Below are 57464 nucleotides of genomic sequence, written 5' to 3' on the forward strand. Positions count from 1 at the left end.
GATAGCAGTCTGTCGAATCAGCTTGAGCTTAGCTTGAATGAACACGCAGCCACATTAAACAAGCTCTCCAAAGCACCCCCAAGGAGCAGCCATCGGCAGCTCCTTGGGGATCTCCTTCGTCATTCAGATTGTGCCAGGCATAAAAAACTACCCTCAGGCCTGCGGAACTCATCGAAATGAGCCTCGTAGGTGCTTATCGATGACAATCACTCCTCTGAACCCCCTGGGTGCTAAGCAGGACGCGGTGCTTCAACAGGCGGGGTTCCGTCGTGAAACATCGTCTTCAGTTGAGCACGCAGTTCTGGTGAGTCGGTGTGCTTGTGAACACTAACCGCATGCTGCGCGGCGGCCTCGAGCAGTTCGTTTTCAGAGTCTGCGGACAGTGCGATTGAGCAGTGGGAATCGCTCGGAAACTCGCGGCAGTCGATGTATTTACGCGCCATGAATGTTTTCCTCCCTACGACGAAGGCAGGCCGTGGCCTGCGTGAACGATCGCTCGACGCGTCCCCCATACATCAAACACGACTGCATGCCACATCGAGTGTGCCAACCGTTAAAGTATAGGCCCACCGATGTCGGGGTAGTTGTGCCAGACATAGAAAACGGCCGCGCGGAAACAGGGAACGGATCACGACGGCTCGGCATTTACCTGAAATCGTGGTCTGTCCCTTTTTATGCTGGTTAAGTGGCAACTACTAATGACTTCACATGGCCGTTATCTACCTGATGCAAAAGCCAGTTATCCCTGGCAACGCAGCTGGCCCGATGCGCGCGGCTATCGATTCAGCAGCGGTGCCAGCAATGCGCACATACCGCGCCAGTGCGAACCCTCCCAGTAAACCCGTTGGCAGGCGTCGCAGCGCAGGAAGTGCGAATAGAGGACGCCAATGCGTGGCGGTACCTGCGTCCGGGCCAGTTCCAGGCTGATCTCGTGCAGCGGCAGGTTGCAATGCAGGCACAGGCTGAATGGCCGCGCACTACGCGCCAAATCGAGGCGCTCGTACAATTCGCGCAGCTGCAGCGACGGTTTCAGGGCATGCACATAACAGCCGTGGCTGATGATTCGCCGCTTGAGCAGTTCGCGGTCGCGGGTCAGCACGATGCGTCCTTGCTGCGCAGCGATCTCGGCGATCTCGCTATCCTCGAAGCCATTGTCGTAGAGGGTGTCGAAGCCGCTCATGCGCAGCAGACTGGCCAGCCCGCCAAGGTGCGCATCCGCGACGAAACGCAGCACCCGTAAAGGTTGCGCACGAACCTTGAGCAGCGGGCTGATGTCCAGCGCTTCGAACTTGGGATACACCGCCAGCCGGTCATTGTCGAGGATCACCCGCTCCAGGCCCACCGACTCGCCGTTGAGCAGCACCAGTTCGACCTCGGTGTGCGGTATCCCGAGCGCCTCGATCATGTGCTTGACCGTCGCCCCTTGCGCGCACTCACAGGTGAAGGGTTGCCGCCGCCGTTCGGCCGGCAGGAAATCGTTGAGCTCCTCGTAGAAGCGGAAAGTTGCACTGGTCATGTTGAACAGTATGGCAGGGCTGCAGTGTGGTTGTTCTGGTGTTGATGCCAGCCGGGTCAGTCCAGTGGCAGCGATATCGTTAATCTCGTTCCTTTGTCCGGTGCGCTGTCGATCGTGAACTCCCCGCCCAGCATGCTGATGCGTTCCTTCATCCCCACCAACCCGAACGAGTTCAGTTTTTTGCGATCCGTCATGCCTACGCCGTTGTCTTTGATCTGCAGGTAAAGCCGGCGACCCTCCCTGGAGAGTTCGATATGCACCTGTGTCGCTTGCGCATGCCGGGCAATATTCGACAGCGATTCCTGCACGATGCGGAACAGTGTGGTGGCGGATTTTTCATTCAGATCGCAACGGAAGTTTTCGTCTTTCGCCGACATCGTGCAATCGATCGCGCTGCGCTGCCGGAACTCTTCAAGTTGCCACTCGATCGCTGCCTGCAATCCCAGATCGAGTACGGGTGGCCGAAGATCATTGATGATACTGCGGACACTGCGGATGGCTGTATCGAGGTGATTCAGAGCATCGCTGGCCTTTTCGTTGAGCTTGGGGTGCATGGTACTGGTGCGCGTCTGCAACATGGAGACATCGATTCGCAACGCCAGCAGACTCTGCCCCAGCTCGTCATGGATGTCCCGTGCGATCCGCTTTCGCTCTTCTTCCTTGATGTGCTCCTGATAGGAGGCCAGTTCACGCAGCTGCAGCTTCGATTGCAGCAATTCTTCGGCCTGCATCGTCAGTTTGCGCTGCAAGTAGAACAGGTCGACAAACACCTGGATCTTGGCGCGAAGAACCTCGGCCACAATCGGCGAGAAGATGTAGTCGACTGCGCCGGCCGTATAACCGCGGAAACGCTCGGAATCCGTGTCGGCCTCCGCCGTGACGAAGATAATGGGCGTGTGGGCCGACTTCGGGCGGCCGTGAATGAGTGCAGCGGTTTCAAAACCGTCCATCACTGGCATTTTCACGTCGAGCAGAATGACGGCGAAGTCGCGCTGCAATAGCAGGCGCAGCGCCTCGCGTCCGGAAGTCGCCGTGGCAATATCGAGACCCATGTCGGCAATCACCGCGGCGAGCGCCGTGAGCTTGGCGGGATTGTCATCCACCAGCAACACGGATGCTGGCACGCCATCAGGCGGGAGCGGGTGCCGCACCTGGGCTCTCTCATTGAATACCGGGGGTTCCTGCTGCATATTTATGCCACTTCGGTTTGCGCTAGCGCCTCTTGCCGTTACGGCAACACCGGTAAAGTCGAGCCGGCCTTGCGCACTTTGCCACCTTTGCTGTCGCGCAATCAGCGCGGCACAGAATCATCGATAGAGCCATTTGCGCATCAGTGACAGTAGCTGGTCGGTGTCCACCGGCTTGCTGACATAGTCCGAGGCGCCTGCCTCGATGCACTTTTCACGGTCACCCATCATTGCCTTGGCCGTCAGCGCAATCATGGGCAGGGCTTCAAATCTTTTGAATGTACGGATCTGGCGCATGGTTTCAAAGCCATCCATCTCGGGCATCATGATGTCCATCAGCACGATGTCGGTATCGGGCTGCTGCTGCAGCAGTTCTATGGCGGTTCGGCCGTTTTCGGCCGTGGCCACCAACATTTTGTTGCTCTCAAGCACGCTGGTCAGGGCAAAAATATTGCGCACGTCATCGTCGACCACCAGGGCCTTTTTACCCTCGAGACTGTCCGAACCTTCATAGAGTTTTTCCAGCATTCTGCGCTGGGTCTGCGACAGCCTGGCGACGACACGGTGTAGAAACAGAGCGGTTTCGTCGAGTATGCGCTCGGGGGACTGAACGGCCTTGATGACGCTCTTGCCGAGCAGTGTCCTGAAACGCTCGTGTTCCGGTTTGGTCAGCGTCTCTGCACCATAGACGACGATCGGCAATTCACGCATGGCGTGGTCTTCCTGCAACGCCTCGAGAAACCTGATGCCGGATGCGTCGGGCAGTTTGAGATTGATTGCCATGCAGTCGTAGCGTTTCTTTGCCAGTTTCTTCATGGCGTCAGCGCCGCTGTCGGTCGCTGTGATCTTCACGTCGGTGTTATCGAGCAGATCGAGGATGCGGGCGCGGTTCCCTTCGTCGCCGTCGAAGAGCAGCAGGTCCCGGGTCTTGCGCCGAGCGAATGCCACGATGGCGGCCAGCGCATTTTGAATCTCGTCGGCTGTGACCGGCTTGAGCAGATAGTCGAAAGCGCCATAGCGCAGCCCGCGGGTGTGGTCGTCAGCGATCGAGATGATCTGGACCGGGATGTGACGCGTGGCGAAATTGCGCTTCAACTGTTCGAGCAGCGACCAGCCATCGATGTCCGTCAGGCCCGGGTCCAGTGTGATCGCGGCGGGTTTGAAGCGCTCGACAAGCTCCAGTGCATCCGCGCCACGTGTCGTGACGATAGCCCTGAACCCCTTCTGGTGCGCGGCCTCGAGCAGAATGCTGGCGAATCGGGCGTCGCCCTCGAGCATCAGCAGCACTTGATCCCCGGGTTGGACAGACTCGCGGTCGTCCAGTACCTGTGCGGTCGGGTTTGACATGAGGTCGCGCTTGACCTGGCCAGGTACTGCCTCTGTCGCTGATTCGTCTAGCGTCTGACCCTGGGCATCCTGTGTACGCAAGGGCACGTACAGCGCGAAAGTACTGCCCTTGCCGATCTCACCGGGGATCAGTCGCAGCTCACCGCCCAGCCGGTGTGCGAGCTCGCGGCTGATCGACAGGCCGAGGCCGGTGCCGCCGTATTTTCGTGAGGTTCCGGTATCTCCCTGCTGGAACGCTTCGAAGATCAGCTTCTGCTTGCCGGCCGAGACGCCAATGCCGGTGTCGGTGACCACGAAGGCGACCACCGCATCGGCACGATTCAATTCGCTGTTATCCACGCTCCACCCGGACACAGCGGGCGCGATGCTGATCTTGACGCTGCCTTGTTCAGTGAACTTGAAGGCGTTGGACAGCAGGTTCTTGACCACCTGCAGCAGGCGCTTTTCGTCGGTCCGGATGACGGGGGGCAGGGTAGGCGCCAGTTCAATCGTGAAGGAGAGGCCCCGGCTTTCGGCGACCGGCCGGAAGGTGCGTTCGATCTGGTCGTGCAGGTCGTCGAACAGCGCTTCATTCAGATCCAGTGTGACCGTACCCGACTCGATCTTGGACAGGTAGAGAATCTCGTCGATCAGCTCCAGCAGGTCCTTGCCCGCGCTACGGATGGTCTTGGCATATTCGACCTGCCTGGGAGTGAGATTGTGTTCCGCGTTGTCGCTGAGCTGGCGGGCCAGGATCAGCAAGCTGTTCAATGGCGTTCTGAGCTCATGGGACATACTGGAGAGGAATTCGGACTTGTACTTCGAGGTCAGCGTCAGTTGCTCCGCCTTCTCCTCCAGCGATAGCTTGGTGATTTCGACTTCGCGGTTCTTGCGCTCGACTTCGGCTTTCTGCTCCGCCAGCAGTCCAGCCTTGTCCCCCAGTTCCTCGTTGGTCTGCCTCAATTCTTCTTGTTGCTTTTGCAGCTCCTGCGCCAGCGATTGCGACTGCTTGAGCAGTTCTTCGGTACGCATATTGGCTTCGATCGTGTTGAGCACGATACCAATCGATTCAGCAAGCTGATCAAGGAAGGTTTGATGAATGATGCTGTAGCGCGTGAACGAAGCCATTTCGACGACGGCCTTGACCTTGTTCTCGAACAGGATCGGCAACACGATGATGTTCAGCGGGGCGGCCGCGCCCAGTCCGGATGAAATCGCGACGTAATCTGCGGGTACATCGGTCAGCAGGATGCGCCGCTTCTCATAAGCGCATTGCCCGACCAGGCCCTCGCCGAGCCGCCACTCATCGTTCACATTGATGTTTCCCTTGTACGCATAAGCGGACAGTAGCTTGAGTTTCGCAGGATCGGGCGGGCTCTCGTTCATCATGTAGAACACACCGTGCTGGGCGTTGATCAGCGGAGCCAGTTCAGACAGCACCATCTTGGAGACTGCCGCCAGATCGCGCTGGCCCTGCAGCAGACGGTTGAATTTCGCCAGATTGCTCTTGAGCCAATCCTGCTCCGCGTTTTGCCGCGTGGTTTCCCGCAGGTTGCGGATCATCTCGTTGACGTTGTCCTTGAGCTCCGCCACTTCACCCTTTGCTTCCACCTCCACGTAACGGGTCAGATCGCCCTTGGTCACGGCAGTCGCCACATCGGCAATTGCGCGCACCTGATTGGTCAGGTTGGCCGCCAGACCGTTCACGTTGTCGGTCAGGTCGCGCCAGGTGCCGGCAGCACCCGGCACGTTGGCCTGGCCCCCCAGCTTGCCCTCGACGCCCACTTCACGCGCCACCGAGGTCACCTGATCGGAGAACAGCGCCAGCGTATCGGTCATACCGTTGATGGTATCGGCCAGTTCGGCGATCTCACCCTTGGCTTCCAGTGTCAGTTTCTTCTTCATGTCGCCGTTGGCTACAGCGGTCACCACTTTCGCGATGCCTCGTACCTGGCTGGTCAGGTTGGCGGCCATGAAGTTCACGTTTTCGGTCAGATCCCTCCAGGTGCCGGACACGCCTTGCACCTGTGCCTGTCCCCCGAGCTTTCCTTCGGTGCCGACTTCGCGCGCCACCCGCGTCACTTCGGCGGCAAAGCTATTGAGCTGGTCCACCATGGTGTTGATGGTGTTCTTCAGCTCCATGATTTCGCCCTTGGCTTCCACGGTAATCTTGCGTCCCAGGTCGCCTTTGGCCACCGCCGTCGTCACGTCGGCGATGTTGCGCACCTGATTGGTCAGGTTGGCCGCCATGCTGTTGACCGAGTCGGTCAAATCTTTCCAGGTTCCACCGACGCCTGTCACCTTGGCCTGGCCACCGAGCTTGCCGTCAGTCCCCACTTCGCGAGCCATGCGTGTCACTTCGTCGGCAAAGGTCGAGAGCTGGTCCACCATCGTGTTGATGGTTTCCTTGAGTTGGAGAATTTCTCCTTTCGCTTCGGCTGTGATCTTGCGTGACAGGTCGCCGTTGGCCACCGCCGTCGTCACGTCGGCAATGTTGCGCACCTGGGTGGTCAGGTTGGCCGCCATGCCGTTGACCGAATTGGTCAAGTCCTTCCAGGTACCGGACACGCCGGTCACTTCGGCCTGTCCGCCCAGTTTGCCTTCGGTACCGACTTCCAGTGCGACGCGTGTCACCTCCGCGGCGAAGCTGGAGAGCTGGTCGACCATCGTGTTGATGGTGTTTTTCAGTTCGAGAATCTCGCCCTTGGCTTCAACCGTAATTTTCTTGCCGAGGTCGCCGCGCGCCACCGCCGTCGTCACCTGTGCGAGGTTGCGCACCTGGGTGGTCAGGTTGGCCGCCATGCCGTTGACCGATTCGGTCAGGTCGCGCCAGGTGCCTGATACGTCGCGCACTTCCGCCTGACCGCCCAACTTGCCTTCGGTACCGACTTCCAGCGCCACGCGGGTCACCTCCGCAGCGAAACTCGAGAGCTGGCCGACCATCGTATTGATGGTGTTCTTCAGCTCGAGAATCTCACCCTTGGCTTCGACGGTAATCGTCTTGCCCAGATCGCCTTTGGCCACCGCAGTCGTCACGTAAGCGATGTTGCGCATCTGGGTGGTCAGATTGGCGGCCATGTCGTTGACGGAGTCGGTCAGGTCTTTCCAGGTGCCGGACACCCCTTTGACATTGGCCTGCCCACCGAGAATCCCTTCAGTGCCGACTTCGCGCGCCACGCGGGTCACCTCGGAAGCGAAGGAGCCCAGTCGCGTCACCATGGTGTTCACGATCTCGGCGGATTTGAGGAACTGACCCCGCAGTCTCAGGCCGTTGAGTACCGGCGGTACCTGCTGGTTCAGATTACCCTCGGCAACCGAACCGACAACGCGAATGATCTCGTTCATCGGGCTGATGAGGTCGCTGGTGAGCGCATTGCTCGAGTTGACGATCTTTTGCCATGAGCCTTTCATCATCGGCAATTCGATACGCTCATCGACCTTGCCCTGCTTGCCGATCAGACGCGCCACGCGTTCGAATTCGGTGGTGGTGTCGGCTGCCATGTCGATGATCTCGTTGAGCGTGTCAGCGATCTTGCCCGGCATGCCGGTCCAGTCTTCCGGCATACGCGTAGTGAAGTCACCTTTGCGCAACGACTTCAGCGCTGCCAGCAACGTCTTCATGTCGAAAACTTCGATCGGTGTCGTCACTGTGGCGATGCCTCTGTCCAGTCAAAATTGATGCCACGGGCAAGGCATTACCCATGGGCGTGCAGACAATCCTAAGAGCTTAGGCGCCGCTAACGCCTGAGGCAAAAGTGCAAGTGTGCTCTGTGCCTGCTAACGTCAAACTCTGCAGTAGATTCCATGGCTTGCTGGCCACTGGCCGCAGGGCTGGTGTGGGAATGCATGGGCGCGCGCCACTGTGCCGGCGGGTTCAACATCATCTGTAGGTCGAGACACGATACGGCCGGGGGCTTTGCGGGTGCGAATGGAAAATACAGATGATTGACCACAAAATCAGAGTCTTGCTGGTGGATGATCACAGCATCGTGCGTAGCGGCGTGCGACGCATGCTGGAGACTGCCGGCGAGATCGACGTAACGGGTGAAGCCGAGACGGCACAAGACGCAATGCTCCTGGTCCGGGAGCAGGATTTCGACGTGGCGCTGGTGGATATTCAGCTTCCCGACAAGACCGGCCTCCAACTCCTCAAACTCATGCGTGCGCACAAGCCCAAGCTCGCCGTTCTGATGCTGAGCATGCATTCGGTCGAGGCCTATGCGTTACGCGCAATCAAGCTCGGCGCTGCGGGCTACCTCACCAAAGATATTTCCGCAGCCACCCTGGTTACGGCAGTTCGCAAGGTGGCCTCAGGTGGCAAGCACGTCAGTCCTGAGCTGGCGGAAAAACTGGTCAACGCTATCGGCAAAGGCGACGCGGCGCCCCACGAAGCGCTATCCGACCGGGAGCTTGAAGTACTCAAGCTCCTCGCTGCAGGCGAGAGAATTGTCCGCATCGCTCAGATATTGCACTTGAGCCCGAGTACCGTCACGACGTACCGGGCACGCATCCTGGAAAAAACAGGGATGGACAGCAACGCGAAACTGGCCCGCTATGCACTCGAAAACGGCCTGTTGACTTAGATCGCCCTGCCATCCGACGCAGCCGGGCACCAGACTGTTTGTAGTGGAATCACTACAAGCTCTTGGTCGAAATCTCCACAAAGATGTCCTGCTAACGTCGATAGCGGGAGCCGTTCCAATCAAGCATATTTACCTCTCGGCAAATTTTCGTTCGCTCAATAGAGTTGTCTTCGTCAAAGTCTTGTACCGCCATGGCCTTCAGGATATGCATGAGAGCAAGTTTCACGAGTCAGAAAAGACTCCGGAATTGATACTCGCAAGTTGAGCGCGGAGTGCACGTTGCATTCATGTTGAATCAATGTTCAAACTGGAGGGCATCATGATGATAGGTTATTGGTTATGCGCATTGCTGTGGGGAGTGGTGCTGCTGGAGGAGATCCAACTCATACCCCGACAGGAATGGAAAGACGAGGGTCTGAAAAAGGTTCTGTTGCTGCGCCGGACTAGAAACCGAAAAGGCTACTTTTTTGCGTTGATCGCGGGCGCCATGTGTCTTTATAGCGAAATCCTGGTGGCGCCGGTCGATCAGAGTGTTTTCAATCCGGAACTGATACTTGCCCTATGTGGTGTTCTTTGGGGTGCATATCTGTCCGTAGTCTGCATAAAGGGGAAGCGATAGATACCTGCCTCCATGACTACTGCGGGTAATTGAGATTTCACTATCGTCGCCCGGCGGGGAGACTTTGCCGGTCAGGCGCTCAACTCAAATTTTGCGAACGGCTAACAACGGATTTTATTGGCTAAAGCTGAACTTCCTTGTTCAACCTGACTTCACCATCCAGCCAGGGCGGCGTTTCCCAGGGGCCTGGTGTCTTGCTCCAAACGCGCTTCGGTGTCTCTGTCTTTTGCCCAGGCGGTGAGCAGTACCATCGCCCCGAAACCACCGACGATGAGTACCGGATAGGCTGCCAGCAACTCCACCAGCGAGTACTTCCAGGCCAGCGGACGACCAATACCCAGCATGGCGGCATAGAACCATGACACGCCAGAGAGGGCGCCGGAAAACAGCGCCAGCATGCGCAGGCTGAAGGAGAGTTTGAGTAACGAACCGGCTTTTTTCAGTGCCGGCAATACCGCGCTATGCAACAGGATGCCGTTAAAGGTCAACAGCACTACTATGCCGATTTTGGCTTGCAGTTTTGGATTGAGGAAATATTCCATCCCCTTGCCGGCATAATCGATCCCGACAATACCAATGCCCGTAATCCAGAGCGCTACAAGTGCAAGCACTACGGTTTTCTGAAGGCTTTCCATGTGCGCGTCATCGTGGTGGCCTGACGCATCTCCCTTCAGGAGTTGCTTGACCATTGCAATGTCGCTGGTCAAGACCAGCCCGATTGCCACACAGCAGGCGATAAGATGAAAATATACAACGCCCAAACGCACATATTCCACGGTGGACGAAGAAAACATACTAAGTTCCATGGTGACCTCTTGGCTTCAATAGTGAATCAACTTGGCTCTCGGCCACGGCTTGATTGGAATTTACCGTTGCTGACTGCCATTTAGATCCAGCAATTGTTATCAGTTAATCTTGCGACATTACGCCAGCAAGATAATAGTGAGTTTCTCGAATGAACTTTTAGTCATTCGATCATGTCCATTTTCAGGTAACCAAAAACCTCAATCGCACTGAGTGCATGGGAGGTTTAACTTCCGCTTCTGGGGGGCGGTGAGGCCCGGAACCCGATCGACGAGCGAATCAGGCAATGCTGGTAGGGTCGGCGGGGCTTCCACCCCATTCGAGGAAACGGATCTTGTGAACCTCGCCCTCGCTGTCTTCGTAGACCAGGGTCACCGGTACCACGCCGGTCTTGTCGGATGTATCGGTGCGCTGCAGTACCCGTTTCACATCGATGTCCATCCCGTAGTGGTATTCAACGGCTGAAACATGCGCGCCGGGTTCTTGCAGGCTGCTCTGGTCAAAGACACTGGGTGCGAGACTGGAAATCACGGCACTGACAATCGTGGCCATGCTCATAAGGCTGTACCTCCACTGAAGTTCGCTTGACAAGGACTTAATGTGACACGTGGTGAAAGTGAAGTTCACTTGACCGCGACGAACGCGCCTGCCTGAAAAGCCTGTAGTGGCTGCAAACTCCCGGCAATTCCCCACGCTTGACGCCTCTCGACCGTTCGTCCTTTAACCCCCGTATTTGCTGGAAAAAGTCCGTTTTTCAAGGAGGTCATGACATGTCATGACCGATTGTCATGCGTCGGGTATTGGCCGATTTCTGCCTGTCACCGAGGGTTATATCCGACCCATGGCGGACTCTCGGAGGCAATCTTTGGCATCTCCAAAATCACAATGAAACCAACATGCTCCACGTAGTAAAGCGTGCTATCCATGATTATATTGCTGCAACAGGTGCATTAATGTCCTGCAATAAACCAGTCTTGTTCATCAGTAGGTCAGTTATCACACTGAGGTCACTCATTTGATAACGGCTTCTGACTGAAGGAGAGATGACCATGGTATCTGCGATCCGGTTTATCCAGTTCGGCAACCCTGAAGTACTGAACCTGGAGACACTGAGCGAACAAGCGCCCGGCCAGGGTGAGGTATGGCTTGAGCAAGAGGCTGTAGGTGTCAACTTTCTCGACGTGACCCAACGAAAAGGGGCGGTGCCGATTGCTTTGCCATCTGGAATTGGGCTGGAAGGCGCGGGGCGTGTCGCCGCTGTGGGTGTGGGTGTCAGCAACGTGCGAGTAGGGGATCGCGTCGCCTATGCCACCGGCCCCTTGGGTTCCTATGCTTCGGCCCGGCTTTATCCGGCAGAGCGGCTGGTCAGAATTCCGGATTCGCTGTCATTTGACGATGCAGCAGCCGTCATGTTCAAGGGCATCACTGCGCAGTACCTGTTGAAAGCCACCTATCCTGTGGGGCCCGGTACAACCATTCTCCTCTACGGTGTGGCCGGAGGGCTGGGGGAAATCATGGTGCCGTGGGCCAGACACTTGGGTGCCATCGTGATCGGTGTGGTTTCAAAGCAGGCCAGTGTCGAGAAAGCCCTGGCGTCGGGATGCGATGAAGTCCTGGTGTTCGATGCGGACAGCCTGGCTTCCCGGGTCGCTCGTATCACCAAGGGTAAAATGGTCGACGTCGTCTATGACCCGATAGGGCGTGTTTCTTTCCAGGCATCCCTGGATAGCTTGCGACCACGAGGCCTGATGGTATCGTTCGGAGCCTCATCAGGTGCGCCGTCAGCCGTGGAACTGTCGACACTCAATACCAAAGGCTCGCTGTTCCTGACACGTCCTTCGTTGGCAGCCCATACGGCGAGTGCCTCTGAGTACCAGGAACGAGCGCAGGATGTGTTGGCCGCCATAGGTGCAGGTATTATCAAACCTTCGGTCCGGGCAAGTTACTCTCTGGCGGACGCAGCATTGGCGCATGCGGACCTGGAGTCGGGGCGTTCATCGGGGGCGATCATTCTAAAACCATGAATCTTGATGTTCTGAACAATCAGCACAGCGACGAAATCGCTGCGTTTCTGGCCGTGGCCTCGCAAGGCTCGTTTGTCGGGGCAGGCCGGCTATTGCAGCGACACCCAACCGTCGTTTCGAAACGACTCGCCGCAATGGAAAAGCGCCTTGGCGTTCGGCTTGTGGAGCGCTCCACCCGCCAGGTTCGAATTACTGAAACAGGTGCCAGGCTGGAGCAACGCCTTCGCTCAGCCATCGAATTGATGAATGAAGCGCAGCATCAAGCGTCCGAGGGCGCCAGCGAAATCCACGGTACTTTGCGCCTTGCATTGCCGGCAGCCATGGGCAGGCGTTGGCTTGGCCCGATGCTGCCGGAGTTTCTCAAGGCTCATCCGCATGTCTCGATCATCGCTGACTATAGCGAGCGTCTGGTCGACATCATCGATGAAGGTTTTGACGCGGCGATCCGAATCGGAGAGTTGGACGACAGCCGGTTGATAGCCAAAAAACTGAGTGACCATCGCCGGATACTGTGTGCCTCGCCTGCTTACATCACAAAGCACGGCATGCCCGAAACGCCACAGGACCTGATCAGGCACAATTGCCTTCGCTTCAGTGGCCTTGCGTCTTTTCCTCAGTGGAGACTCCATCGCGGCAATGAACTGCAGACGGTTTCTCCCAAAGGAAACCTGACGGCCAATGACAGCGAGTCATTACTTGCAGCGGCCTGCGCCGATGCGGGAATACTGGGGGCAGGTGACTGGTTGATGAGTCGTGATATTGCTGCCGGGGGACTGTTGCAGGTCCTTCCTGACTGGCAATTGGATACCGCCGGTGGGGTCTACCTGGTCAGGCCATCAGCCAAGTTTCCGGGTGCCGTGGTCGTCGCGTTCAAACAATGGATCGAGTCAAAGTTTACCCCCGCGCCCCCATGGGCCATCTGACCGGCTGACCTTCGGTTCCCCCTGACCGACACATGGCTGCCGGTCATGTGTGTTCATAAAATCAGCATTGCATCAAAGCCAATACAGGATAGTAACGGACCACAACCAGCCGATGCAGAGGGTGATGGCAAGGTAGATCGCCACAATCATCAGAGGCTGATTCCACATGACACACCTCCCATAACCGTTTTCTTTGCATGGGTGCCTGGTAAAACGGGCGCTCGTCGCATGAGCAATAACTCGTCAGAACACTCCAAGGGTCAATTCCATCGCCAGTACAGCGGACAACGCCAGCGTCATCACCAACGCGATAAACATCAGGCCCAACTCGGCCAGCTGCTTATATAGGGCCATCGGCCGTTTCGTGATTCGAGCAATTGATCTATCAGTGGAAGCCATCACTCATCCTCACTCTTGCGTGGAATACGCACCACAGGCTTGACTTGGGCAGTAAGGCGATGGAACCGCATGGTGGTGTCGCGCGTTTCATTTCCTACCCCTCGCGTCATGCCGAATCCGGCGAGCCCCGCCGTCTCCATGATGTCCGGGACGACAGCTGTTGCGGGTACCAGGGGTGGTGCAACTAATGAGCCATTTCAATACGGCGAAGAAAAAACTCAAATTAATTAACAAGCTGTTTGCGAGGGGTTTCAAGCGAGAGAAAGGGGGGAGGGGGGAATATTCCTCAAAGTTGGTGGTAAACGCCTGGTTGGGTGGGTGTAGTACCCCATTTTTGGAGAGAGTGGCGGCCCTGTTTCACCGATTGTTTTTGGTAGGGGCTACTTGTCCCTGAGGCGAGGTGGATTTAACGGGGCGGAAGGGCCGCTTCTAACTGTGGTTTCAACCGGTCGAAGCAACACACTGAATTCTGTTTAATAGACGAGTGAGTTTTCGGCACCGCACATTACCCGCGGAGAAACATCGATGCCGAGAATCACGTAACCGCTACTCAAGCAGCTGATCTATCAACACCGCATTGGTGTAGATCAAACTGCCGTCACTCGCCCGGTGTCCAACCAGATGGAACTGTCCGCGTTCGTGGTGCAAATAGACACGCATCTGACAGTCGGACAAGGGGGCGTATCCCTCGGGCATGATCAGATCCATCGAGTCCATATCGACATCGACCATGGCTTCCGGCTCGTGGGTCTTCTGCAAGCGCTCTTCGGCCTCCTCCAGACGGACATGGAGAGGTCCGTCGACGTAGAAATGGACTTCCCCCATCGGGGTGGACTTTTGGGCGCCGCTGGTTTTGCACCAACCTTCGATCGTCAGGGCACTCATGACGAAACCTCCCATGTGGATTGCTGGAATCTGTATCTATCGTTCCTGCTCGATGCCATCACTTATGTTGGATGACTGCACAAGGGCAGGGTTCGATTTTTGGCGCCGCTTCTGGCCGACCCTGCTGCCCGTCATCAGACATTCAGTATAGCCGGTCGCCGGGCCTCGCTTGCCAACCTCACGTACAACCCGATGGGCTCTATACTTCTTACTGACTTTGCCGCCCCGATGGGTGGTATTTGTCTGCCCTGCTTGGACGTCAGTGGCGATGCTTTTGCATAACCAATGAACAACAGGAATAGGATGAAGAGGAAATGGCAATAGCAATTGTCCTGATACTAATCGTTATTGCATCAGTGCTATTCCACATACTGGCGCCTTGGCACGCGACACCGGCAGCTTCCAACTGGGGTTCCATAGACACCACCCTGTTCATCACCCTGATCATTAGCGGAATATTTTTCATTGCCATCACGGTATTCATGGCTGTAGCGGTGATGCGGTATCGTCACAAGGAGGGTGCCAGGGCGGCCTACCAGCCAGAAAATAAAAAGCTGGAACTGTGGTTAATTATCATAACGTCGGTAGGTATTGCCGGGATGCTGGCGCCAGGTCTTGTTGTCTACAACGATTTCATCCGGGTGCCGAAAGAGGCTTACGAACTTGAAGTGGTCGCCCAGCAGTGGCAGTGGGCCTTTCGTTTTCCCGGGCAGGACGCAAAGCTGGGCAAATCGGATATCAGGTTTATTGATTCCGCCAATCCCTTCGGCCTTGATCCCAAGGATCCTGCAGGGCAGGACGATGTGCTTGTAATGAATAATGAAGTTCGCCTTCCGCTCGACCGCCCGGTGAAAGTCTTGTTGCGCGCTAAAGATGTCCTGCACGATTTCTATGTACCGCAAATTCGCAGCAAGATGGATATGGTGCCAGGAATGGTGTCGTACTTTTGGTTTACGCCAACTAAAACCGGAAAATACGAAGTCCTTTGCGCTGAATTTTGTGGCGTAGGTCATTACAACATGCGCGGCCATATGATCGTGGAAGAGCAGGGCGTCTTCGATCAATGGCTCAAAGGCCAGCCGACTTTTGCGCAGACATTGACGACAACTGCCAAACCCGGTCGCGACAGCGTGCTGGAAAAAGGCCGCCAGTTGGTCGAACAGCTCGGCTGCAAGGCCTGCCATAGCCAGGATGGCAGTGCCAGTCTCGGCCCGGGATGGAAAGGGCTGTACGGCCGCACTGAACAGTTTGCCGATGGCACCAGTGCGGTGGTCGACGAGGCCTACCTGAAAGAGTCGATTCTCGATCCGAAGGCCCGGCTGGTACAGGGCTACCCGCCGGTCATGGTGGCCTATACTCTCAAAGACGATGAAATGGGCGCTGTCATCGCCCTGATCAAATCACTGGGCGCTGCGGGGCAAGACGATGAACCTTCGACCGGCGAAGCGTCGAGCCCGGGTGAAGACCTGGTGGCGCAGGGGCAGCGACTGGCCGGGTCGCTCGGCTGTCTGGCCTGCCACAGTGTCGATGGCAACAAGGGCGTCGGCCCCAGCTGGCAGGGCCTGTATGGCAAGACGCAAACCCTTGCCGACGATACGAGCGTAAAGGTCGACGAGGGCTATATCAAAGAATCGGTTCTGCATCCCAATGCCAAAATCGTCAAGGGCTATGCAGCCGTCATGCCGGCCCTGGCTCCGAGTGACGAGGAGCTCAATGCACTGATCGCTTTTATCAAATCCAAAGCGAATGCTGACGCAGATGCGAGCAAGGCGGAGCCAGGGAAGTAGCCGTAAAACAGCCAGGAATGCACTGAAACTTCGGCAGGAGGATGACGTGATGGCCTATGCGGAGCAAGCCGAGACAGAAGCACTGCACGAGCCCAAGAGTTTCCTGACCAAATATATCTGGAGTCAGGACCACAAGGTCATAGCCATTCAATATTCCGTGACGGCCATCTTCGTGGGTCTTATCGCTCTGGTGTTGTCCAGCTTGATGCGCATGCAGATAGGTTTCCCCGGCAGTTTGGCGTTCATGGACGCCAGTACTTACTATCAGGCGATGACCATGCACGGCATGATCATGGTCATTTACTTGCTCACAGCCTTGTTTCTGGGGGGCTTCGGCAACTATCTGATCCCGCTGATGGTGGGCGCCCGCGACATGGTCTTCCCCTATGTCAACATGCTCAGCTACTGGTTCTACCTGGTGGCGGTACTGGTGTTGCTCAGCAGTTTTTTTGTCCCTGGCGGCCCCACAGGTTCGGGTTGGACGCTCTATCCGCCACAGTCCATTACCCAGGGGACACCGGGGGTCGAGTGGGGCATTGTCCTGATGCTCGTCTCACTGGCGATTTTTATCGTCGCCGCCACCATGGGCGGGTTGAACTACGTCACCACGGTGTTGCAGGCGCGCACGCACGGCATGACCTTGTTTCGCATGCCGCTCTCGGTATGGGGCATCTTCATGGCCTCGATCATGGCCTTGCTGGCCTTCCCGGCGTTGTTCGTCAGTGCGGTCATGATGCTGTTCGACAAGCTGTTGGGCACCAGCTTCTTCATGCCGGCGATGATCTCGCTGGGGCAGCAGCTCGATCACCAGGGTGGCAGCCCGATATTGTTCCAGCACCTGTTCTGGTTCTTCGGCCACCCGGAGGTCTACATCGTCGCTCTCCCTGCGTTTGGTCTGGTCTCCGACTTGATCAGTACCCATGCGCGTAAAAATATCTTCGGCTACCGAATGATGGTGTGGGCCATTATTGCGATTGGCGTACTCAGTTTTGTGGTCTGGGCGCACCACATGTATGTCAGCGGAATGAACCCGTACTTTGGCTTTTTCTTCGCAGTCACCACCTTGATCATCGCGGTGCCGACGGCGCTGAAAGTCTATAACTGGGTACTGACCCTGTGGCGCGGCGACATCCACCTGACTGTGCCGATGCTGTTTGCCCTGGCCTTTATCGTCACCTTCCTGGTCGGCGGTCTGACCGGGTTGTTTCTCGGCAATGTGATCGTGGACATCCCGCTCTCGGACACCTATTTCGTCGTGGCCCATTTTCATATGGTCATGGGGGTAGCCCCGGTACTGGTGGTGTTCGGCGGCATTTATCACTGGTACCCGAAAGTCACCGGGCGCATGTTGAACGACACCCTGGGCAAGTTGCATTTCTGGATAACCTTTCTGGGCACCTACGCCATTTTCTTCCCCATGCACTACTTGGGTTTCCAGGGCATGCCACGTCGTTACTACGCCTATGAAAACTACGCGTTCATCCCGCAGTCCGCGCAAGACTTGAATGCCTTCATTACGGTGATCGCATTGACTGTCGGCGTTTCCCAGTTGCTGTTCCTGTTCAACCTGGCCTGGAGTGCATTCAAGGGCAAGCCCGCAGGCAGTAATCCCTGGGGGGCGGCCAGCCTGGAATGGCAAACGCCGGACACCCCGCCGAAACATGGTAACTGGGGCGCGAAGTTGCCGGTCGTGCATCGCTGGGCCTATGACTACAGTGTGCCGGGGATAGAGCAGGATTTCGTGCCGCAAACGGTCTCCGCCGAGGAGCTGGAGCAGATGCGGCAACTCAGTGCCGGAACCAAGGCGGACATCAAGACATGAACAGGCTGCTATTGAGAAACGCCGACGGCGCTGATCCCGGCGGTAGCTGGAGTCGCGACCCTGAGGATATGCAGGCCGCCGAGGATGCCGATAGAAGGCAAACCGCAAGGGTAGGCCTGCGCTTGTTTCTGGTGGTGGTGAGTTCGTTATTCTTCCTCTTCCTGATCGCCTTTATTGCCCGTTCTCAAATGGCCGACTGGCTACCCCTGACAGAGCCTTTGGCGCCGTTAGGCAATCTCCGGCCGCTCTGGCTGAATTCGGCTTTTCTGGTATTGAGTTGCATCGCACTGCAATGGTCGCGTATGGCCGCCCGAAAGGCTCGGCTGGGCGCAACGGTCATTGGTTTTGCATTGGGGGGTGTGTTTGCCATTGCCTTTCTGGCGGGGCAATTCTGGGTCTGGCAGCAGTTTGTCGCCTGGGGCTACTTTGTCGCCAGCAATCCGGCCAACAGTTTCTTCTACCTGTTGACCGGCCTGCATGGGCTCCACCTGCTGGGCGGGCTGATCGCCTGGTGCTGGATCGTCGCCAGATTTCTGCGTCATGTGCCACTGGCGCAGCTTGGTGCCAGCGTAGAGCTCTGTGCCATCTATTGGCATTACTTGCTGGGCCTTTGGTTCGTGCTTTTCGCGCTGCTGGCCAGCACGCCGCAAACCTATGAAGCCATCGCCAGATTCTGCGGCCTGAGGTGAACAGTCATGGCATTGCACCCACAAGCCCAAGTCGAATCCAGTTCATCCAATCCACCAGGTTCGCCGCCTGCACCGGGATGGCAGGGCATCGCCAGCGATTGGTCCTCGGATAAAGAGGCCTTCAAGCAGGTGCCTTGGGGCAAGGCGATGATGTGGATATTCCTGCTCAGCGACACGTTTATATTCACCTGTTTTCTGACCGGATACATGTCGGTACGCATGACCATCACCAGCGCCTGGCCGAACCCCAGTGAAGTATTCGCATTGACGATCGGCGGCAAGGAAATCCCGCTTATTCTGATCGCCATCATGACCTTTGTGCTGATCAGTAGCAGCGGCACCATGGCCATGGCCGTCAATTTCGCCTATCGCCGTAATCGCGCGAAAACCGCGACCCTGATGCTGGCGACCGCTGCCTTGGGTGTGACTTTCGTCGGCATGCAGGCATTTGAATGGAGCAAGCTCATCGCAGAAGGGGTGCGTCCCTGGGGGAACCCCATGGGAGCGGCGCAATTTGGCGCCAGTTTTTTCATGATTACCGGTTTTCACGGACTGCATGTATCAATCGGCGCCCTCTACCTCAGCATTGTGGCGCTGAAGGTATGGCGCGGAGATTATGAGCGCTCCGGCAACTATCAGAACGTCGAGATAGCCGGGCTTTACTGGCACTTCGTGGATTTGGTGTGGGTATTTATTTTTGCATTCTTCTATTTATGGTAGAGGAGCACGGGTGATGGCACATGCTCAGGGTCAGCAACATCCAATCAGTTTGTACCTTAAAATCTGGGGACTGTTATTCGTCCTCAGCACGCTGTCGTACCTTGTCGACTATTTCCACTTCCATGGCTACCTTCGGTGGTCCTTGATCATCACTTTCATGTTGTTGAAGGCAGGTTTGATTGTCTCCATCTTCATGCATATGGCATGGGAGCGCCTGGCATTGGTCTACGCCATACTGGTGCCACCGTTGTGTTTACTGGTGCTTATCGGGCTGATGGCCTCCGAGGCAGACTATATTTTCCTCAGCAGGGGCATTTTCTTTGGTCAGTAGGCAAGCAGCTTTCGGATGGCCTTGAGTCCCCAGGTGCTAACCCGATATCACTCGCTTGAACTGATGCCATTTGTGCTGCCAGGCCACTGTCCAGTGGGGGGCTGCCGTTCCCGTGCCGGCGATCTTCAGCTTCGGATGCTGTTTGATGACCTGGTCCAGTACCGATTCCTGATTCGGTTCAACATCCACGAAGAAGATATGTTTGCCTTCTTTTACTGCCTGTTTGAAATTACGGAAGTGAGTGTTCGGCACCTGGAACCCAAAAAAACCGCCTTCCCAGATGCAGAAGCCCAATACAACAATGGCAAGGAAGATAAAGGGCATCCAGCCTGCGGCGGATTCGGTCCAGCCCATCCAATAGGCGCCACCCAGGACCAACGCTGCGAGTGGCACGCCGATCACGGCACCAATCTCACCAGAGTGAACAGCATCCTGTTCCATCAGCGAGCTGATCTCGTGGAGGTGATGTTCTTCTACATCAGCAACTTTTTCACTGAGTACATGAATCTGTTCGGAATTGATGCCGCTGGCTTCCAATTCATATTCAACGTTTTCAAGATCGTTGAGATTGTCACTGATGTAATAGTGTCGGTTCATGCCACACCTCCCATCTCGGGTTTGCTGCAGACCTCCTCTGTCCGGCAGCACTTGGCAGCTGTACTGTGGGGAACGTTGCACACCCGGTGCAATTTGAAAAAAGTATAGCACTCACCATCCTGCGGACCGGTCACTGGCTGATCTGCACAATGACCGGACCTTCCGTCACGATCGGCGGGTTCGCGCGGATATTCGATGCATTTTTCTGAATCCAGTCACGCGCGACTTTCAGGCTCGCATCGCTGCCGGCCTTGTCCGTGCAAACAGTCACCGCTGTACCACCATCACCCGTATTCAACAGTGTGTAGCTGACGAGGCCAGGCACTGTCCGCAGGGTCGCTTCGACGTCGGCATTGCGCTCTTCCAACAACTCGAAAAGCTGCTTTGCTCCAGTACCCAGGTAGGTTCTTATAACCGCATACATAGTCGTCTCCCTTGGGAGTGTCGCCTTGATGCCAATCCAGATCCGTTGATGGCCGCCATTACTCAAGGCTTCAGCTCGCCCTGATTTATTAAGCTTAGCCAAACGCCGGTGACAATCGTAATGCAACGACCACCGGCCATTTTTGGCCGATAACTGCCTGTCGGGAAGGGCTGCAAACGACCCATTGCAGACGTTCGTTAACGACTGCAATTTGCCGGATGCAGCCGCGTTTAGGGAACCGCTGCTGCGCAAAATCAAAAAAAGACATAGTGATGGCTATATAGTATCATTCGCAGCATGCAATGGAGTCATCGAGCACACAGGAGGGGGTGATGAACTTGTTCCCTAAAAATATAACTATCACGATAAACATGGTGGACAATGTATTTGAGAAAAATCTACGTTTGCGTGGCGCTTTTTCTTGGCTTGGCTGGCTGTGCTACAAACAGTAATGTTACAAGCAAAACAAAAGATACCGTTACGATAGATATAATAAATCGTTCGCCAAGAGATAAGCTTTCAGCTATTTATTTTGAAGAAAGCTACGATTGTTTCAATATTAAGCCAATTGTTACCAATTCTACACAAAACAATATTACACTGACTTTAGAGAGGAAGCCCTATCAAACGATTTCGTTCCAATATCAAGGTAGTGCATTCGATGGGGTAAATTTTTATCCCCGCAGTTGCAATGCTACGTATACGTTTCGGGCAGATGAATCTGAAGCCTACACGGTAATCTTGGAAAATGTTTATAACAGTTGTGATATTGAAGTTCGCAGAGATGTTTTAACGGTTTCAGCTTTTTTAATACAAAAAATAAAATTGAATTCAAGGCAGGTTAAAGAACAGAAGCCGCGTTTCGAAAACGGTCCATGGTGCGAAGCGATTGAAGCATTCAAGAATTAGCCAGCCGTAACAAGCGTCTTTATATGATTTATGATGTGATTCGGATCGAGAGAATTTATATTGGCAATCGTCAGGCTTTAGAGATCTCAGCTTGTTTTCCCCACGAGTCCTAGCCACAGAGTTGCGAGAACGGAGTCTGTGATATGTGCGAGTGCGTTAACATGCCTGATCAAATAGATGGCAGCAAGGTGGAAGAACTAAGTAACCTTACCCCATTTGTTGAAGAAATAAGCACCGATTTTAAGAAGTGGGAAACGGCATTTAAGTGCAGGTACTGTGATCAGAAATGGTTGGAGCGTTATGAATTTCATGGCCATGCGAATGTACCAATTGTGGAGAAGTTTCCTTAATTTCTAAGCGGCAGGGGCTATCTCAACTCGCTGATTCGCGTTGAAAAGCCCCACCATTTCGCTGGTCTTTTAGGTTTTGAATTAATTTGCGGCAAAAACAAATTGCAACTTTAGATACCCACCGTCCGCTCCTGGCCGATTGTTGCCTTTGACGAGGGCAGCTAGCGACCCGTTGCTGAGATTCAGAACGCTGGTATTAACCGTCAGCGCATCCGTATTGATTGGGTCTTAGTTTTCTTTCGAAAACTCCTCACAAGCGTTGCCAAGTTCGTCTGAGCTTAAAATATTAGACTTCGATTCAATCTCGGCGAACACACGAGCATAGGATTCCGATGCCCGCAAATTTTTGAGGAAATCTGCATCCGCATCTTGTAGGAAGTGGGCGGCCACCGCATAGTATCGCTCCCTCATCCCAGGGTTCAACGAAGAGCACTTGGCCTCGAAAAAGTCATATGGTGCAATAAAGGAAGCCGATGCTTCGTCAATGCACCCATCACCTGTACATGGTGAAGTTGCACTGGCTAATGTGGCCCAAAGCATCGGTAAGCAAGCCAAAGTTTTCAAAGTGTTTTGCATCGGTTGATCTTGATTAGGGGTGAAGAGGTGCAATTTCGCTCCTGCCACTTGAACTCGACGTGGCAATTATTGAAGTCGAGGTTATCCTCATCGCCACCGTGTACGCAAAGTCCTGCGACCCTCTAGATTCGAAGCAGCAGCGGTAACGCTACCAATTTGCTTTCATTGTGTCCATCGTCCGCTTTTGGCCGATTGCTGCCTGCTACAAGGCGCAGCTATCGGCCCAAGATCCAAATCGCGATCAGCACAACGACTTCTGGTAATAGAACCGGGTATGTCCCGGTGGATAATCTGCCAGGCGGCCGAATTCGGAGTAACCAAGTTTTCGATAAAACCCGGGTGCCTGAAAGCTGAAAGTCTCCAGCCAGATACCAATACAGTGCTTTTTCTGCGCGACTTCTTCAGCCATGCGCATTAGCTGTTCTCCGATACCCTGGCCACGCATCGACTCGGGAACGCTGACAAGATCGATGAGCAGCCATCGATAAGAGACCTTGCCGTACAGTCCGCCAATGACTTCGTTACTGTCTGGGTCCCGTAGCAACAGAGCAAATGTTTCATGTGCGTCGTCTCCACCGTTGACCTGGTTATGGGCCAGCAACGGGGTCAAAATTCCCAGCCGCTCTGCTTCAGTAGCATTTTCAGAAAGTTGGATTTCTACAGACATGGTGCTCTCCCTGAGCGGTGAGTAACTGGGTCAACAAGGTATCCCATTCCTGTCACCCCATGGCGGACAGTCCGGACACTAGAGTCCGGTGTTGGATTGATGAGCCGCCCAGTGTTTCATCTCTTCTGCAATGAAGTGGTTCACCAGGTCACTGTACATCCTCTCGATTGCATCCGGGCTCAGGCCCTCAGCCTCGGCCCACTCGCGTCTTGTCGCCAACATGGCCTTGAATCGCTCCGGAGCACGCACCGAAGTCACTGAGGTCTTGTACTTCGAGGCAGCCAGTACGTAGTGAAAACGCTTGCCCAACAGTTTGATAACAACCTGATCAAGGGCATCGATTTCACGTCGAATATCCTCCATTCCTGCACACTCTTCGGGCTGCAACTGATTGATGACGTCCATGTAGGTGACTCCGTTTTCTGAAAAAATCGTGGGCCTTCGCAAGAAGTATCGGCGTTGGCTAAGGCGGATCGGCGAACTCTTTAGACTGCGTTAATCGATAGGGCGGTGGGCGAGGGTGACTGTGTTTGAGTGACCGCTGATAGTTGCCTGTCACGAATTTTTTCATCGAGACAATCAGGACTCGCTGAATTTTCGGCCAGAAAACCGGATTAATCTCTTACTCAAGAGTCCTGCAAACAAGTGTCGGCTGAAGCATTGCCAGTTGCTCACGAATTGCATGTTCATCGGCAGGAACAAGACAGTACGCGAGCCCGATTCGACTGATCAGCGCGATGATGTTCTCAAGCGACGCGACAGACCTGTTGTTGCGTTCGACATAACGACGATAGGGCTCTTCCAGCAAATCACGCCACATCGGTGCGATGTTTTCGAGGATGTAGGTGAACACCTCCAGGGTTGAGTTCTTCGTCAGGTAGCTATGGTGGAAGCCGCCGTTATGACGATCCAGGTAGCGTACGGAGAAACACACGCACTCTGTGAGATAAGCCTCGAAGTCATCTTCGAACTCATTCAGGGAGCGTTGCATTTCCTCAAAAAAGGCAGCGTTCTCTGCACTGACGACAGCCTGAATCAGCTCCTTCTTGGAACCAAAATACCGGTACAGGGTGCGTCGCGAGATGTTGGCACCGCGGGCCACGTCATCGATCGAAAAACCTTCGGCGCCCTCGGCAATCATCGCATCGAGGGCGGCACGCAGGATCAGCGACCGGCCATCACTGGCGTTTTCCATCCTGCTGGCATCACCCCAGCGTAATTGTCGACTCATTTGCACCTTCACACGCTCGGGGGGGGCGGGGCGGGCATTCGTGCCCGGCCCTTGGGAAAAGCAATTGAGCCCGATTTTCACATGGCATGGCACAAAAAGCCATTTCGTGCCAATCTCTGGCACAGATAATAAAAAGTGTGACATAGAGTCGGCCATTTAACAGGAGGCATAGCCATGACCAGTAGTCAGCAGGACTCGAACCGGGACGATGAGTTTGATGTGGTGATTGTCGGTTCGGGCGCCGGCGCCTTGACTGCAGCACTGCGAGCGCACGACAACGGCTTGTCGGTACTCGCGATTGAAAAGAGCGATGTCTATGGCGGTACCACGGCGGTATCCGGGGGAGGGATCTGGATTCCGTGTAACGACCAGATTGCCGCACTGGGGGGCAGCGATTCATACGACGAAGCGATCAGCTATCTGCGCGAGGTGGTTGGCGAAGATTTTGATCAGCAGCGCATCGACGCCTATCTCGACAATGGCCCGAAAATGGTTGAGTACCTGGCACGCCAGGCGCGCACGAATTTTCGCGCGGTGCCGCGCTACCCCGACTACTACCCGGACCGCAAAGGTGGCAAGCCCGGCTACCGCACCATGGAGCCGGCCCCGTTCGACGGGGCGCGCCTGGGTGAACACTTCGAGCTGTTGCGGGCGGCTTCGCCAGCGACCCTGATTGGCGGACGTATCGCCATGACCCAGGTCGAGGCCCACACCATCCTTGCCAAGGAGCGCGGCTGGTTGCTGCTGACCGCCGGGCTGGCGTTGCGCTACCTGAGTGATTTTCGCTGGCGTCGCCGCAGCCGGCGAGATCGCCGCCTGACCCTAGGTAACGCCTTGGTGGCGAGCCTGCGCGCAGCCTTGGCCGAGCGAGGCATTCCCTTGTGGCTGCAAACCTCAATGCAATCATTGCAACTGGATGAGGGCCGGGTGGTTGGCATCGATGTGCTGCGCGAGGGTCGCACTCAACGCCTGCGGGCGCGGCACGGTGTGGTGCTTGCCTGCGGCGGTTTTGAATCGAACCAGGCGATGCGCGAACTGTATCTGCCCCAGCCCACACAGGCCCAATGGACGGCGGCGCCGCCGATCAATCATGGCGACGGCATTCGCGCCGGGCTGGAGGCCGGCGGTGCGGTGGCGCTGATGGAACACACCTGGGGCGCTCCGACAGTGAAGGTGCCAGGGGAGTCGAGCCAGCGCGCCCTGTTCGTTGAGCGTGCGGCGCCCCGTTGCGTGATGGTCAATCGACTGGGCCAGCGCTTCGTCAATGAAGCCGCGCCCTACACGGACATCATCTATGCGATGTATGCCGACCATCAGCGCACCCAGGCCAATGCACCGGCCTGGCTGATCTTCGATGCCGAATACCGCAAGCGCTATCCCTGCGGTGTGTTGCTGCCGGGCAGTGTGCAGCCGGACAGCAAGATCCCCGCCGGCTGGCTCGACAACGTGATCTACCGCGCCGAAACACCGGCCGAGCTGGCAACCAAGATCGGCGTCGACGTCGCCGGGCTCGAAGCCACCCTCGAGCAGATGAACCAATACGCCGCCGCTGGCGTTGATCCGCAGTTCGGCAAGGGTGGCAACCTGTTCGACCGCTACTACGGCGATACCACCTGCAAACCCAACCCCTGCCTTGGCCCGATCGATCGCGCGCCGTTCTATGCCTTGCGCATCGATCCGGGCGAGCTGGGTACCAAAGGCGGACTGCGCACCGACGCCTGCGCGCGCGTGCTGCGCCCGGACGGCTCGGCCATTGCCGGTTGCTATGCGGTGGGCAACACCTCGGCTGCGCTGATGGGCAAGACCTATCCCGGCCCCGGTTCGACCATTGGCCCGGCGATGACCTTCGCCTTTATCGCCGCCGATCACATCGCCGCCGAATCGGCGTCAGCCACCAACAGGACTCAACAATGAACCAAGTGATGAAACAGGTACGACTCCACGGCCCTCGAGACCTGCGGGTGGACGAAGTCCCTTTACCATCCCCGGGTGAAACAGATGTGCTGGTCGAAGTCGCCGCGTGCGGTGTTTGCGGGAGTGACCTGGGCTTCTATGAGAGCGGGGGCATTCGCCGCGATGGGGCACCGATGCCATTGGGGCATGAGTTCTCCGGGGTCATCCGCGAGGTGGGCACGGCGGTCGTCCACTACCGGCCCGGCATGCGGGTCGTGGTCAATCCCATGGCCAACGGCGCGATGATCGGCGTGGGCAGCGATGAGGGGGCGCTGGCGAACCTGGTCCGGGTGCGCAACGTAAACAGCGGCCCGATTCTGCATCAACTGCCCGCGAACCTTCCCCTGGAGGTGGCCGCCCTCGTCGAACCGCTGGCGGTGGCCTTGCACGCGGTCAATCGCTCACGAGTGACGGCCGGTGAGTCCGTGCTGGTCCTTGGCGCCGGGGCCATTGGCCTGGGAATCGTCGCGTGCCTGAAGGCCCGGGGCATCAGCCAGATCGCTGTGGCTGACCTGTCTGCCGGGCGCCTGGAGATTGCTGCCGGGCTGGGGGCGAATCTGACGCTCGATCCGACACGAGACGACCTGTGGAGCGAACTCGCACGGGCCCATGGCAGCGTGCCGACTTTCCTGGGGACGCAAGCGCCCGCGACCCAGGTGATCTTTGAGTGTTCAGGGGTGAGCGGCGTGCTGCACGAGGCCATCGCCAGGGCCCGGGATGCCGCACGCATCACCGTGGCAAGTGTCTACAAGCAACCGCAGGCTTTTGACTTCTCGATCCTGCAGGTCAAGGAACTCGAACTGATCGGCACCCTGTGTTATCCGACGGAGTTCGCACAAGCACTGGAGCTGCTGGCATCCGGCGCATTCGATCCGGAATCCATGATCAGCCACCGTTTCTCGCTCGATGACGTCGCGCAGGCTTATAAAACGGCGGCTGACCCACAGCGGTCGGCCAAAGTCATCATCAAGCCCTGAACCGTCGCACGGCCGGCAATGCCGGCCGTGCTGTTTATCAGAGGTGCCGGGCCGGGCCTGCGGGTGCAGTGGCCGCCGCATAGATCTCGGAAATAGAGGGATTGCGTCGAAGCGTCTGTCCGCCGCTGACATGAATGACCTGACCGGTCACGAAGCTGGACTCGTTGCTGGCCAGCCAGAGTGCCGCATCGGCCACGTCGGCGGAAACACCACTGCGCCCGAGGGGGATTTCGCGGTGATAGAGGGCAGCGATAGACGGGTTCAGCAGCCCGCCACCCGACATCGGCGCATCGGCAACACCACCGGGGGCAATGGAGTTGGCCCGGATCCCGTGCTGACCGAATTCGTGAGCGATGCAACGGATGACGTGGTCGATGCCGGCCTTGGTGCCCATGTACGCGGCGTGGTTGTCGAACATGATACTGGCCGTGACCGACGAGATCTGGATGATTGATCCCCCCGTCGGCATATGACGCAGCAGTGCCTGAAAGTACTGGAACGGGCCGGTGAATTGCACCGCGTTCATTTTCTCCAGGTCTTCGCGGCTGTGTTCCAGGAACGGCTTCAAGAGCCCCCAGCCCGTGGCATTGACGCCGATGTCCAGGCCGTTCAGGCACTGCTTGCTCTGCGCCACCAGATCGTCGACCTCGGCCTGCGAGGTGACATCGCACGCCAGCCAAGGCACCCCAAGTGACTGTGCAACCGCCGCCACTGCATCGGCGCGGCGCCCTGAAACCAGCACGCGCGCCCCTTGTTCGACATAACGTCGAGCCACGGCTTCGCCGACGTTGCCAGGTGCCACACCCAGCACCAATGCCGCTTTACCTTCAAGTCGTTTCGACATGCTGTCCCTTACGCCCCCACATCAATAATGTGAACCGGATCCGTGGCATCCCAGTGCCTGGCGGCTTCAATGCCCTGCTGGATCAACTCGCGCATTCCAATCCCATGGATGATTTCGTAAAGCACTCCAGGCTCCGAATGGTTTTCCAGATAGGCCACGCGGGTCGTTGGATTGCTGGCTTCAAAAACAATCTGCAACCCGGTCGCAGTCAATTGCACAAGGGTCTGGTCGAAGTCATCGACGACCCAGGCGACATGGTGCATCCCCCGGATTGGCTGACCTTCAGCATCGCGATAGGGCGACTTCGCATCGTTGGTCACCTGGATCAGCTCGATCTGGATATCCCCTTGATACGCAAGCCCGACATCGATCGTGACAGTGACCGGCTCACCTCGATACTTGCCTTGGAGGCTGACGTTGCGAAAGAGCGTCCAGGGCCCGACACCGAGATGCTGTCGCCAGCGTTCCATGCTTTGTTCCAGGCTCTCGACCAGATAACCGATCTGACTGATCGGACCAAGCAATGCACTGCTCATGACGCCTCCTTGGGAATGATGTCATTGGGAAAAGGCTACTGACGAAGGTTCAGCCCGGGGTTGGGCTCTGTGACGCCAGTGGTGGTTATGGCACAAAAATCAAATTGTGCGCCAAGCATAATGGCACAAAATTATTTATGTGTGTCACGCCGATCGAGGGAGTAGGGTGAGCCTTTCGCCGACGTCTCGCTGGAGAACGGAATGATTTGCCATGCAAGCAACAGCCCTGCTCGTGGGCGCGAATGAGATGGCTATGTTGTTCGCGGGGAACCGAAATCGAGATTGCACTCTTGATTCGGCGTAGGCCCCGGCAGTGGACAGACATTCGATACGAGCTTGATAGAAGGCGATCGGAGAAAAAGGCTTGAGCCATAGCTCGTGTAGCGGAAGTCCGCTTCTGGCCGATTTATGCCAGGCGCGACGGGCTGAAACCGACCCAATATAGATAGTCCGTCCCAATCTGGATGGCGGTGGGCTTGCTTGTTTTCGACGGTGGCCGCTATTTGTGGCACACGCGGCGGTTAGCAGGTAGACAAAATGTGGCGAGGATAAGGCAGATTTAAGGGCATCCCCTGGCTCCTTCATCGAGTATCTGCGTTGAAATCCAGCATCCGCGTGGCACCGCCAAAGTGACGCGATCTCGTGCCTAATGGATCAGCAACGGCTCTCAGCCTTCGGGGCAGGTAGCCAGAGGCCAACCGATGCGCGCTGCACGGAGAAGGCTGGCCTTAACAACCAAGCGGTGAAATGGGGCAATAACGAATATGTAGGCCCGGCCTAGACGGTTGTGGCACTGGACCACGGTTGAAAAAACGAGTTGGCGACTGCCTTCTGGCTCTGCCTCTCCAGAACATAGGATCGAAATCCTGAAGTCGAGGTGCTTGTCGTCCTCTCCCAACACGACTTCAGTCTGGTTCGAGCTGTAGACCTTGAAGATTTGAATGCGATTCGCAAGTGTTGCCAAATGTTTGGCTGTCTTGAGACCAAAACAGGCAACGATAGTGTCTCGGACTTTCATGAGCCATCCGATCCAGGATGGCTGGTGGGAAAGGATGAATCGAGCTAGCAAATCTGGATTGCTGGAGGTGCCCGCCGGGAGCCGAATCGCAAAAGCGTCTGCTAGGTTCATCGACTTGTAAAGGTGGGTGATGCCGGACCTCGAGGGTACAGGCACGGACATAATGAGCTCAAATTCTCGGGGCATCGGGGATCTCTCCTGAGTTCTAACTACCAATTAGATGACATGCCATGTCGCGTTTCTTGTTGCGATGGTTTGTCGTATAACGCTCCTTGTCGGATACTGAGCCCGATCAAGACATCATAGAGCTCTTGCTGCCCAGCTGGTAGAACAGGGAGCAACGTCGCACGGCGCTTGCCGACATCGAACCAGGATTCAACCAACCATCCCACCAGATAGAGCGCCGAAAGGCATCCGCCAGCGGTTGCAACGTTCCCCTGGCATACAAGAGGCTGGTCCACGGGCTCAAGTCCCAGAGCTTGCAAGCTCGATCGTGCATCCGGGTGTGTAGTTGCTTGGCCGCTGAGCAGTCCAAGCCGTTCGAGAATGAAAGCTCCGGCGCATATGGAGCCGATTCGCTGGCGTCTGGAGTCAAGTTCAAACGACGGCAGGAAATCTGGGGCGGCAAGTGCGGCGGGTATCCCTTCCTTGCCGCTGACGAACAATACCGCGTCGGCACTATTGGCCTCGGAAAGCGGACCGTGCACCGGAACAGGCAGGCCGTGCGCCGATCGCACGATAGCGCTAGCACCCAATATTCGGACGTGCCAGTCCTCAGTGTTGCGGCCTAAAATGTCCCACATCAGGAATAGGTCGATATCAGTGAATTGGTCAAAAGCAACCAGAACGATTTTCTTCAAGGCGAGCTCCATGAAAAGTGCTAGCGTGCAAAACGCAACGGCCATCTTTGCTGGTGTTCGCAGCGTATCAATCGGTTGCGCACCATACACAGTCTGTATGGCGCTAAATATGGAGCGAAATAACTGGTGGGAAAACTAACTCGCAACCATTGGATCGCGGCTGGTTTTGAGGCACTCGACCAAATAGGACATAGTGGCGTTTCGGCCGAGAGTCTATCGCGCCGATTGAATGTGACCCGCGGATCCTTCTATCACCATTTCCGCAATCGCGAAGACTTTGTCCGCACCTTGCTGGCCGCTTGGGAAGAAGACTACACGGAGCGCATGCTCGCTTATGCGGCGCAGGGTCGTAGCGCGGGCGAAATCTTGAAACGCTACTTGAGTATTGCCGCTGAGAAACAACCTGGGCGGGAAGTTTCCATCCGAGCCTGGTCGCTGCACGATCCGTTGGTAGGCGAGTTTCAGCAGCGTGTTGACACAAGACGACTGGACTTCGCGATACGGACGTGCCGCCGCTTGGTCCCTATGCCAGGCGAAGCAGAAGTGATTGGTCGGGTGGCCCATCTGTGCCTGATTGGTGGTCAACAGGCAGGGCTGCGGCGTGATGCCGCTCGCTTCAACAGTTTCCTGCATCGAGCCTTTTCATTTTTCGAAGGGGCTCTTCCACCGTGGCGGGCCTAAGTCATGAGCTAAATTGGGTAACTGAATAAATAGAGTTCGCGTGCCGCTAAATTCTCGGCAGCACTCAATTCCTTCACCGAGTGGCTGCTTGAACGCCATTCCCTTTAAGGCAAGCCGCCTGGCTAACGCGATCTACCAATCTCCAGCTCTAGTGCACGCCATTGGTCTCATAGGGCTAACGTCCATGCCACTGGCCTACGGCACTAACTTGAGTACGGCCTTCGCCGCACGCATACCCTGCACAAGGCGTATTCCTCGTACGCTTACCGATGTTCGTTGGGCAATACCAGATGTGTATCACTTGCCCATCCAAAAATCAGGACCTGCCGAGCGACCGCTTTTGGCCGATTCTGTTGAAAAAGTCGACCATGGTTTCCACGACAGAAAAGTACGCACTTGAGATTGAAATCTTTACTTTGAACAGAGGAATCCGGGTTCAGATTTCGCGTAGCGGCGCGCGCGAAAGGCGTTTTCAGCGGTCAGTATGCGAGCAGTCTGGAAGTACCGACTTTTTCAACAGAATCGACTGTGGATTCAACCGGTTGCTGCTTCGCGCATCCAACACGGTACGAGGCACCTCTAACCGGGCAGTTGGTTTGATGTCCATAAGTAATGCCCGGCAAATTGCCGGGCATTTTCATTCCTGAAACCTTTGTAGCGGGGCTTAGTTTGCCGCTTCCGGTTGCGGCTCGGCGATCGCGCCAGTGCGGGCGATCACGGTCAGGATCGACAGCGCGGCGATTACCAATCCTGGTGACGTTGCCAGCAGCACGCCAGTGGTGCCGGCACCGGCGGCGAGAATCTGGCCGGCGGCCAGGGGGCCTGCCACCGAACCGAGCCGGCCGATGGCCACGGCCGCGCCGACACCGGTGGCGCGCACCGAAGTCGGGTAGGAAGGGGGCGCCAGGGCGTACAGCACAAGCTGTGCGGCCATGACGAACAGCCCGACGGCAAACCCGGCGATGGCCATCGGCACGATACCCACTGACAGGCCGACTCCGGCCAGCGCCGCCAACACCCCGGCGTACACGAACAGGACCACTTTCAGGCCGTTGCAGCGGTCCAGCATCACCCCGCCGAGCAGCGAACCAATGGCGCCGCCGATGTTGAACAGCATCTGCACCATGCCTGCCTGTGGCTTGGTGAAACCCTGTTCCAGCAACAGCGAGGGCAGCCAGTTGAGCAGCATGTACATCACGGTCAGGGTGAAGAAGTAGCTCAACCACAAGGCCAGCGTGCAGCGTGCGCGTCCTTCGCCGAACAGCGCCTGGGCGGTGGACGACCGTGGGCCGCCGGTGGTGACATGTTGTTGGCGGAACGCAGTGGATTCGGGCAGCAGCAGGGCCATCAGCGGCACTACGAGCATGGGCGTCAGACCGCCGATGATGAAAGTGGTTTGCCAGTGTTCACTGGAAAACATTGCCACCACGGCCGCCAGCGCGCCGCCCAGGGGCACGCCGCAGTACATGACGCTAATGGCGGTGCCGCGATGGCGCTCGCTCACGGCCTCGGCACACAGGGCAATCAGGTTGGGCAGGGCGGCACCCAGACCCAGGCCGGTCATGAAGCGCACCAGCAGCAGGTTGGAGTAGCTCTCGACATAGGCGGTGCAGAGCGAGAAGACACCGAACAGCAGCACGGCGCCGACGAGGATTTTCTTGCGGCCGATTCGATCGGCCACCCAGCCGCCAAAAAACGCACCTGGCAGCAGGCCGATGATCCCGGCGCTGAACACCCAGCCCATCATCTTCGGGTCCAGGGCAAAGCTCTGACGCAAACCTGCGGCAGCGGTGCCGGCAGCCTGCAGATCAAACCCTTCGATCAGCGCAACGATAAAGCACAAAGCGATTGTCAGCGTCGAGCGACGCGATGGACTGTCCATGGGTGAACCTCATTGTTGTTTTTTTTATGCAGTCGAACCCTCCGTGCGTTGGGCGCGCCGTCGGTGACCGCTGGTGATTAAGATAACAAAGATAACTAAAAAAAGAATGATGTCCTGAAAACTGTAAAAAACCACAAATAAAGTGTTGAAAAACAGGCTGTTATGAATGCATTCATATGAGTATGTGTAAATAGATAATAATATTAATGTTCGATTATCGGTCATTTGCGATTGACGGCGACCTTTGGCTGTTTCCATTCTCTGGTCGTGAAGCCGGCAGTCCCGTGCGGATCCGGCACCCACGAACAACAATAAAAAGTGGACATCGAACATGCCAAAACGCCCCATGAACACCGGTTCCGTAGCGTCACTTCCCTGCGTTTGCAGTATCCATCCAGGGTGGGTCGTGGCACTGCTAGGCGTCAGCGTTCTGCCCTCTCAGCTGCGGGCCGAGGGGTTTATCGAGGACAGTCACGCAAACTTGACCCTGCGCAATTACTACATGGACCGTGACTACAAGGATGGCGGGGTCAAGTCTGCTGCACGGGAGTGGGCCCAGGGTTTCATCCTGGGCATGGAGTCCGGGTATACCGAAGGGACTGTAGGCTTTGGCCTGAATGTGCGGGGGCTGCTGGGGGTCAAGCTCGACTCCGCCCCGGATCGTAGCGGCACCGAACTGTTGCCGGTGTCGGCCAGCGACAAGCGCGCGGCGGATGATTATTCGCGGCTGGCGCCGACGGGCAAGCTGCGGTTTGCCCAGACAACGGTCAAGAGCGGCGATGTCTCGATCTTCCTGCCGTTTGCCTTTGCCAGCCCGTCGCGGCTGCTGCCACAGACCTTTCGCGGCACCACGCTCAGCTCCAGGGATTTCGATGGCCTGACCCTGAACACCGGTTACATCGATCGCATCAACAAGCGCGATTCCACGGACTATCAGGCCATGAGCATCGCCACGCCAAACCGGCGATTCAACGGTGCCGCTACCACCTCGCATCTGGCGTACGTGGGGGGCGATTATCAGGTCAACAAAGAACTCAGTCTGCGCGCCTACCATGCCGAGGTGGCCGAGCTGTACCAACAGGACACCCTGGCGCTGCTGCACAACCTGCCGCTTGGCGACGGCGTGTTCACCAGTGACTTGCGCAGTTTTTTTAGCCGTGAGGATGGCGCCGCCAAAGCGGGTGAGGTGGACAACCGCAACCTCTCGGCATTGTTTGGCTACCGCTTCGGCGGGCACCGGGTGAGCCTCGGCTACATGCACTCCAGCGGCGACACGGCGACGCCGTACATCTCTGGCACCGAGTTGATGGGCATGAGCGAACAGACCATGGCTTCGGATTTTCTCAACGCCAAGGAGCGCACCTGGCAAGCGATCTATGACTACGACTTCGTCGCGTCCGGGGTGCCCGGTTTGAAGGGAAGGTTGCGTTACGTGCGCGGCGACAATATCGAGTTGGCCGCCTTCAACGCCGAGGACCGCAAAGAGCGCGAATTCCAGATGGAACTGGGTTATGTGATTCAGAGCGGCCCGCTGAAAAACGTCGGGCTGTTGGCGCGCAAGGCGATCTATCGCAATGACTTCCCGAGCGGTACGGCGTTTCGTGATGAAAACCAGACCCGGTTCCAGGTGCTCTATAACTTGCCGATCTGGTAAGCCCGGGCCCTTCGATGTTCCCCGCCGGCCGCCCCTTCTGGAGCGTGCCGGCAGCGTGCGTTCAGTCCTGGTAAACCTTCCTCAGCAAGCGCAGCAGCTCCTCGCGCTCTTCGCCGGTCAGCGCTGAAGTGGAGTCGAAATCGCTTTGCGCGGCGATCTGCTTGAGCTCCTTGAGCAAGGTTTCGCCGGTCTTGCTCAGGAAGATTCCGTAGGAGCGTTTGTCCGGCTTGCAACGCACTCGCACCGCCAGCGCGCGGCTTTCCAGTTTATTGAGCAACGGCACCACCTGCGGCGGCTCGATGGCCAGGGCCCGGGCCAGGTCGGCCTGCATCAGCCCCGGATTCTGGTCGATGATCGCCAGGGCCGAGAACTGCGCGGGGCGCAGGTCGTGGGCTGACAGGCGACCGATCAGGTTCTGGAACAGTTTGAGTTGGGCGCGCCGCATCGCGTAGCCGATCAGGTCATCCAGTGCCGAATCCAGCGGTGCCTGCAGCTCGGCGGTGGCGGACGGGGACTCGTTCTGGTCGGCGAGGGGAGAAGGCTTGGCCATTGCGGGTGAATCCTGAAGAGATGGAGGTTAACAAGTGTATCTAGTTTGCCGGGGTTGGCCGCTGATAGCTATGCCCGTCGTTCATGGTGAAGGGGGCGGAGGATATTTTCGGGTGGATAAAAAATGGTTAATTCGATTAATAGTTAATTGACATAACTATATCGATCCTTTAATTTCCAGTCATCTTCAAGCCAAGAACAAGAGAGCATCGCCATGAGCAATTACGAAGGTCGCTGGACAACCGTCAAGGTCGAGATCGAAGAAGGCATCGCCTGGGTCATCCTCAATCGCCCGGAAAAACGCAACGCCATGAGTCCGACGCTCAACCGGGAAATGATCGATGTGCTGGAAACCCTTGAGCAGGATCCGGCGGCCGGTGTGCTGGTGCTGACCGGTGCCGGTGAAGCCTGGACTGCGGGCATGGACCTCAAGGAATACTTTCGCGAAGTGGACGCGGGCCCGGAGATCCTCCAGGAAAAAATCCGCCGCGAAGCCTCGCAGTGGCAATGGAAACTGCTGCGCATGTACACCAAGCCGACCATCGCCATGGTCAACGGCTGGTGTTTCGGTGGTGGCTTCAGCCCACTGGTGGCCTGTGACCTGGCGATCTGCGCCGACGAAGCGACCTTCGGCCTCTCGGAAATCAACTGGGGCATCCCGCCGGGCAACCTGGTGAGCAAAGCCATGGCCGACACCGTGGGCCATCGTCAGTCGCTGTACTACATCATGACCGGCAAGACCTTCGGTGGGCAGAAAGCCGCCGAGATGGGCCTGGTCAACGAAAGCGTACCCTTGGTGCAACTGCGTGAAGTCACCGTGGACCTGGCGCGCAACCTGCTGGAGAAAAACCCGGTGGTACTGCGTGCGGCCAAGCATGGCTTCAAGCGCTGCCGCGAGCTGACCTGGGAGCAGAACGAGGACTACCTGTACGCCAAGCTTGACCAGTCGCGCCTGCTCGACACCGAGGGTGGCCGCGAGCAGGGCATGAAGCAGTTCCTCGACGACAAGAGCATCAAGCCCGGTCTGCAGGCCTACAAGCGCTGAGACTGATCACCGGGTGCATGTCCGCCCCGGCGCTCTGCATCGCTCGAATGCATTCCCGACAAAGACAATAAAGAGGAATCACCATGCTGGACGTGCCCCTGTTGATTGGCGGCCAGTCGCTGCCTGCCCGCGACGGTCGAACCTTTGAGCGCCGCAACCCGGTGACCGGTGAATTGGTATCGCGGGTTGCTGCCGCCACCCTGGAAGATGCCGATGCCGCGGTGGCTGCGGCCCAGGCAGCGTTTCCCGCCTGGGCCGCCCTGGCGCCCAATGAACGACGCACCCGTTTGCTCAAGGCGGCCGAGCAGTTGCAGGCGCGCAGCGACGAATTCATCGCGGCGGCCGGCGAAACCGGGGCCATGGCCAACTGGTACGGTTTTAACGTGCGGCTGTCGGCCAACATGCTGCGTGAAGCGGCATCGATGACCACCCAGATCAATGGCGAAGTGATTCCCTCGGATGTGCCGGGCAGTTTTGCCATGGCCCTGCGCCAACCCTGTGGCGTGGTGCTGGGGATCGCCCCGTGGAACGCCCCGGTGATTCTCGCCACCCGCGCCATCGCCATGCCGCTGGCGTGCGGCAATACCGTGGTGCTCAAGGCGTCTGAGCTGAGCCCAGCGGTGCATCGTCTGATCGGCCAGGTCTTGCAGGATGCAGGGTTGGGTGACGGCGTGGTCAACGTCATCAGCAATGCCCCGGCGGATGCCTCGGCGATTGTCGAGCGGCTGATCGCCAACCCGGCGGTGCGGCGGGTCAACTTCACCGGCTCGACCCATGTCGGGCGCATCGTCGGCGAGCTTTCGGCGCGCCACCTAAAGCCAGCCTTGCTGGAGCTGGGCGGCAAGGCGCCATTGCTGGTGCTCGATGATGCCGACCTGGATGCGGCGGTGGAGGCAGCCGCTTTCGGCGCGTACTTCAATCAGGGACAGATCTGCATGTCCACCGAACGGCTGATCGTCGATGCCAAGGTCGCCGACGCCTTTGTCGGAAAGCTGGCGGCCAAGGTCGAGACCCTGCGCGCCGGAGATCCCGCGCTGGCGGATTCGGTGCTCGGTTCGCTGGTGGATGCCAGTGCCGGAACGCGCATCAAAGGGTTGATCGACGATGCCCTGGCCAAGGGTGCGCGGCTGGTGGTCGGTGGACAGCTGGACGGCAGCATTTTGCAGCCGACCCTGCTCGATGGCGTTGACGAGAGCATGCGTCTGTACCGCGAGGAATCCTTCGGCCCGGTGGCGGTGTTGTTGCGCGGGGTGGGCGATGAAGCGTTGCTGCGTCTGGCCAACGATTCCGAGTTCGGGTTGTCGGCGGCGATCTTCAGCCGCGATACCGGGCGCGCCCTGGCGCTGGCCCAACGGGTCGAGTCGGGCATCTGCCATATCAACGGCCCGACCGTGCACGACGAAGCGCAAATGCCCTTCGGTGGAGTCAAGTCCAGCGGCTACGGCAGCTTTGGCGGCAAGGCGTCCATCGACCATTTCACCCAGTTGCGCTGGGTTACTTTGCAGCATGGACCGCGGCACTACCCGATCTGAACCGCAGAAATAACAATAAAAAAGGCTGCAGCCACCACCATGCCCATTCGTGCGGCTTGGTGGTAGCGTGCCTTGATGGAGAACAAGCACGTGAGTTCCGAATTCAGATCGCAACCCCACACCGAGGCCTGCGCGCCGCGCTACCGTCACGTGGCCATCGGTCGCGCAGCGGTCGAGGTGACAGAACAGCAGGGCGCGTTGCACATGCGTTCCCTGGAGCCATTGGCCGAGTATCCACCGCGACTGCTTGACCGTTTGGTGCTTTGGGCCAAGGTGCGTCCCGAGCAAACCTTTATCGCCGCCCGCCAGGCCGACGGTGACTGGCGCCGGGTCAGTTACGCCGAGATGCTCGAGAGTGTTCGGGCCATCGCCCAAAGCCTGTTGAGCTACGGCCTGTCAGCAGACAAACCGCTGGTGTTGCTCTCAGGCAATGACATCGAGCATTTGCAACTCGCCTTCGGCGCCATGTACGCGGGCATTCCCTACTGCCCGGTGTCGCCGGCCTATTCGCTGCTGTCCCAGGATTTCGCCAAGCTGCGTCACGTCTGCGATCTGCTGCAACCTGGCTTGGTGTTTGTCAGTGATGCTGCGGCCTACCAGCGCGCCATCGATGCCGTGATACCCGCTGAAACGCCCATGATTACCGTCCGGGGCGAAATCGCGGGACGCCACCAGGTGAGTTTCGCCAGCCTGCTTGAACAACCGGGCGGGGCCGAGGCCGAGGCCGCTTTTGCTGGTACGGGATCGGACAGCATCGCCAAGTTCCTGTTCACCTCCGGCTCGACGAAGCTGCCCAAGGCGGTGATCACCACCCAGCGCATGCTGTGCTCTAACCAACAGATGCTGTTGCAGACCTTTCCGGTGTTCGGCGAAGAACCACCGGTGCTGGTGGACTGGCTGCCGTGGAACCACACTTTCGGCGGCAGCCATAACGTCGGCATCGTGCTCTACAACGGTGGCAGCTTTTACTTGGACGACGGCAAACCCACGGCGCAGGGGGTTGCGCAAACCCTGCGTAATCTCAAAGACGTGTCGCCTACGGCCTACCTGACCGTGCCCAAAGGCTGGGAAGAATTGGCCTCGGCACTGGAGCAGGACGCGGAGCTGCGGGAGATCTTTTTCAAGCGTATCAGTCTGTTTTTCTTTGCCGCCGCCGGTCTGTCGCAAAGTGTCTGGGACCGCCTCGACCGGATCAGCGAACAGCACTGCGGTGAGCGTATCCGCATGATGGCCGGGCTCGGCATGACCGAGGCTTCGCCGTCTTGCACCTTCACCACCGGGCCGTTGTCCATGGCCGGTTATGTCGGCTTGCCGGCACCAGGTTGTGAGGTGCGCCTGGTGCCGGTGGACGGCAAACTCGAAGGACGCTTTCGTGGGCCGCACATCATGCCCGGTTACTGGCGGTCACCACAGCAGACCCACGATGCGTTCGACTCGCAGGGCTTCTACTGCTCCGGAGATGCGCTCAAGCTCGCCGACCCGCGCGATCCGCAATTGGGGCTGATGTTCGACGGGCGCATCGCCGAAGATTTCAAGTTGTCATCCGGGGTGTTCGTCAGCGTCGGGCCGTTGCGCAGCCGCGCGGTGCTCGAAGGTTCACCCTATGTCCAGGACCTGGTGGTGACCGCGCCGGATCGCGAGTGCCTGGGCGCGCTGGTCTTTGCGCGGATGTTCGAATGTCGACGGCTGTCAGGGCTGGCGGCCAGTGCCAGCGACGCCGAGGTGTTGGCCAGCGCGCCGGTGCGCGAGTGGTTCGCCGGCTGGTTGCAGCGATTCAATCGCGAGGCCACGGGCAATGCCAGTCGCCTGGAATGGATCGCCTTGCTTGACGAGCCGGCGTCCATCGATCGGGGGGAAATCACCGACAAGGGTTCGATCAACCAGCGTGCGGTATTGCAGTGGCGCGCGGAGCAGGTCGAGGCGCTGTATCGCGGGCTCGATCCAGCCATCCTGCGCGCCGGGGCGAAGTCGTGAGCGAAGTCCTGAACACCGGCGGGCAGTACTCGGCCTTTGCCGATGCGGCGATTTTCGATGCGGTGCGCACACCGTGGGTGGACCTCGGTGGGGCACTGGCCGAGGTGTCGCCGATCGACCTGGGCATCAAGGTCGGGCGCGAAGTACTGGCGCGCGCGCAAGTTGACCCGCTGGCAGTCGACAGCGTGCTGGCGGGTTCCATGGCCCAGGCCAGTTTCGATGCCTACATGCTGCCACGGCACATCGGCCTCTACAGCGGCGTGGCGCAATCGGTTCCGGCACTGGGGGTGCAGCGGATCTGCGCCACCGGTTTCGAACTGCTGCGCCAGGCCGCCAGGCAACTGGATGACAGCGTGCAATTGGCCCTGTGCGTGGCCACCGAATCGATGTCGCGCAATCCGATTGCGGCCTATACCCATCGAGGCGGTTTCCGCCTTGGCGCGCAAGTGCAGTTCAAGGATTTTCTCTGGGAAGCCTTGTACGACCCGGCTCCCGGGGTGGACATGATCACCACCGCCGACAACCTCGCGCGGCGTTATGGGCTGAGTCGAGAAGCGGTGGACGCATACGCCTGTGCCAGTCATCAGCGGGCATTTGCGGCACAACACGCGGGCTGGCTGGCACCCGAGCTCGTTGCCGTGGGGCATCAGGTGTTCGAACTGCAAGGCTATCAGCCACGGGGCATCCGCCTGTCACGCGGCGTCGACACGGTGAGTGAAGACAGCCACCCACGGCCCGGAGACATCGCGGCGTTGTCCCGGTTGCGCACCGTGCACGAAGGCGGGATGCAAACCGCCGGCAACAGTTGTGCGGTGGTCGATGGCGCGGCGGCGGCCCTGGTCGGGCGCGCTTCGGCCCGTCGGGATACACCGTTGGCCTTGCTGCGGGCCAGCGCGGTGGTCGGGGTGGCGCCGGAGTTCATGGGCATCGGTCCGGCACCGGCGATTCGCCTGCTGCTGCAGCGCAGCGGCTTGAGCCTGGATCGGATCGACCGCTTTGAAATCAACGAAGCCCAGGCCGCCCAGGTCCTGGCAGTGGCTCAGGAGCTGGAGCTGGACCCTTCGCGTCTGAACGTCCAGGGTGGTTCGTTGGCACTCGGCCACCCCTTGGCCGCCAGTGGCTTGCGCCTGGTGCTGACCCTGGCCCGACAACTGCGTGAGCACAATCTGCGTTACGGGGTTACCGCGGCCTGTGTTGGCGGTGGGCAGGGCATGGCGCTACTGATCGAGAATCCCGCCTGGCGTGCCTAAGATTTCGTCGGCTGACGGGCAAGCTGTGTTTTCTGCCAATGACTTCTGGCCGAAAGCTGCCGGACATGAACGGCAGCTTTTGATGTGGCTCGGCGCATCGCCGCGACGCCGGAGTACGTGCGCTCTCGCCACGAACGTAAGAAGGTCGAAATGTTGTTTGCCCACCTCAAGCGCATCCTGAAACTGGATCGTTTACGGCTACGTGGTCTGAGTGGCGCGACCGATGAGTTCACGCTGGCGGCAGCGGTGCAAAATCTGCGGAGATTGGCCAAACTTTTACCGCAGCTCACCAGCATGCCATGACCAGCAATCCGGCTATCGCCGGATTGTGTAGGGCTTTAACGACTATAGTGTTACCGCTGACCGAAAACTGACCCAGTAGAGGCTGTTATGGCATCACGGGCGGCGTGTACTGCAACGTCGTGCCCAGTGCCCACAGCGGGAACAGCACGCCCAGCAGCCTCCCCCACGCAGGTCATTAACGCAGAGACTTGAGTGTCTTCTCTATCCAATGCAGATTGCAGCCCACCCACAGAAGCCCAGCAAAAACCAGTGCGCTGCGCGATGTAGTTCCCGCATCGCTGTAGTTGGACGTCAGCATTGAGTAGATCGTCAAACCCAAGGCAACCAGCAGAAGGCCGGAAAACAAAACCTTGTAGAACTTTATGAACATGTCGAAGTACGGTGTGTGCTTGTGACTCATTCCAGTAACGCTCCTGCGATAGTGTGTCGGAAAATGATGTATTCCACGTGGTCTTATCAGTGATGAAGGAGCGCGTTGATGCTGATCAGGTCACTCCCCTGCAACGCGCCAACGGCGGCTTTCAACTTTAGCTGGGCTAGCAAGGTGTCATAACGGGCCTGTGAGAGTTTTTGCACCGTCTCGCTCAACTGGCCCTGTACTTCCAGCACATCAATGCTTACCCGCACGCCAACGCTATAACCCAGGCGGTTGGCATCCACCGCCATCTGGGCAGATTTTTTTGCAGCCTCCAGAGCCTGCACCTGAGCGATTCCTGTCATAACCTCCGACCAGGCATCCCAGGTCGCCGCGTTGACCGCACGACGAGCGTCCTCGAGTGCATACTCTGCATGCGATTGCTCAGCTACCGCTTTTCGTACAGCAGATTGAGTTCTACCACCACTGTAAAGCGGCATGCTTAAGCGCAACCCAATACTGGATGAGCCGCTACGATCCACCTAAGTGAATGACAGCTATTGGCTGTGGATTCAACCGATCGACGCAACAGATTGGCTCAATCGTTCAGCGGGTGTTTCGTAGTTCAGAGTTTTCCGAGGGCGGTGATTTATGCCACGGATAGCCCTTCGCGCTGAGTTGAAAGGCGTAATCGAATAAACGCTTCATGTACTCGCCATCGAATTTCTTATTGCGCGGAAAGTAAAAGTCGGAGCCAATGTACGCAAGATTGAAATCCGCTCCATCCTGCTGCGCCATACGGTAAATTCGCTCCAGGTCGCTGATCCCCTGAGTTTGAATCAATGCACTGATGGCTCGACCGCCGATGCTCAATGTACGGCGTTTCGTCCCGGACCACTGCGGCTCCAGTGTCCCATTACGAATGACATAGAAATGCCGTTCGAGTCGCAAAGGTGCTCCGGTGGCTCTGTTCAGCGCCATCTTTGTGCCTGGTGGGTAAAGGAACACCTGAGTGATTACCCCACCGTCCACGTGCATTTCCTGAAACTGTTTGCCGTCAACGTCTACATCGATCATGACGGGTGAGACGGCGCCGGGAATACTCATCGACGCGATCATGATGTTGCGGAAGAGGTCGAGCGCTCCCGGTGCAACGCTTGCGGCAATAGTGCCCATGTTCCAAGTGACTGGCCGCCCTGAATCAAGATCGGTTGTGCCGATCAGCAGGATTCGCCCTTTGGCGTATTCCGATGCAATCGCCGCAAGAATTTCCGCGGTGATGTACTTTGTGATGAGCCGCGACAGTGGTTTGCTGTCCGCTATACCGTCGCTGGCAAGACGGGTCAGCACGTTTCGCGAATGAAAAACGTCTTTTGGACCGATGGCGTTGGCGATATACCGAATGACTTCGTCGTACTCGGATCCCAGGTAAGCGAACGGGGCGACCAGGGCGCCCGCGCTAATGCCCGTGACGACCTTGAACATGGGGCGAGTCCCATGCGTGGTCCACCCCGTAATGAGTCCTGCTGCGAATGTGCCTGCGTCACCGCCTCCCGAAACTGCCAGCATATTTGCCAGCGGCAGGATGTTGTTCGGTTTCCCTGCCTTGGCGAGAGCCTCGCTCTCGCGTTTGTTGCCCTCAGTTGCATCCTGAATGAACAGAGTCAGGTCGTGGTCCAACCAATAGCGAGCATTGGGAATGCCAGGGATGACCGCTTTTTCCGTTAACGTTTGCGGCACAGCATCACGGCGTGGCAAGCCCCCTTGCAGGAACATGTTCAGAGTCGAGGCGCCAGGTCTGAGCGCGAATGGTTTCAAAACGCCTCCTCCGGCCCCTGCAGTCGACAGCAAGCGCGCGCTCATCGTACTCGAGAAAGTCCTTACCCATGGTGCCCGAGATGTCTACACGCCAGCCGACTGCGACACATCATTCGAACGCCAGACAGCTCATTTTGCGCTCCTTGACATGATAAAAAAACTCATTGGCCGCGCGCTCAGGTTCACTTGGCCTGCGAGGCTTGCTTCCAGGCTTTGATAGCCTCCAGTCCCTTATAGATATGGCTCGAACTTTTATCACTTCACGCCATGCACTCACCATAGATGACCTCATGTCATCCATCCCTTGAAAATCCATCCTTTGTCAGGTCCCTGTGTTGCGCTCTCTAATGCCGAAAAGCTGAGTGACCAAGATCACTTGTTTCAACAATAAAAGCTCTTTCAGGAGATTGTATGCACAGTGGTCCCACTCTATTGGTGGTGTTGTTTTCCGCCATCATTCTGATCGTTTTTCTAATCGTCAAAGTGCGTGTCCACGCATTCCTGGCCTTGACCGCAGCGAGCTTTGTGGTGGGCATCGGTTCAGGCATGCCACTGGCGCAAATGGCCTCTTCCTATGAAAAAGGTGTCGGTGGAACACTCGGATTCCTGGCAACGATCATTGGCCTTGGCGGCATACTCGGCAAGATGCTGGAAGAATCCGGTGGCGCGGAGCGCATTGCCCAGACGCTATTGAGCACCCTGGGTAAAGAGCGTGCCTCATGGGCCATGATGCTAGTAGGGTTTATCGCGGGCATCCCGGTGTTCTTCGAGGTTGGATTCGTTCTGCTGATTCCCCTGATCTATGTGGTCGCCAAAGAGACCCGGATCAACCTTTTGTACCTGGGCGTGCCCTTGGCCGTGTCGCTGATGGCAGTTCATTGCATGTTGCCCCCGCACCCTGCCGCGATGGCCATCACCGGGCTGCTGGGCGCCGATGTCGGCAAGGTTATTGTGTATGGCCTCATTATCGCGCTGCCTACCGCCATCATTGCCGGGCCGCTGTGGATCAAGCTGGTCTGCAAGAGTGAAGCGCCTGACACTCAAGAAGCTTTTCTGGACGAACATTGCGTTGACAGCGCGACCCGGGACTTGCCAGGCCTTGGCTTGACACTGCTGACCATCCTGCTGCCACTGCTGCTGATGGTCGGCAAAAGTTTTGCGGCCGGACTGCCCCATGATTCCGGGTTCTTCAGCATCGTTTCGTTCCTGGGCACGCCGCTGATAGCACTGTCCATTGCTGTGGTGTTCGCTTACTGGGCGCTGGGTTTGCGCCGCGGCTTATCAATGCCTGACTTGCTCGCGCACACTCAGAAGAGCTTTCCTCCGCTGGCCAGCATTCTGCTGATCATCGGTGCCGGTGGGGCATTCAACGGCATCCTGGTCGACAGCGGCGTGGGTAACGCGCTGTCCGGCTCGTTGACGCAATTGAACATGAATCCCATCGTCCTGGCGTGGTTGGTGGCAGGGCTGATGCACTTCGCCGTCGGTTCAGCGACAGTGGCAATGATCAGCGCCGCCGGCATGGTGATGCCGATGCTGAGCGCTCATCCCACCGTGAGTAAGGAAATTATCTGCATTGCCATCGGTGCCGGCGCCATTGGCTGGACCCATGTGACGGACTCGGCCTTCTGGGTGGTCAAGGAGTATCTGGGCGTCTCGCTCGCCGAAGCGTTGAAGAAATTCACCTCGGCTACCGTACTGGCTTCATTGATCGCGCTGGGCCTGACCCTGCTGCTGTCGCAATTCGTTTGATTCAACCCGTATTTTCCGCCTGATTGTTTAAAGGGACCACGCCATGATTTTGGGCAAGACACTTGAAAGCTGGTACGCCAGTTATCCTTTGATTCGCGATCTGGTCGCGCTGCAAGAAACCACTTGGTTCAACCCTGCCGTGGCCCCGGTCGCGGAATCGATTGGCGATGTGGGGTTGACGGCCGCAGACGTCGCCGATGCCAGTGCGCGACTGACGCGTTTTGCTTCTTACCTGCGGCGCGCGTTTCCGGAGACGGAGTGCAGTGGCGGCATTATCGAATCGGACATTCTGCCCGTACCACACCTGCAGCAATTGCTCGGCGAGCGCTACGGTCAGGCGTTGCAAGGGGCGCTGTGGCTCAAGCGGGACAGCCATCTGCCGATTTCGGGCTCCATCAAGGCGCGCGGTGGTATTTATGAAGTACTCAAGCATGCCGAAGACCTGGCGTTGGCCGCGAATCTGCTGACGCTTGATGATGACTACGCGGTGCTGGACAGCGATAAGGCGCGTGCCTTTTTCGGCCAATACAAAATAGCCGTTGGCTCGACCGGCAACCTTGGCATGTCCATCGGCATCATGGGGGCGGCATTGGGTTTCCAGGTGACCGTGCATATGTCGGCGGATGCGCGGCAATGGAAGAAAGACAAGTTACGTTCACACGGCGTTACCGTTATTGAGTACTCCTCCGATTACAGTGTGGCCGTCTCGCAAGGCCGTCAACAAGCGGAGTCCGATCCAGCCTGCCATTTTGTGGACGATGAAAACTCGGTCAACCTGTTCCTGGGCTACTCGGTGGCTGCCGAGCGCCTGAAAAAGCAATTGGCAGCGGCTGACATCACCGTGGATGCGCAACATCCATTGTTTGTTTATCTGCCCTGTGGGGTGGGTGGCGCGCCTGGGGGCGTGGCCTTCGGCCTGAAGCTAGCCTTTGGCGACGCTGTCCATTGCATCTTCGCCGAGCCCACACACTCGCCATGCATGATGCTGGGCGTCTATACCGGCCTGCACGACGAAGTGAGCGTGCAAGACTTCGGCATCGACAACGTGACGGCTGCGGACGGCCTGGCCGTCGGACGCGCTTCAGGTTTTGTCGGCAAGGCCATGCAGCGCTTGCTTGATGGTTTCTACACGGTCAGCGACGAGGAAATGTACAGTTTGCTGGCACTGATGGAGCGCAGCGAAGGTGTGCGCCTCGAGCCATCCGCGCTCGCCGGCGTGCCCGGCATTGCCAGAGTCCAGGCCGACCAGCAGGGCTACCTGGCTCGCGCGCGCCTGGACCGTCAGGCCATGGTGCAAGCCACCCATCTGGTTTGGGCAACGGGCGGCAATATGGTGCCTTGCGACGAGATGGAAGCTTATCTGGCCATGGGCCGTGAATTGCTCGCCAAAGGTTAATCTGGTCTGAATGGACCCGAATTGGCTGGACTCGACAGAGTTCTCGCTGATTTAAGCCTGAACCGGATGTGGCAAGATCAACGTCTTGCCACATCCGTTACGTTTGCCCGCTGGAAATGCGTACAACGCAAGGCGGCTTTTGGGTTTCAGGGAAAACTGTCGTGCTCAACCTTCCTCCACGTATCAGCTCCAGGCTCAACAGCAGCCAGTTCGCGAACCTTCACACCTTTTTGGTTGCCGCTCGTCATCTGAGCTTCGCCCGTGCGGCAGAGGAACTGTGTTTGACCGCAAGCGCCGTGAGCCACCGTATAAGTCGTCTGGAAACCGCCTTATCCATGAAACTGTTCCAGCGCCTGACCCGGCAGGTCAGCCTGACCGACGAAGGCGAGCGTATCTTCGAAATACTCCAGAATGCGATGGGAGAATTGTCCGAGGCACTCGAGCAATCGACACAGGCGGAAATTGCCGGCTCGATCGCGCTCTATGTCAGGCCTTCCATTGCCCAATGCTGGCTGGTTCCCAGGCTGGCGGATTTTATCGAGCGATATCCCTTGGTGTCATTGGACCTGCGGGTAGGCAATGACAATGTCGACTTTCGAACCCGTAAAATCGACTTGGCCCTGTACTACGCCAATGGCGAGTTTCCCGGGTTGACGAGCCATCGGTTGATGCGCGAGCGGCTGGCCCCGGTGTGTAGTCCCGAGTATGCGCGACGCCATCGCCTGGAGGAGAACCCGGACAACTTAAGGAACTGCACAATCTTGCATGACTCCCTGGCGTGGGATCATGCGGCCTATGATGCCGAGTGGACGCTTTGGGCAGAGCAACACAACATGCTCGCGGCACTTCCCAAACGTAGCTTGACCTTCGATCGCTCTGATTTATGTGTGACCGCAGCCATGAACCACGCCGGCATTGCGATTGGCCGTCAGCAGCTTGTGCAGAAGCGGGTTGATCGCGGCGAGCTCGTCCTGCCGCTCGCTGAATTCAGCCGCTCAGGCCACTACGATTACTATCTGGTTCACCCGTCGCTCGGCACTATCCCTAAGCGACTGCTGGTTTTCATGAACTGGCTACGAGAATGCGCACATCAATCATCACCTCTGGATGAGAACGACGACCTGTCCTGATGAGGCAATCAAGCCGGCATCTGTTCGGTAAACAGCGTCACGGCGATGATGATCATGATCGCTCCGGAGAAACGACTGACCCACTGAGCGGCGGCTGGGCGTGCCTTTAGAACAACCTGTGAGCCAAAACCGACCAAGAGATAAATAACGCCACAACTGACGGTGTGGACAAGCCCGAGCGCGATCATCTGCGTCGGTACAGGCCAGGGGGCAGTGGCATCGGCAAACTGGGGCAAGAGCGCCAGGAACAGCAGGAACACTTTCGGATTCAAGCCGCTGACGCAAAGCCCCTTGAGCGCCCAGCGCAACCATGAGCCTGACGCCTGAACTTCATCGGTGTGGGGTGTGGAGGGACGGGTGAGCATGTTGATGCCCAACCAAAGCAGGTAACCCGCCCCGGCCATCGTCAGCACTGACATGACCCCAGGATGGTTGGCGACCAGGGTGCCGACACCAGCGGCTACCACCAATGTGGCAATCAGGTGGCCGGACAGCAGTCCGCCCACAGCCGGTATGACGACGCGATGCTTCAGGCCAGCGGATATCGCGTAGGCCCAATCCGCTCCGGGCGTAACGACGAACAGAAACGACACCGCCCAGAAGGCAACAAAGACACTGAAGGTCATGGCGTCACCCACGCCCGTTCATCAATCATCGCGTTATTCATCATCCCGCCTCTCATAGGCCACCCCTCTTGTTTCCTGAAGAGGAGTACGGCTGTTAATGGATGGGGGAAGATTAATGAAATGTTGTTAGAATTAAATATCAAATGTGGTCGTATTTTCGTCGCAGTGAGGGAGATTATTCTACGTGGACAGAACTGACCGGAAGATTCTTGCCGAGCTGCAAAAGGATGGCCGTCTTTCGGTCACTGAACTTGCCGAACGCGTCGGCTTGAGCCTTTCACCCTGTCATCGGCGAGTGCGGGCACTGGAGGACTCCGGTGTATTGCTGGGCTACCGTGCGCAGCTTGATCCCGGTGCACTGGGCCTGAATTTTTCCGCAATGGTATTTGCCACGCTCCGCGAGGGTGACCGGCAAGCCGTCGAGGCGTTCGAGGCGGCGCTCATTGAAATACCTCAGGTGGTCGATGCCCAAAGGTTGTTTGGGGAGCCGGACTACCTGCTGCACGTCATTGCCCAGGACTTGCCCGCCTTTCAAAGGCTTTACGATGAGAGCCTCTCGACATTGCCTAATGTGCAACGGCTCACCTCGACCCTGGTCATGAAGCGGGTCATTCAAGACAGACCGCTACCTTTGTGATCGGCGCGGCACATCTTCTGTTTATTTCAGGATTTTGTGGGGGGGAGGCTGCTTCTGACAGGTTCTGTTGAAAAAGTGGTTCCCTGTCTGTCAGTGCTGTTTTGGAGGTGCTTCTCGGGCATGCGAAAAATGGGTATGACCGTTGAATCCACAGCAAGCAGACGTTTATCGCCGCATCACTCAGGCAAATGCAGCTTCTACAAATGCCTCTAGCGCCTTGTCTTCCAGGATTTCGATAGAGAAGTGCCCGAAGCGCTTGGGCAACCAGATAATGCGTGTCCCGGACGGGGATTGCAGGTTCGCGCGGGCCAATGGCTTTCCGTTTTCGTCTTCTGGCTGGACACCGGCGACCATCAGTTCGTCATAGGCCTTCTCGATGTCCGGCGTCGAATAGCAGTGGCGATAAATCATCCCTTCACCCGAGGAGTCCAATAGCTCCCTCAGATTCCCGGCCAACGGCTGTACTAGCATGAAACGCTCTTGACCGATCAGCGCAATCGCGTAGCGCACGTGCAGACCACCTCGCTCCCAGACGAGCGTTTTGGAGATCCTGGCGTTCAGTATCTGTACGTAGTAAGCACAGGCTTCGTCGAGATTCTTGACCAGTACATCGATGTGACTGAACTTCAGTTCCATTGCATGCCTCCTGCCGACCCTGCGTCCTATTGACCTTGGATGAGAAATGGGTACCGATCTTGAGAGTGCTCAATCACAGACCGAGGTCAGCATGCCATTAACCGCTCTCTTGCGTTGCAGTGATCTTGTCGACACCAGTAATTACTACCGTGAAACTCAGTGAGTCAGAAGCAAGGGGGGGCGGCAATGCAGGCAAGAAAAGTAGGGCCGAGTGATCTGGATCATCTGTGTAAGTCATTAAGCCAGGCAGGGCTGCCCTTCAGTGATGTCAGTGAACCAGATCGACAGTTTTACCGGTTCGAAGTGGATGGGGAGTGGGTGGCTTATGGGGGGCTCGAGGGTGCGGGTTCCGATCTGTTGCTTCGCTCAATAGTCGTTTGTGAGACGCATCGTGGAGAGGGGCTGGGTAAAGCGGTGTTGTCTGAACTGGAACGCTATGCGGTCTCTCAAGGCGCAGTCCGATTGCACCTGTTGACTCAAGGCGCTGCTGGTTTTTTCTCTGCCAATGGATACGAACTGCTTGGCAGGGACGAGGCGCCTGCGGCTATCACCCAGACAGTTCAATTCAAGCATTTGTGCCCTGCATCGGCGAAGTATCTGCGCAAGTTGCTTAACGGTCCCCCTTGTACTGATTAGTCATTGATGTGCATCAGCACTCCGAGTGATTGAAGCTGGCCTGATGGACGGGCTGTCGTAAAACTGTAATGTTGCGGTCATAGAATTGAAATGACTACTTAGATTTTCCTTCAGTTGGCCTTAGGCCACTTTCATGGATGAACAAGCCCGATGCGTCGTGTCGTATTCAATCAGAAAGGTGGTGTTGGAAAATCCAGCATTGCCTGCAATCTTGCCGCTGTAAGTGCTGCCGAAGGTTACCGAACGCTGCTGGTTGACCTCGATCCCCAGGCAAACTCGACTCACTACCTCACGGGACTACTCAACGAGCGCATTCCCGCAGGCATAGCCGATTTCTTCAAACAGACACTGTCCAGCGGCTTCGAAGGCAGAAGGAATCGAGTGGCCATAACCGAGACCCTTTACGACAACCTTCACCTGGTGGCTGCCAGCCCTGAACTCTCAGACATTCAGGCAAAACTTGAGAGCAAGTTCAAGATCAACAAGCTACGCAAGTTATTGGTTGAGCTGTCCGGGGATTATGAACGCATCTATATCGACACACCTGCGTCGCTGAATTTCTACACATTCAGTGCACTGGTGGCTGCCGATCGAATACTGATTCCGTTCGATTGCGACAGCTTTTCTCGTCAGGCGCTGTATCGCGTTCTCGCGCAGGTAGAAGATCTACGTAGTGATCACAACGAATCACTGGAAGTGGAAGGGGTGGTGGTTAACCAGTTCACTGAGCGCACTGGCATGCACCAAAGTCTCATTGATGAGCTGTTGGCAGAGGGTTTACCTCTGCTACCGGTTTACCTGAGCAGCTCCGTCAAGATGCGTGAATCTCACGAAGTTTCAGTCCCTCTCGTCCATTTGGCTCCTCGCCACAGGCTTTCGCTGGAGTTTGTTGGCTTGCTGGATGCCCTGGAGCGGGCCGCTTAGCTTCATCACTGATGGATTCGGCTAGCGTCGACTCAGCCGGAGTCGGCGATTCAGAACCCGTTCGTGCAGCTGAAACACTGGCGAAACATTCCAGCCTTATGATTCGCGTCACTGAAACCTGGGGGGTTGGAGATGAATCGGCCATCAAGAAGCATGCGCAAACTGCTCGACTCCGTCGCAACCAATAATGAGGTAGCGGCGCTTGATGTGATGCGCGCAGCAGAACAGCTCCAGGACGAGGTGCTTCGTCAGCGGTTGCTCAACATGATTCACCAGCTCAACCGCGATGCCAATGACTTGCGGATGGCGCGCGACGATATCCAGGGCGGCACCATAAAGCTCGCATGAGCAGTCATCTCTTCTGGATTCAGCCGGTGGATCCCGCCACCACCACAGCGAAGTTGTTCATTGTGGATTAGCGGATTGAGGTGTTGAACCGCATAGCGCGCCCACCCGATTTGTTTGTAGCCAGCACGGTCGCGTACTGGGGGTCGAAACATATTGCCGCATCATTGAGCGTGGCTCAGGCCGTCCCGAGCCACTTATCACTCAGGCGGGGAATTGGGCAATCCAGTGCCTGGCAATCTCTTCGCGCCTACAGATCCACACTGCGTCGTGGCCTTGCACGTAATCCAGAAAACGCGCCAGCGCCATCGCACGACCAGGATGGCCACTGATCCGCCCATGCAGGCCGACGCTCATCATCTTCGGGTGGTGCGCGCCCTCCTGCCACAGCAGGTCGAAAGCATCCTTGAGCAGCCGGAAGAAGTCTTCACCGCAGGCGAAACCATTCGCCAGCAGATAGCGGGCGTCGTTGTTGACCAGCGTGTAAGGGATCACCAGGTGGGCGGGCGTGCCCGGGAGCCAATAGGGCAGGTCATCGTTGTAAGCGTCCGAGCTATAGAGAAACCCACCTTCCTCACGCAACAGGCGACGGGTGTTCTGGCTGACCCTTCCTGTGTACCAACCTGTGGGGCGTTTACCGCAGATCTGCTCGATCACGTCGAGGGTGAGGCGGATATGGCGCCGCTCCTGGTCTTCAGGCATGTCGCGATAGTCCAGCCAACGGTAGCCATGCCCGGCAATCTCATGTCCGGCAGCGCAGAGCGCATGGCCAATCGCCGGGGTGAGTTCCAGTGCTCGGCCGACGGCGAAAGCGGTCAGCGGCAGGCTTCGGGCGTTGAACAGCTCCAGAATGCGCCACACACCTGCGCGCGATCCGTATTCGTACATGCCCTCTACGCTCAAGTCCGGTTCCCCCACACGCGGCGGACGGCCCGGTAGCTCGTGAAGCCAGGCCTCCGACTGTGCATCGCCATTGAGGATGCATGACTCCGCGCCCTCTTCGATGTTGAGTACGAACTGGACCGCGACGCGCGCCTCACCGGGCCATCGCGGGTGGGGTGGGCAGCCGCCATAACCGATGAGGTCGCGAGCGGACATCAGCCCAGCTCGAAAGTCGTGACGCCGAACACACGTTCGTGCGCGATCGCCGGAGGAGGGCCGAGGTACATGCGTGCGCAGCCGAAAACTTCGATCATGCCCTGTTGGTGCACGAGCGCCATCGCGGCGGGGTTGTTCTGCGGGGCATCGAGAAACAGCGGGCCACCCTGCGCAAATTCCGCCAGGCGCGCGTAGAGGGCATTGGCTGCCAGGGCGTCATCGGCGAACAAGGGGCCGATCTTGCAGCCTTCCCGGCAGCGCCTGATTACGCCATAGCCGCTTAGCCTGCCCTCGCGCCGGCAACCCACGGCGAGTGCATCGGCTTGGGCTATCCATCCGCTCAGGAAGGTTGCGCGCGCGGCGGGGAAGCAGGTGCGGTCGTAATCGACAACCTGATCGAGCGGGAAAGTGGCCAGCGGGACGATGTCCTGGTCGTCTACTTGCGAGGTCGCCAGGCGTTCGGTGATCTCGGCACGAAAACGCATGTTGCGATGGGAGAAGACGAAACCGCCCTTGGCGTAGTAGTCCTGCATCGCGAAGACGCCGTCCATGCCGATGCTCGCGCCTGGGCGCAGGCGGGCGAGGAGTCGCTCGCGGCGTGCGTGCCAGAGGGTATTGCCCAGACCTTGACCGCGATATTCAGGCCGGACGATGAAAAAGCCCATGAAACCGAATTCGCCATCGTAGGAGGTGATGGCACCGCCGCCGATCAATTCGCCGCCCCGGGACGCCGCGATGAAGGCGGCAGGGTCCGTCGCCCAGAACAGCTCGGCATCGTGGAGACCGGGATTCCAACCCTCACGGGCAGCCCAATCGACGAGCTCGTCCAGCTCGGGACGGGTCATGTTGCGTATGACCAGCTGATTCGACACCGCGAAGTTCTCCTCAGACGCTAATCGAGCGTGTGGTCCATCCCCACTCTGAACCCTTTCGGTATAGCTTCAACCCGAGTTTTGATCCAGTTCGTCACGTCACCTGCAGAATATGTTCGGTCCCATTGAATTGTCCTGAGCGCGAGGCCCGGTTGTTTTCTGCTGCGGAAACCATGGTCGACTTTTTCAACAGAGTCGGCCGAAAGCGCTCCTTGGATGAACGTCCGGTCTTGACCAGTTCCCTTCGATACCGGCCAATTTATCCCTGCCGAGCGGGTCTCTGGCAACGTTTGATAGCCCGCACCCGGCAACCCAATCCTGGGAGCGACCTGCCAACAGCGCCACACCTCAACTTCGCAAAACCCTCAAAGCAACCGTTCAATGGCAGAATCCCCTCAACTTGATCGTTTTGGAGAACACCATGCTTCGTGCGTTTGAACGAAGGCTCGACCCCTTTCCTCCTGACGAGGTACCACCGCCACCCGATGGCCTGGCTCGCTTTCTGTGGGCCTGTACGCGGGGCGCCCGCGGTTACATCCTTGCACTTGCGCTACTAAGTGCCGGTGTGTCGATTTACGAAGCCTGGCTGTTTTCCTTCCTCGGGCAGGTCGTGGACCTGCTCTCGACCTGGCAGGCAGGCGGTGAAGCGGCTGCGCAGGAAAGTCGCGTGTTGTGGGGCATGGGCATCGTAATGGTGACCAGTGTCGGGCTGGTGGCATTGCGCACCATGGTGCAGCACCAGATATTGGCGATTAACTTGCCGTTGCGGCTGCGCTGGGACTTCCATCGCCTGATGCTGCGACAAAGCCTTTCGTTTTTTTCCGATGAGTTTTCCGGCCGAGTCACTACCAAGGTGATGCAGACTGCGCTGGCGGTGCGTGATGTGCTGTTCACCCTGATCGAGATCGTGCCCGGGATCGGGGTGTATTTCATTGCGATCATCGCCCTGGCCGGCGGCTTCGCTCTGAAACTGATGCTGCCTTTTGTTGCCTGGGTCGTGTTGTTCGGCCTGGCCATGCTGTACTTCGTGCCCCGTCTGGGGAAAGTCGGGCAGGAACAGGCTAATGCGCGGTCGATGATGACCGGGCGTATCTCGGACGCCTACACGAACATCACTACGGTGAAACTGTTCTCCCACTCCAATCGTGAAGCGCACTTCGCGCGCGCAGCGATGGAGGATTTCAAGCACACCGGCTTTCGCCAGATGCGCCTGGTAAGCCAGTTCGAAATCGTCAACCAGGCATTGGTGGTGGCGTTGATCATGGCAGCGGGTGGTTATGCCCTGTGGCTATGGCACCAGGGTGAGGTCGGCGCAGGTGCCGTGGCGGCAATCACCGCCATGGCGTTGCGTATCAATGGCATGTCGAACTGGATCATGTGGCAAATGACCTCGCTGTTCGAGAGCATCGGCACCGTGCAGGATGGCATGGCAACGCTGACCCAGGGCACCAAGGTGCAGGACGCGCCGGGTGCCGGCGTGCTGGTGACCTCCGGCGGCGCGGTAACCTTCGATAAGGTGAGCTTCAATTACAATGGTGAACGCCAGGTGCTCGATGGCCTGAGCCTGAGCATCCGCCCGGGCGAAAAAATCGGCTTGGTTGGCCGCTCTGGCGCCGGCAAATCCACGCTTATCAACTTGCTGCTGCGTTTCTATGACGTCGACAGCGGGGAGATTCGCATCGACGGCCAAAACATCGCACAAGTGACGCAAGACAGCCTGCGCGGCTGCATCGGTATGGTCACGCAGGATACCTCTCTGCTGCACCGTTCCATTCGCGACAACATCGCCTACGGCCGTCCCGATGCGACCGACGCGCAAATCCGCAGCGCCGCGGCCAATGCCCAGGCCGATGAATTCATAAGCCAATTGAGCGACCGGCAAGGCCATACCGGCTACGACACCCTTGTGGGGGAGCGCGGCATCAAGCTGTCGGGCGGCCAGCGCCAACGCGTCGCGATTGCCCGGGTGATGCTCAAGAACGCCCCGATCCTGCTTCTTGACGAGGCCACCAGCGCGCTGGACTCGGAAGTCGAAGTGGCCATTCAGGAAAGCCTCGATGAAATGATGCAGGGCAAGACTGTGATCGCCATCGCCCATCGGCTGTCCACGATTGCAGCCATGGATCGGCTCATCGTCATGGATGACGGACGCATCATCGAACAGGGCACCCACACCGAATTGCTCGGGAAGAATGGCGTCTATGCGCGGCTTTGGCAGCATCAAAGCGGCGGGTTCCTGGGGGAGGATAAGGGCGTGGTAGAAGAGGCTATGGATCAGGCGTGAGTGTGAAGGGTACGCAGCAGGGGGAGGGGCGCCGACTGGCCGATAGCTGCCTGACGCGATGGGCAGCTACCGACCGGTTGAGTCCACAACACAAAGCTGACGGTCGGCTTGGCTCAGATTCAGATTGAGCAAGCCGGTCTCTCACCCAACCGCTCTACCAACCTTACGAGATAACCGTCGGGATCCTGGACGATGAATTCGCGCTGGCCTACTTCTACATTGTCCGCCCGATACCAGGTGTCTTTGCATTCTCGATAGAGAGGAAATCCAACCTGATCAAGTTTTTGGATGATGGGTGCGACAGCCTCAACATCAATCTGTAGGTTGATGCCTCTTCCAAACGGCTTAGTCAACGGCGCAGTCAGCCATTGACCCGCGTCCGAATCAACCTGCTCAAGCATTACTTGAGCACCATTCAAATCAAGGTATGCAAATCCATCTTCCGGGCGTTGATAAGCTACTTTGAACTCCAGGCAATAAACCCAAAAAGCCAGGCTGCTATCCAGGTTGCTTACCATTAACTCCGGAACCAGTTTGTTACGTTCGAACATGAGATGACTTCCATTTCAAAAGGCTCATTTTTGCGGGCGGGCAGGTTCTGCACTTATGGCTTCGATTCTTCCCTTCCGAAAATCGTGCAGGAATTTACCCCTCGTGGCCGGTGACGGAAAAATTGAGTCCATCAGGCTGATCAGGGCCTGACCCGAAAGCTCAGAGCACCCCGGGCACCACCAGGGTCAACCAGGCAACACAGGGTCCCACCAGGGCAACCACCGCGCTATAGATCAGCAGACTGCGCAACACTTTTTCTCGTTCCAGCGGGGGGGTATTGGCAACCACCAGCGCACCATTGGTGGAGAACGGGCTGGTGTCGACGATGGTGGTGGAAATGGCGATAGCCGCGACCACGCCGACCGCACTGATGTGGCCCTGGCTCAAGAATGGCACGGCCAGGGGAATGATCACCCCTAGCAACGCCGTGGACGAAGCGAAGGACGAGATAATTGCGGCCGTGAAGCACAGCAGCAAAGCGACCAGCAGCGGCTCACCCAAGCCGGAGATGCCATGGGCGACATAGTCGATGGTACCGATGGTCTGCATCACTCCGATGTAAGTGATGATCCCGGTAATCAGCAGAACAGTCGACCAACTGACCTTGTCGATGGCCGCCTTCTGCGCCTTGGGCGCGAACATGGCCAGGACTACCGCGACCGTCATGGCCACCAACCCGATATTGAACTTGAACACTAATGCCGAGATCGCCAGGGCCAACAGCCCGACCAGCGTCGACAGCTTGGCCCCGTCCAGGCCGCTGAGGGTATGTAGCGGCGCACCGGCACCCGTCAGGTCAGTACGATGATAAGCAGGGGACGCCGGCGTACCACCGTGGCCAAGAATGGCCAGCGATGCACCGGCAGCATGCAATTCGGGACCGGACGGGACCACCACCATTGACACGCGAGCGCTACGTAAACCACCGAAGACTACGAATACCACCATGGCAATCCCCAGATTGAACAGCAGGCTG

The 57464-nt window shown here is 57.6% G+C and carries 53 protein-coding genes and 3 pseudogenes (1 of these 56 running past the window's edge); 27 read left to right on the forward strand and 29 right to left on the reverse strand.

Translation table 11 applies throughout. The features are described from left to right. Nucleotides 1–230: 230 nt before the first annotated feature. From KW840_RS27485 to KW840_RS27500, 4 genes are all read right to left on the reverse strand, one after another. Complete coding sequence (locus KW840_RS27485) at nt 231–443, reverse strand: DUF1059 domain-containing protein (protein ID WP_008001113.1); 213 nt, start codon at nt 441–443, stop codon at nt 231–233. 332 nt (nt 444–775) lie between these two features. Then, on the reverse strand, nt 776–1516 hold the full coding sequence (locus KW840_RS27490; protein ID WP_057715344.1) for a Mut7-C RNAse domain-containing protein: 741 nt from the start codon (nt 1514–1516) through the stop codon (nt 776–778). Between the two features lie 56 nt (nt 1517–1572). Next, entirely contained in the window at nt 1573–2706 is a 1134-nt protein-coding gene (locus tag KW840_RS27495; protein ID WP_150813700.1) for a response regulator, read from the reverse strand. A gap of 117 nt (nt 2707–2823) precedes the next feature. Further along, nucleotides 2824–7650 carry a HAMP domain-containing protein gene (locus KW840_RS27500; protein ID WP_256353656.1) on the reverse strand — a complete coding sequence of 1609 codons (4827 nt, stop codon included), beginning with the start codon at nt 7648–7650 and terminating at the stop codon, nt 2824–2826. A gap of 320 nt (nt 7651–7970) precedes the next feature. Between KW840_RS27500 and KW840_RS27505 the strand changes: the two genes are divergently transcribed. Together KW840_RS27505 and KW840_RS27510 are read left to right on the forward strand one after the other, a co-directional pair. Further along, nucleotides 7971–8612, forward strand: coding sequence for a response regulator transcription factor (locus tag KW840_RS27505; RefSeq protein WP_057715341.1), 642 nt, complete (start codon nt 7971–7973; stop codon nt 8610–8612). A gap of 319 nt (nt 8613–8931) precedes the next feature. Further along, nucleotides 8932–9231, forward strand: coding sequence for a hypothetical protein (locus KW840_RS27510; RefSeq protein ID WP_218498400.1), 300 nt, complete (start codon nt 8932–8934; stop codon nt 9229–9231). Between the two features lie 152 nt (nt 9232–9383). Here KW840_RS27510 and KW840_RS27515 read toward each other — a convergent pair whose 3' ends face one another. Both KW840_RS27515 and KW840_RS27520 read right to left on the reverse strand, forming a co-directional pair. Then, nucleotides 9384–10037, reverse strand: coding sequence for a hypothetical protein (locus KW840_RS27515; protein WP_057715340.1), 654 nt, complete (start codon nt 10035–10037; stop codon nt 9384–9386). A gap of 277 nt (nt 10038–10314) precedes the next feature. After that, nucleotides 10315–10593 (reverse strand): DUF2790 domain-containing protein, encoded by a 279-nt coding sequence (locus KW840_RS27520; RefSeq protein WP_057715339.1) that lies wholly within the window; start codon nt 10591–10593, stop codon nt 10315–10317. 491 nt (nt 10594–11084) lie between these two features. On the opposite strand from KW840_RS27520, the gene KW840_RS27525 reads away from it, so the two are divergent. Both KW840_RS27525 and KW840_RS27530 read left to right on the forward strand, forming a co-directional pair. Further along, on the forward strand, nt 11085–12059 hold the full coding sequence (locus tag KW840_RS27525) for a quinone oxidoreductase (protein WP_218498401.1): 975 nt from the start codon (nt 11085–11087) through the stop codon (nt 12057–12059). Beyond that, nucleotides 12056–12982, forward strand: coding sequence for a LysR family transcriptional regulator (locus tag KW840_RS27530; RefSeq protein WP_218498402.1), 927 nt, complete (start codon nt 12056–12058; stop codon nt 12980–12982). The genes KW840_RS27525 and KW840_RS27530 overlap by 4 nt, the downstream gene beginning before the upstream one ends. Before the next feature lie 945 nt (nt 12983–13927). Here KW840_RS27530 and KW840_RS27535 read toward each other — a convergent pair. Next, a complete protein-coding gene (locus KW840_RS27535; protein ID WP_218498403.1) occupies nt 13928–14266 on the reverse strand; it encodes a hypothetical protein in 339 nt (112 codons plus the stop codon). Between the two features lie 314 nt (nt 14267–14580). Here KW840_RS27535 and KW840_RS27540 point away from each other — a divergent pair, with 314 nt between their 5' ends. The 5 genes from KW840_RS27540 to KW840_RS27560 are packed head-to-tail and all read left to right on the forward strand — an operon-like array spanning nt 14581 to nt 19615. Beyond that, complete coding sequence (locus KW840_RS27540; RefSeq protein WP_218498404.1) at nt 14581–16053, forward strand: cytochrome c oxidase subunit II; 1473 nt, start codon at nt 14581–14583, stop codon at nt 16051–16053. 49 nt (nt 16054–16102) lie between these two features. Then, on the forward strand, nt 16103–17875 hold the full coding sequence (ctaD, locus tag KW840_RS27545) for a cytochrome c oxidase subunit I (protein WP_218498432.1): 1773 nt from the start codon (nt 16103–16105) through the stop codon (nt 17873–17875). Beyond that, nucleotides 17872–18564 carry a cytochrome c oxidase subunit 3 gene (locus tag KW840_RS27550; protein WP_218498405.1) on the forward strand — a complete coding sequence of 231 codons (693 nt, stop codon included), beginning with the start codon at nt 17872–17874 and terminating at the stop codon, nt 18562–18564. Before ctaD ends, KW840_RS27550 begins: the two co-directional genes overlap by 4 nt. Nucleotides 18565–18570: 6 nt before the next feature. Then, entirely contained in the window at nt 18571–19284 is a 714-nt protein-coding gene (locus KW840_RS27555) for a heme-copper oxidase subunit III family protein (protein ID WP_218498406.1), read from the forward strand. Between the two features lie 13 nt (nt 19285–19297). Further along, complete coding sequence (locus KW840_RS27560; RefSeq protein ID WP_057715332.1) at nt 19298–19615, forward strand: cytochrome C oxidase subunit IV family protein; 318 nt, start codon at nt 19298–19300, stop codon at nt 19613–19615. Nucleotides 19616–19651: 36 nt separating this feature from the next. Here the strand turns inward: KW840_RS27560 and KW840_RS27565 are convergent, their stop codons facing one another. Beyond that, nucleotides 19652–20212: a hypothetical protein gene (locus KW840_RS27565; RefSeq protein WP_057715331.1), complete on the reverse strand. Its 561-nt coding sequence runs from the start codon at nt 20210–20212 to the stop codon at nt 19652–19654. Nucleotides 20213–20342: 130 nt separating this feature from the next. Beyond that, nucleotides 20343–20636 (reverse strand): hypothetical protein, encoded by a 294-nt coding sequence (locus KW840_RS27570; protein ID WP_057715330.1) that lies wholly within the window; start codon nt 20634–20636, stop codon nt 20343–20345. Between the two features lie 387 nt (nt 20637–21023). Here KW840_RS27570 and KW840_RS27575 point away from each other — a divergent pair, with 387 nt between their 5' ends. Continuing rightward, nucleotides 21024–21545, forward strand: coding sequence for a hypothetical protein (locus KW840_RS27575; RefSeq protein WP_218498407.1), 522 nt, complete (start codon nt 21024–21026; stop codon nt 21543–21545). Nucleotides 21546–22123: 578 nt separating this feature from the next. On the opposite strand, the gene KW840_RS27580 is transcribed toward KW840_RS27575, so the two are convergent. The 4 genes from KW840_RS27580 to KW840_RS27595 all read right to left on the reverse strand — a co-directional run bounded on the left by KW840_RS27580 (nt 22124) and on the right by KW840_RS27595 (nt 24525). Beyond that, a complete protein-coding gene (locus KW840_RS27580; RefSeq protein ID WP_218498408.1) occupies nt 22124–22504 on the reverse strand; it encodes a hypothetical protein in 381 nt (126 codons plus the stop codon). A gap of 208 nt (nt 22505–22712) precedes the next feature. Beyond that, nucleotides 22713–23138 (reverse strand): N-acetyltransferase, encoded by a 426-nt coding sequence (locus tag KW840_RS27585; protein ID WP_218498409.1) that lies wholly within the window; start codon nt 23136–23138, stop codon nt 22713–22715. Nucleotides 23139–23216: 78 nt separating this feature from the next. After that, a complete protein-coding gene (locus KW840_RS27590) occupies nt 23217–23543 on the reverse strand; it encodes an isochorismate lyase (protein ID WP_090454865.1) in 327 nt (108 codons plus the stop codon). A 217-nt stretch (nt 23544–23760) separates the two neighbouring features. Further along, nucleotides 23761–24525: a TetR/AcrR family transcriptional regulator gene (locus KW840_RS27595; protein WP_218498410.1), complete on the reverse strand. Its 765-nt coding sequence runs from the start codon at nt 24523–24525 to the stop codon at nt 23761–23763. Nucleotides 24526–24543: 18 nt separating this feature from the next. Here KW840_RS27595 and KW840_RS27600 point away from each other — a divergent pair, with 18 nt between their 5' ends. After that, nucleotides 24544–26283, forward strand: a complete 1740-nt coding sequence (locus KW840_RS27600) for an FAD-binding protein (protein WP_218498411.1) — start codon at nt 24544–24546, stop codon at nt 26281–26283. After that, entirely contained in the window at nt 26280–27299 is a 1020-nt protein-coding gene (locus tag KW840_RS27605; protein ID WP_218498412.1) for a zinc-binding dehydrogenase, read from the forward strand. The genes KW840_RS27600 and KW840_RS27605 overlap by 4 nt, the downstream gene beginning before the upstream one ends. 37 nt (nt 27300–27336) lie before the next feature. On the opposite strand, the gene KW840_RS27610 is transcribed toward KW840_RS27605, so the two are convergent. The 4 genes from KW840_RS27610 to KW840_RS27625 form a co-directional block, all read right to left on the reverse strand. After that, complete coding sequence (locus KW840_RS27610; RefSeq protein WP_218498413.1) at nt 27337–28143, reverse strand: SDR family oxidoreductase; 807 nt, start codon at nt 28141–28143, stop codon at nt 27337–27339. 8 nt (nt 28144–28151) lie between these two features. Further along, complete coding sequence (locus KW840_RS27615) at nt 28152–28679, reverse strand: VOC family protein (protein ID WP_218498414.1); 528 nt, start codon at nt 28677–28679, stop codon at nt 28152–28154. A gap of 667 nt (nt 28680–29346) precedes the next feature. After that, nucleotides 29347–29883: a DUF2867 domain-containing protein gene (locus KW840_RS27620; RefSeq protein ID WP_150813685.1), complete on the reverse strand. Its 537-nt coding sequence runs from the start codon at nt 29881–29883 to the stop codon at nt 29347–29349. A 23-nt stretch (nt 29884–29906) separates the two neighbouring features. Then, nucleotides 29907–30557, reverse strand: coding sequence for a DJ-1/PfpI family protein (locus tag KW840_RS27625; RefSeq protein WP_150813684.1), 651 nt, complete (start codon nt 30555–30557; stop codon nt 29907–29909). Nucleotides 30558–30683: 126 nt separating this feature from the next. Between KW840_RS27625 and KW840_RS27630 the strand changes: the two genes are divergently transcribed. Then, nucleotides 30684–31238, forward strand: a complete 555-nt coding sequence (locus tag KW840_RS27630) for a TetR/AcrR family transcriptional regulator (protein WP_218498415.1) — start codon at nt 30684–30686, stop codon at nt 31236–31238. A gap of 664 nt (nt 31239–31902) precedes the next feature. Here the strand turns inward: KW840_RS27630 and mhpT are convergent. Next, a complete protein-coding gene (gene mhpT, locus KW840_RS27635) occupies nt 31903–33120 on the reverse strand; it encodes a 3-(3-hydroxy-phenyl)propionate transporter MhpT (protein ID WP_218498416.1) in 1218 nt (405 codons plus the stop codon). A gap of 346 nt (nt 33121–33466) precedes the next feature. Here mhpT and KW840_RS27640 point away from each other — a divergent pair, with 346 nt between their 5' ends. Next, nucleotides 33467–34774 carry an OprD family porin gene (locus KW840_RS27640; protein WP_371318502.1) on the forward strand — a complete coding sequence of 436 codons (1308 nt, stop codon included), beginning with the start codon at nt 33467–33469 and terminating at the stop codon, nt 34772–34774. 61 nt (nt 34775–34835) lie between these two features. Here KW840_RS27640 and KW840_RS27645 read toward each other — a convergent pair whose 3' ends face one another. Then, nucleotides 34836–35324, reverse strand: a complete 489-nt coding sequence (locus KW840_RS27645) for a MarR family winged helix-turn-helix transcriptional regulator (protein ID WP_150813673.1) — start codon at nt 35322–35324, stop codon at nt 34836–34838. Nucleotides 35325–35537: 213 nt separating this feature from the next. Here KW840_RS27645 and KW840_RS27650 point away from each other — a divergent pair, with 213 nt between their 5' ends. The 5 genes and pseudogenes from KW840_RS27650 to KW840_RS27670 form a co-directional block, all read left to right on the forward strand. Beyond that, nucleotides 35538–36368, forward strand: a complete 831-nt coding sequence (locus KW840_RS27650) for a p-hydroxycinnamoyl CoA hydratase/lyase (protein ID WP_150813672.1) — start codon at nt 35538–35540, stop codon at nt 36366–36368. An 83-nt stretch (nt 36369–36451) separates the two neighbouring features. After that, a complete protein-coding gene (locus tag KW840_RS27655) occupies nt 36452–37900 on the forward strand; it encodes an aldehyde dehydrogenase (RefSeq protein ID WP_218498418.1) in 1449 nt (482 codons plus the stop codon). 90 nt (nt 37901–37990) lie between these two features. Beyond that, nucleotides 37991–39874: a feruloyl-CoA synthase gene (locus KW840_RS27660; RefSeq protein ID WP_218498419.1), complete on the forward strand. Its 1884-nt coding sequence runs from the start codon at nt 37991–37993 to the stop codon at nt 39872–39874. An 8-nt stretch (nt 39875–39882) separates the two neighbouring features. After that, complete coding sequence (locus tag KW840_RS27665; protein ID WP_218498433.1) at nt 39883–41124, forward strand: thiolase family protein; 1242 nt, start codon at nt 39883–39885, stop codon at nt 41122–41124. Between the two features lie 72 nt (nt 41125–41196). Beyond that, nucleotides 41197–41427: pseudogene (locus KW840_RS27670) on the forward strand (transposase); the annotation flags it as partial. Between the two features lie 175 nt (nt 41428–41602). Here KW840_RS27670 and KW840_RS27675 read toward each other — a convergent pair. The 4 genes and pseudogenes from KW840_RS27675 to KW840_RS27685 all read right to left on the reverse strand — a co-directional run. Beyond that, nucleotides 41603–41827, reverse strand: a complete 225-nt coding sequence (locus KW840_RS27675) for a hypothetical protein (protein ID WP_218498420.1) — start codon at nt 41825–41827, stop codon at nt 41603–41605. Between the two features lie 56 nt (nt 41828–41883). Next, the gene (locus KW840_RS27680; protein WP_371318501.1) at nt 41884–42324 is read right to left on the reverse strand and encodes a TolC family protein; all 441 of its coding nucleotides are present in this window, start codon (nt 42322–42324) and stop codon (nt 41884–41886) included. 30 nt (nt 42325–42354) lie between these two features. Then, nucleotides 42355–42486: pseudogene (locus KW840_RS29115) on the reverse strand (IS30 family transposase); the annotation flags it as partial. 322 nt (nt 42487–42808) lie between these two features. Further along, nucleotides 42809–43645: pseudogene (locus KW840_RS27685) on the reverse strand (patatin-like phospholipase family protein); the annotation flags it as partial. A gap of 366 nt (nt 43646–44011) precedes the next feature. Here KW840_RS27685 and KW840_RS27690 point away from each other — a divergent pair. From KW840_RS27690 to dsdC, 3 genes are all read left to right on the forward strand, one after another. Next, nucleotides 44012–45352 carry a gluconate:H+ symporter gene (locus KW840_RS27690; protein ID WP_218498423.1) on the forward strand — a complete coding sequence of 447 codons (1341 nt, stop codon included), beginning with the start codon at nt 44012–44014 and terminating at the stop codon, nt 45350–45352. A gap of 43 nt (nt 45353–45395) precedes the next feature. Then, nucleotides 45396–46748 carry a D-serine ammonia-lyase gene (dsdA, locus tag KW840_RS27695; protein ID WP_218498424.1) on the forward strand — a complete coding sequence of 451 codons (1353 nt, stop codon included), beginning with the start codon at nt 45396–45398 and terminating at the stop codon, nt 46746–46748. Nucleotides 46749–46909: 161 nt separating this feature from the next. Beyond that, on the forward strand, nt 46910–47878 hold the full coding sequence (gene dsdC, locus KW840_RS27700; RefSeq protein WP_090454881.1) for a DNA-binding transcriptional regulator DsdC: 969 nt from the start codon (nt 46910–46912) through the stop codon (nt 47876–47878). A gap of 8 nt (nt 47879–47886) precedes the next feature. Here the strand turns inward: dsdC and KW840_RS27705 are convergent, their stop codons facing one another. Further along, the gene (locus KW840_RS27705; protein ID WP_218498425.1) at nt 47887–48504 is read right to left on the reverse strand and encodes a LysE family translocator; all 618 of its coding nucleotides are present in this window, start codon (nt 48502–48504) and stop codon (nt 47887–47889) included. 184 nt (nt 48505–48688) lie between these two features. Here KW840_RS27705 and KW840_RS27710 point away from each other — a divergent pair, with 184 nt between their 5' ends. Then, complete coding sequence (locus KW840_RS27710; protein WP_090457843.1) at nt 48689–49141, forward strand: Lrp/AsnC family transcriptional regulator; 453 nt, start codon at nt 48689–48691, stop codon at nt 49139–49141. Between the two features lie 180 nt (nt 49142–49321). Here the strand turns inward: KW840_RS27710 and KW840_RS27715 are convergent, their stop codons facing one another. Continuing rightward, nucleotides 49322–49777: a VOC family protein gene (locus tag KW840_RS27715; protein ID WP_057715305.1), complete on the reverse strand. Its 456-nt coding sequence runs from the start codon at nt 49775–49777 to the stop codon at nt 49322–49324. Between the two features lie 186 nt (nt 49778–49963). On the opposite strand from KW840_RS27715, the gene arsN2 reads away from it, so the two are divergent. The 3 genes from arsN2 (at nt 49964) to KW840_RS27730 (ending at nt 51685) form a co-directional block, all read left to right on the forward strand. Further along, nucleotides 49964–50413, forward strand: a complete 450-nt coding sequence (gene arsN2 / locus KW840_RS27720; protein ID WP_090454895.1) for an arsenic resistance N-acetyltransferase ArsN2 — start codon at nt 49964–49966, stop codon at nt 50411–50413. Between the two features lie 150 nt (nt 50414–50563). Next, on the forward strand, nt 50564–51337 hold the full coding sequence (locus tag KW840_RS27725; protein WP_057715304.1) for a ParA family protein: 774 nt from the start codon (nt 50564–50566) through the stop codon (nt 51335–51337). Nucleotides 51338–51469: 132 nt separating this feature from the next. Beyond that, a complete protein-coding gene (locus KW840_RS27730) occupies nt 51470–51685 on the forward strand; it encodes a hypothetical protein (protein ID WP_057715303.1) in 216 nt (71 codons plus the stop codon). Between the two features lie 201 nt (nt 51686–51886). Here KW840_RS27730 and puuE read toward each other — a convergent pair whose 3' ends face one another. After that, the gene (gene puuE, locus KW840_RS27735) at nt 51887–52780 is read right to left on the reverse strand and encodes an allantoinase PuuE (RefSeq protein WP_218498426.1); all 894 of its coding nucleotides are present in this window, start codon (nt 52778–52780) and stop codon (nt 51887–51889) included. Further along, nucleotides 52780–53652, reverse strand: a complete 873-nt coding sequence (locus tag KW840_RS27740; RefSeq protein WP_218498427.1) for a GNAT family N-acetyltransferase — start codon at nt 53650–53652, stop codon at nt 52780–52782. Before KW840_RS27740 ends, puuE begins: the two co-directional genes overlap by 1 nt. Before the next feature lie 421 nt (nt 53653–54073). Here KW840_RS27740 and KW840_RS27745 point away from each other — a divergent pair, with 421 nt between their 5' ends. After that, nucleotides 54074–55936 carry an ABC transporter ATP-binding protein gene (locus KW840_RS27745; RefSeq protein ID WP_218498428.1) on the forward strand — a complete coding sequence of 621 codons (1863 nt, stop codon included), beginning with the start codon at nt 54074–54076 and terminating at the stop codon, nt 55934–55936. Nucleotides 55937–56055: 119 nt separating this feature from the next. Here the strand turns inward: KW840_RS27745 and KW840_RS27750 are convergent, their stop codons facing one another. Continuing rightward, complete coding sequence (locus tag KW840_RS27750; protein WP_218498429.1) at nt 56056–56487, reverse strand: VOC family protein; 432 nt, start codon at nt 56485–56487, stop codon at nt 56056–56058. 160 nt (nt 56488–56647) lie between these two features. Further along, nucleotides 56648–57464, reverse strand: partial view of an SLC13 family permease gene (locus tag KW840_RS27755; protein WP_150814798.1) — the 3' portion only. Its footprint extends 536 nt past the window's final position; only the last 817 of its 1353 coding nucleotides appear in the window; the start codon falls outside the window, past its right edge — the gene reads right to left on this strand; it ends in the stop codon at nt 56648–56650.

The organism is Pseudomonas sp. PDM30 (assembly GCF_019218985.1).
GTDB classification, from domain to species: Bacteria; Pseudomonadota; Gammaproteobacteria; order Pseudomonadales; family Pseudomonadaceae; genus Aquipseudomonas; species Aquipseudomonas jessenii.

Bases quoted from the DNA above. Each gene is read 5' to 3' on its own strand.
- KW840_RS27615 (WP_218498414.1), bottom strand. From the start codon at position 28,679: ATGAGCAGTGCATTGCTTGGTCCGATCAGTCAGATCGGTTATCTGGTC.
- KW840_RS27500 (WP_256353656.1), bottom strand. From the start codon at position 7,650: ATGAAGACGTTGCTGGCAGCGCTGAAGTCGTTGCGCAAAGGTGACTTC.
- KW840_RS27535 (WP_218498403.1), bottom strand. From the start codon at position 14,266: ATGAGTGCCCTGACGATCGAAGGTTGGTGCAAAACCAGCGGCGCCCAA.
- KW840_RS27605 (WP_218498412.1), top strand. From the start codon at position 26,280: ATGAACCAAGTGATGAAACAGGTACGACTCCACGGCCCTCGAGACCTG.
- KW840_RS27585 (WP_218498409.1), bottom strand. From the start codon at position 23,138: ATGTCTGTAGAAATCCAACTTTCTGAAAATGCTACTGAAGCAGAGCGG.
- puuE (WP_218498426.1), bottom strand. From the start codon at position 52,780: ATGTCCGCTCGCGACCTCATCGGTTATGGCGGCTGCCCACCCCACCCG.
- KW840_RS27650 (WP_150813672.1), top strand. From the start codon at position 35,538: ATGAGCAATTACGAAGGTCGCTGGACAACCGTCAAGGTCGAGATCGAA.
- KW840_RS27715 (WP_057715305.1), bottom strand. From the start codon at position 49,777: ATGGAACTGAAGTTCAGTCACATCGATGTACTGGTCAAGAATCTCGAC.
- KW840_RS27600 (WP_218498411.1), top strand. From the start codon at position 24,544: ATGACCAGTAGTCAGCAGGACTCGAACCGGGACGATGAGTTTGATGTG.
- KW840_RS27620 (WP_150813685.1), bottom strand. From the start codon at position 29,883: ATGCCCCGAGAATTTGAGCTCATTATGTCCGTGCCTGTACCCTCGAGG.
- KW840_RS27570 (WP_057715330.1), bottom strand. From the start codon at position 20,636: ATGTATGCGGTTATAAGAACCTACCTGGGTACTGGAGCAAAGCAGCTT.
- KW840_RS27730 (WP_057715303.1), top strand. From the start codon at position 51,470: ATGAATCGGCCATCAAGAAGCATGCGCAAACTGCTCGACTCCGTCGCA.
- KW840_RS27655 (WP_218498418.1), top strand. From the start codon at position 36,452: ATGCTGGACGTGCCCCTGTTGATTGGCGGCCAGTCGCTGCCTGCCCGC.
- KW840_RS27530 (WP_218498402.1), top strand. From the start codon at position 12,056: ATGAATCTTGATGTTCTGAACAATCAGCACAGCGACGAAATCGCTGCG.
- KW840_RS27525 (WP_218498401.1), top strand. From the start codon at position 11,085: ATGGTATCTGCGATCCGGTTTATCCAGTTCGGCAACCCTGAAGTACTG.
- KW840_RS27745 (WP_218498428.1), top strand. From the start codon at position 54,074: ATGCTTCGTGCGTTTGAACGAAGGCTCGACCCCTTTCCTCCTGACGAG.
- KW840_RS27505 (WP_057715341.1), top strand. From the start codon at position 7,971: ATGATTGACCACAAAATCAGAGTCTTGCTGGTGGATGATCACAGCATC.
- KW840_RS27560 (WP_057715332.1), top strand. From the start codon at position 19,298: ATGGCACATGCTCAGGGTCAGCAACATCCAATCAGTTTGTACCTTAAA.
- KW840_RS27725 (WP_057715304.1), top strand. From the start codon at position 50,564: ATGCGTCGTGTCGTATTCAATCAGAAAGGTGGTGTTGGAAAATCCAGC.
- KW840_RS27610 (WP_218498413.1), bottom strand. From the start codon at position 28,143: ATGTCGAAACGACTTGAAGGTAAAGCGGCATTGGTGCTGGGTGTGGCA.
- KW840_RS27645 (WP_150813673.1), bottom strand. From the start codon at position 35,324: ATGGCCAAGCCTTCTCCCCTCGCCGACCAGAACGAGTCCCCGTCCGCC.
- KW840_RS27490 (WP_057715344.1), bottom strand. From the start codon at position 1,516: ATGACCAGTGCAACTTTCCGCTTCTACGAGGAGCTCAACGATTTCCTG.
- KW840_RS27640 (WP_371318502.1), top strand. From the start codon at position 33,467: ATGAACACCGGTTCCGTAGCGTCACTTCCCTGCGTTTGCAGTATCCAT.
- KW840_RS27495 (WP_150813700.1), bottom strand. From the start codon at position 2,706: ATGCAGCAGGAACCCCCGGTATTCAATGAGAGAGCCCAGGTGCGGCAC.
- KW840_RS27540 (WP_218498404.1), top strand. From the start codon at position 14,581: ATGGCAATAGCAATTGTCCTGATACTAATCGTTATTGCATCAGTGCTA.
- dsdA (WP_218498424.1), top strand. From the start codon at position 45,396: ATGATTTTGGGCAAGACACTTGAAAGCTGGTACGCCAGTTATCCTTTG.
- mhpT (WP_218498416.1), bottom strand. From the start codon at position 33,120: ATGGACAGTCCATCGCGTCGCTCGACGCTGACAATCGCTTTGTGCTTT.
- arsN2 (WP_090454895.1), top strand. From the start codon at position 49,964: ATGCAGGCAAGAAAAGTAGGGCCGAGTGATCTGGATCATCTGTGTAAG.
- KW840_RS27510 (WP_218498400.1), top strand. From the start codon at position 8,932: ATGATGATAGGTTATTGGTTATGCGCATTGCTGTGGGGAGTGGTGCTG.
- KW840_RS27485 (WP_008001113.1), bottom strand. From the start codon at position 443: ATGGCGCGTAAATACATCGACTGCCGCGAGTTTCCGAGCGATTCCCAC.
- KW840_RS27750 (WP_218498429.1), bottom strand. From the start codon at position 56,487: ATGTTCGAACGTAACAAACTGGTTCCGGAGTTAATGGTAAGCAACCTG.
- KW840_RS27590 (WP_090454865.1), bottom strand. From the start codon at position 23,543: ATGGACGTCATCAATCAGTTGCAGCCCGAAGAGTGTGCAGGAATGGAG.
- KW840_RS27515 (WP_057715340.1), bottom strand. From the start codon at position 10,037: ATGGAACTTAGTATGTTTTCTTCGTCCACCGTGGAATATGTGCGTTTG.
- KW840_RS27690 (WP_218498423.1), top strand. From the start codon at position 44,012: ATGCACAGTGGTCCCACTCTATTGGTGGTGTTGTTTTCCGCCATCATT.
- KW840_RS27705 (WP_218498425.1), bottom strand. From the start codon at position 48,504: ATGACCTTCAGTGTCTTTGTTGCCTTCTGGGCGGTGTCGTTTCTGTTC.
- KW840_RS27555 (WP_218498406.1), top strand. From the start codon at position 18,571: ATGGCATTGCACCCACAAGCCCAAGTCGAATCCAGTTCATCCAATCCA.
- KW840_RS27595 (WP_218498410.1), bottom strand. From the start codon at position 24,525: ATGGCCGACTCTATGTCACACTTTTTATTATCTGTGCCAGAGATTGGC.
- ctaD (WP_218498432.1), top strand. From the start codon at position 16,103: ATGGCCTATGCGGAGCAAGCCGAGACAGAAGCACTGCACGAGCCCAAG.
- KW840_RS27565 (WP_057715331.1), bottom strand. From the start codon at position 20,212: ATGAACCGACACTATTACATCAGTGACAATCTCAACGATCTTGAAAAC.
- KW840_RS27550 (WP_218498405.1), top strand. From the start codon at position 17,872: ATGAACAGGCTGCTATTGAGAAACGCCGACGGCGCTGATCCCGGCGGT.
- KW840_RS27675 (WP_218498420.1), bottom strand. From the start codon at position 41,827: ATGAGTCACAAGCACACACCGTACTTCGACATGTTCATAAAGTTCTAC.
- KW840_RS27520 (WP_057715339.1), bottom strand. From the start codon at position 10,593: ATGAGCATGGCCACGATTGTCAGTGCCGTGATTTCCAGTCTCGCACCC.